General features: G+C 64.3%; 55 protein-coding genes and 2 riboswitches (1 of these 57 running past the window's edge). Of the genes, 30 read left to right on the top strand and 25 right to left on the bottom strand.

All coding sequences use genetic code 11. The annotated features are described in order from the left end of the window. The first annotated feature begins 102 nt into the window (after positions 1-102). A complete protein-coding gene (locus ACMG4O_RS05365; protein WP_142947357.1) occupies positions 103-1,677 on the top strand; it encodes an HD-GYP domain-containing protein in 1,575 nt (524 codons plus the stop codon). A 15-nt stretch (positions 1,678-1,692) separates the two neighbouring features. Here ACMG4O_RS05365 and ACMG4O_RS05370 read toward each other — a convergent pair whose 3' ends face one another. Further along, positions 1,693-2,916, bottom strand: coding sequence for a GGDEF domain-containing protein (locus ACMG4O_RS05370; RefSeq protein WP_142947356.1), 1,224 nt, complete (start codon positions 2,914-2,916; stop codon positions 1,693-1,695). 150 nt (positions 2,917-3,066) lie between these two features. Beyond that, positions 3,067-3,357, bottom strand: coding sequence for an Arc family DNA-binding protein (locus ACMG4O_RS05375; protein ID WP_414434562.1), 291 nt, complete (start codon positions 3,355-3,357; stop codon positions 3,067-3,069). Positions 3,358-3,515: 158 nt separating this feature from the next. Here ACMG4O_RS05375 and ACMG4O_RS05380 point away from each other — a divergent pair, with 158 nt between their 5' ends. Then, positions 3,516-4,466, top strand: coding sequence for a LysR family transcriptional regulator (locus ACMG4O_RS05380; RefSeq protein WP_194855510.1), 951 nt, complete (start codon positions 3,516-3,518; stop codon positions 4,464-4,466). Between the two features lie 188 nt (positions 4,467-4,654). Here the strand turns inward: ACMG4O_RS05380 and ACMG4O_RS05385 are convergent, their stop codons facing one another. Then, positions 4,655-5,566: a 6-carboxytetrahydropterin synthase gene (locus ACMG4O_RS05385; protein WP_414434563.1), complete on the bottom strand. Its 912-nt coding sequence runs from the start codon at positions 5,564-5,566 to the stop codon at positions 4,655-4,657. A gap of 252 nt (positions 5,567-5,818) precedes the next feature. On the opposite strand from ACMG4O_RS05385, the gene ACMG4O_RS05390 reads away from it, so the two are divergent. The 4 genes from ACMG4O_RS05390 (at position 5,819) to ACMG4O_RS05405 (ending at position 8,160) form a co-directional block, all read left to right on the top strand. Further along, on the top strand, positions 5,819-6,157 hold the full coding sequence (locus tag ACMG4O_RS05390; RefSeq protein ID WP_142947352.1) for a histidine triad nucleotide-binding protein: 339 nt from the start codon (positions 5,819-5,821) through the stop codon (positions 6,155-6,157). A gap of 68 nt (positions 6,158-6,225) precedes the next feature. Next, entirely contained in the window at positions 6,226-6,633 is a 408-nt protein-coding gene (locus tag ACMG4O_RS05395; protein WP_370203785.1) for a hypothetical protein, read from the top strand. Positions 6,634-6,683: 50 nt separating this feature from the next. After that, a complete protein-coding gene (locus ACMG4O_RS05400) occupies positions 6,684-7,277 on the top strand; it encodes a GNAT family N-acetyltransferase (protein ID WP_414434564.1) in 594 nt (197 codons plus the stop codon). Between the two features lie 253 nt (positions 7,278-7,530). Next, positions 7,531-8,160, top strand: coding sequence for an ACP phosphodiesterase (locus ACMG4O_RS05405; protein WP_414434565.1), 630 nt, complete (start codon positions 7,531-7,533; stop codon positions 8,158-8,160). Here the strand turns inward: ACMG4O_RS05405 and ACMG4O_RS05410 are convergent. Further along, a complete protein-coding gene (locus tag ACMG4O_RS05410) occupies positions 8,147-8,980 on the bottom strand; it encodes an SDR family oxidoreductase (RefSeq protein WP_414434566.1) in 834 nt (277 codons plus the stop codon). The two genes, ACMG4O_RS05405 and ACMG4O_RS05410, sit on opposite strands and share 14 nt — an antisense overlap. Positions 8,981-9,074: 94 nt before the next feature. Next, the gene (locus ACMG4O_RS05415) at positions 9,075-9,947 is read right to left on the bottom strand and encodes an alpha/beta fold hydrolase (RefSeq protein WP_414434567.1); all 873 of its coding nucleotides are present in this window, start codon (positions 9,945-9,947) and stop codon (positions 9,075-9,077) included. A gap of 32 nt (positions 9,948-9,979) precedes the next feature. Between ACMG4O_RS05415 and ACMG4O_RS05420 the strand changes: the two genes are divergently transcribed. Beyond that, positions 9,980-10,351, top strand: coding sequence for a 3D domain-containing protein (locus ACMG4O_RS05420; RefSeq protein WP_335627973.1), 372 nt, complete (start codon positions 9,980-9,982; stop codon positions 10,349-10,351). Here the strand turns inward: ACMG4O_RS05420 and ACMG4O_RS05425 are convergent. Beyond that, a complete protein-coding gene (locus ACMG4O_RS05425; RefSeq protein WP_194855515.1) occupies positions 10,348-11,115 on the bottom strand; it encodes an SDR family oxidoreductase in 768 nt (255 codons plus the stop codon). The genes ACMG4O_RS05420 and ACMG4O_RS05425 overlap by 4 nt on opposite strands. A gap of 36 nt (positions 11,116-11,151) precedes the next feature. Beyond that, positions 11,152-11,625 (bottom strand): LEA type 2 family protein, encoded by a 474-nt coding sequence (locus tag ACMG4O_RS05430; RefSeq protein ID WP_414434568.1) that lies wholly within the window; start codon positions 11,623-11,625, stop codon positions 11,152-11,154. A 112-nt stretch (positions 11,626-11,737) separates the two neighbouring features. Here ACMG4O_RS05430 and ACMG4O_RS05435 point away from each other — a divergent pair, with 112 nt between their 5' ends. Both ACMG4O_RS05435 and ACMG4O_RS05440 read left to right on the top strand, forming a co-directional pair. Then, positions 11,738-12,253, top strand: a complete 516-nt coding sequence (locus ACMG4O_RS05435) for a macro domain-containing protein (RefSeq protein WP_221929713.1) — start codon at positions 11,738-11,740, stop codon at positions 12,251-12,253. A gap of 77 nt (positions 12,254-12,330) precedes the next feature. Beyond that, positions 12,331-13,683, top strand: a complete 1,353-nt coding sequence (locus tag ACMG4O_RS05440; protein ID WP_414434569.1) for a nicotinate phosphoribosyltransferase — start codon at positions 12,331-12,333, stop codon at positions 13,681-13,683. On the opposite strand, the gene ACMG4O_RS05445 is transcribed toward ACMG4O_RS05440, so the two are convergent. The 3 genes from ACMG4O_RS05445 to ACMG4O_RS05455 form a co-directional block, all read right to left on the bottom strand. Beyond that, complete coding sequence (locus ACMG4O_RS05445) at positions 13,684-14,607, bottom strand: alpha/beta hydrolase (RefSeq protein ID WP_414434570.1); 924 nt, start codon at positions 14,605-14,607, stop codon at positions 13,684-13,686. Continuing rightward, a complete protein-coding gene (locus tag ACMG4O_RS05450; RefSeq protein ID WP_414434571.1) occupies positions 14,591-16,045 on the bottom strand; it encodes a flavin-containing monooxygenase in 1,455 nt (484 codons plus the stop codon). Before ACMG4O_RS05450 ends, ACMG4O_RS05445 begins: the two co-directional genes overlap by 17 nt. A gap of 300 nt (positions 16,046-16,345) precedes the next feature. Then, the gene (locus ACMG4O_RS05455; RefSeq protein WP_414434572.1) at positions 16,346-17,095 is read right to left on the bottom strand and encodes an SDR family NAD(P)-dependent oxidoreductase; all 750 of its coding nucleotides are present in this window, start codon (positions 17,093-17,095) and stop codon (positions 16,346-16,348) included. 50 nt (positions 17,096-17,145) lie between these two features. Here ACMG4O_RS05455 and ACMG4O_RS05460 point away from each other — a divergent pair, with 50 nt between their 5' ends. From ACMG4O_RS05460 to pdeM, 4 genes are read left to right on the top strand one after another with little or no spacing between them, the layout of a single operon-like run. Beyond that, on the top strand, positions 17,146-18,222 hold the full coding sequence (locus tag ACMG4O_RS05460) for a ligase-associated DNA damage response exonuclease (RefSeq protein WP_414434573.1): 1,077 nt from the start codon (positions 17,146-17,148) through the stop codon (positions 18,220-18,222). Further along, entirely contained in the window at positions 18,222-19,817 is a 1,596-nt protein-coding gene (locus ACMG4O_RS05465) for an ATP-dependent DNA ligase (protein ID WP_414434574.1), read from the top strand. Before ACMG4O_RS05460 ends, ACMG4O_RS05465 begins: the two co-directional genes overlap by 1 nt. Then, positions 19,801-22,275: a ligase-associated DNA damage response DEXH box helicase gene (locus tag ACMG4O_RS05470; protein ID WP_414434575.1), complete on the top strand. Its 2,475-nt coding sequence runs from the start codon at positions 19,801-19,803 to the stop codon at positions 22,273-22,275. The genes ACMG4O_RS05465 and ACMG4O_RS05470 overlap by 17 nt, the downstream gene beginning before the upstream one ends. Continuing rightward, positions 22,272-22,916 (top strand): ligase-associated DNA damage response endonuclease PdeM, encoded by a 645-nt coding sequence (gene pdeM / locus ACMG4O_RS05475; RefSeq protein WP_142947339.1) that lies wholly within the window; start codon positions 22,272-22,274, stop codon positions 22,914-22,916. The genes ACMG4O_RS05470 and pdeM overlap by 4 nt, the downstream gene beginning before the upstream one ends. Before the next feature lie 205 nt (positions 22,917-23,121). Here pdeM and ACMG4O_RS05480 read toward each other — a convergent pair whose 3' ends face one another. Then, positions 23,122-24,183, bottom strand: coding sequence for a phospholipase A (locus ACMG4O_RS05480; RefSeq protein WP_370210392.1), 1,062 nt, complete (start codon positions 24,181-24,183; stop codon positions 23,122-23,124). A gap of 29 nt (positions 24,184-24,212) precedes the next feature. Then, the gene (locus ACMG4O_RS05485; protein ID WP_067606987.1) at positions 24,213-24,401 is read right to left on the bottom strand and encodes a Trm112 family protein; all 189 of its coding nucleotides are present in this window, start codon (positions 24,399-24,401) and stop codon (positions 24,213-24,215) included. Positions 24,402-24,637: 236 nt separating this feature from the next. Between ACMG4O_RS05485 and ACMG4O_RS05490 the strand changes: the two genes are divergently transcribed. After that, the gene (locus tag ACMG4O_RS05490; protein WP_194855526.1) at positions 24,638-26,434 is read left to right on the top strand and encodes an acyl-CoA dehydrogenase C-terminal domain-containing protein; all 1,797 of its coding nucleotides are present in this window, start codon (positions 24,638-24,640) and stop codon (positions 26,432-26,434) included. 257 nt (positions 26,435-26,691) lie between these two features. After that, a complete protein-coding gene (locus tag ACMG4O_RS05495) occupies positions 26,692-28,170 on the top strand; it encodes a DUF945 family protein (protein ID WP_414434576.1) in 1,479 nt (492 codons plus the stop codon). Between the two features lie 44 nt (positions 28,171-28,214). On the opposite strand, the gene ycaC is transcribed toward ACMG4O_RS05495, so the two are convergent. Then, positions 28,215-28,838 (bottom strand): isochorismate family cysteine hydrolase YcaC, encoded by a 624-nt coding sequence (gene ycaC, locus ACMG4O_RS05500; RefSeq protein WP_370210396.1) that lies wholly within the window; start codon positions 28,836-28,838, stop codon positions 28,215-28,217. A gap of 132 nt (positions 28,839-28,970) precedes the next feature. On the opposite strand from ycaC, the gene ACMG4O_RS05505 reads away from it, so the two are divergent. Genes ACMG4O_RS05505 through ACMG4O_RS05515 form a run of 3 tightly spaced genes read left to right on the top strand, consistent with a single transcriptional unit; the run spans position 28,971 to position 32,153 of the window. Continuing rightward, positions 28,971-29,876, top strand: coding sequence for a LysR family transcriptional regulator (locus ACMG4O_RS05505; protein ID WP_414434577.1), 906 nt, complete (start codon positions 28,971-28,973; stop codon positions 29,874-29,876). 44 nt (positions 29,877-29,920) lie between these two features. After that, the gene (locus tag ACMG4O_RS05510) at positions 29,921-30,337 is read left to right on the top strand and encodes a YbaN family protein (protein ID WP_142947333.1); all 417 of its coding nucleotides are present in this window, start codon (positions 29,921-29,923) and stop codon (positions 30,335-30,337) included. A 40-nt stretch (positions 30,338-30,377) separates the two neighbouring features. Further along, positions 30,378-32,153: an acyl-CoA dehydrogenase C-terminal domain-containing protein gene (locus ACMG4O_RS05515; protein ID WP_370210345.1), complete on the top strand. Its 1,776-nt coding sequence runs from the start codon at positions 30,378-30,380 to the stop codon at positions 32,151-32,153. Here ACMG4O_RS05515 and ACMG4O_RS05520 read toward each other — a convergent pair. Next, the gene (locus ACMG4O_RS05520) at positions 32,150-32,848 is read right to left on the bottom strand and encodes a 4'-phosphopantetheinyl transferase family protein (protein ID WP_414434578.1); all 699 of its coding nucleotides are present in this window, start codon (positions 32,846-32,848) and stop codon (positions 32,150-32,152) included. The genes ACMG4O_RS05515 and ACMG4O_RS05520 overlap by 4 nt on opposite strands. Positions 32,849-32,999: 151 nt before the next feature. Here ACMG4O_RS05520 and ACMG4O_RS05525 point away from each other — a divergent pair, with 151 nt between their 5' ends. The 4 genes from ACMG4O_RS05525 to ACMG4O_RS05540 are packed head-to-tail and all read left to right on the top strand — an operon-like array spanning position 33,000 to position 35,706. After that, a complete protein-coding gene (locus ACMG4O_RS05525) occupies positions 33,000-33,614 on the top strand; it encodes an acetyltransferase (protein ID WP_142947330.1) in 615 nt (204 codons plus the stop codon). A gap of 26 nt (positions 33,615-33,640) precedes the next feature. Continuing rightward, positions 33,641-34,366: an SDR family oxidoreductase gene (locus ACMG4O_RS05530; protein ID WP_414434579.1), complete on the top strand. Its 726-nt coding sequence runs from the start codon at positions 33,641-33,643 to the stop codon at positions 34,364-34,366. Then, positions 34,363-35,301 (top strand): hypothetical protein, encoded by a 939-nt coding sequence (locus tag ACMG4O_RS05535; protein WP_414434580.1) that lies wholly within the window; start codon positions 34,363-34,365, stop codon positions 35,299-35,301. Before ACMG4O_RS05530 ends, ACMG4O_RS05535 begins: the two co-directional genes overlap by 4 nt. A gap of 45 nt (positions 35,302-35,346) precedes the next feature. After that, the gene (locus ACMG4O_RS05540) at positions 35,347-35,706 is read left to right on the top strand and encodes a DUF488 domain-containing protein (RefSeq protein WP_414434581.1); all 360 of its coding nucleotides are present in this window, start codon (positions 35,347-35,349) and stop codon (positions 35,704-35,706) included. Positions 35,707-35,727: 21 nt separating this feature from the next. Here the strand turns inward: ACMG4O_RS05540 and ACMG4O_RS05545 are convergent, their stop codons facing one another. The 3 genes from ACMG4O_RS05545 to rnk all read right to left on the bottom strand — a co-directional run bounded on the left by ACMG4O_RS05545 (position 35,728) and on the right by rnk (position 37,811). Further along, positions 35,728-36,699 carry a bile acid:sodium symporter family protein gene (locus ACMG4O_RS05545; RefSeq protein ID WP_414434582.1) on the bottom strand — a complete coding sequence of 324 codons (972 nt, stop codon included), beginning with the start codon at positions 36,697-36,699 and terminating at the stop codon, positions 35,728-35,730. Continuing rightward, positions 36,699-37,373 carry a FadR/GntR family transcriptional regulator gene (locus ACMG4O_RS05550; protein WP_414434583.1) on the bottom strand — a complete coding sequence of 225 codons (675 nt, stop codon included), beginning with the start codon at positions 37,371-37,373 and terminating at the stop codon, positions 36,699-36,701. Before ACMG4O_RS05550 ends, ACMG4O_RS05545 begins: the two co-directional genes overlap by 1 nt. Before the next feature lie 63 nt (positions 37,374-37,436). Next, positions 37,437-37,811: a nucleoside diphosphate kinase regulator gene (gene rnk / locus ACMG4O_RS05555; protein WP_194855542.1), complete on the bottom strand. Its 375-nt coding sequence runs from the start codon at positions 37,809-37,811 to the stop codon at positions 37,437-37,439. A 562-nt stretch (positions 37,812-38,373) separates the two neighbouring features. Between rnk and ACMG4O_RS05560 the strand changes: the two genes are divergently transcribed. The 3 genes from ACMG4O_RS05560 (at position 38,374) to ACMG4O_RS05570 (ending at position 40,500) form a co-directional block, all read left to right on the top strand. Next, entirely contained in the window at positions 38,374-38,520 is a 147-nt protein-coding gene (locus tag ACMG4O_RS05560; RefSeq protein ID WP_414434584.1) for a hypothetical protein, read from the top strand. Positions 38,521-38,538: 18 nt separating this feature from the next. Beyond that, positions 38,539-39,891 (top strand): NADP-specific glutamate dehydrogenase, encoded by a 1,353-nt coding sequence (gene gdhA / locus ACMG4O_RS05565; protein ID WP_194855544.1) that lies wholly within the window; start codon positions 38,539-38,541, stop codon positions 39,889-39,891. Positions 39,892-40,098: 207 nt separating this feature from the next. Then, positions 40,099-40,500, top strand: a complete 402-nt coding sequence (locus ACMG4O_RS05570) for a GreA/GreB family elongation factor (protein WP_194855545.1) — start codon at positions 40,099-40,101, stop codon at positions 40,498-40,500. Positions 40,501-40,613: 113 nt separating this feature from the next. Here ACMG4O_RS05570 and ACMG4O_RS05575 read toward each other — a convergent pair whose 3' ends face one another. The 7 genes from ACMG4O_RS05575 to ACMG4O_RS05605 are packed head-to-tail and all read right to left on the bottom strand — an operon-like array spanning position 40,614 to position 46,614. Next, positions 40,614-40,976 (bottom strand): DUF488 domain-containing protein, encoded by a 363-nt coding sequence (locus tag ACMG4O_RS05575; protein WP_194855546.1) that lies wholly within the window; start codon positions 40,974-40,976, stop codon positions 40,614-40,616. 44 nt (positions 40,977-41,020) lie between these two features. Continuing rightward, the gene (locus ACMG4O_RS05580; RefSeq protein ID WP_370202006.1) at positions 41,021-42,016 is read right to left on the bottom strand and encodes an NAD(P)H-dependent flavin oxidoreductase; all 996 of its coding nucleotides are present in this window, start codon (positions 42,014-42,016) and stop codon (positions 41,021-41,023) included. Next, the gene (locus ACMG4O_RS05585) at positions 42,004-42,384 is read right to left on the bottom strand and encodes a DsrE family protein (protein ID WP_194855548.1); all 381 of its coding nucleotides are present in this window, start codon (positions 42,382-42,384) and stop codon (positions 42,004-42,006) included. Before ACMG4O_RS05585 ends, ACMG4O_RS05580 begins: the two co-directional genes overlap by 13 nt. Before the next feature lie 2 nt (positions 42,385-42,386). Beyond that, a complete protein-coding gene (locus tag ACMG4O_RS05590) occupies positions 42,387-42,800 on the bottom strand; it encodes a DsrE/DsrF/TusD sulfur relay family protein (protein ID WP_067610517.1) in 414 nt (137 codons plus the stop codon). 20 nt (positions 42,801-42,820) lie between these two features. Continuing rightward, entirely contained in the window at positions 42,821-43,147 is a 327-nt protein-coding gene (locus ACMG4O_RS05595) for a DsrE family protein (RefSeq protein ID WP_214013240.1), read from the bottom strand. 14 nt (positions 43,148-43,161) lie between these two features. Next, complete coding sequence (locus tag ACMG4O_RS05600; protein ID WP_414434585.1) at positions 43,162-44,859, bottom strand: NADPH-dependent assimilatory sulfite reductase hemoprotein subunit; 1,698 nt, start codon at positions 44,857-44,859, stop codon at positions 43,162-43,164. Positions 44,860-44,868: 9 nt separating this feature from the next. Then, positions 44,869-46,614, bottom strand: coding sequence for a sulfite reductase flavoprotein subunit alpha (locus ACMG4O_RS05605; protein WP_414434586.1), 1,746 nt, complete (start codon positions 46,612-46,614; stop codon positions 44,869-44,871). Between the two features lie 102 nt (positions 46,615-46,716). On the opposite strand from ACMG4O_RS05605, the gene ACMG4O_RS05610 reads away from it, so the two are divergent. Next, positions 46,717-47,562: a LysR family transcriptional regulator gene (locus ACMG4O_RS05610; protein WP_194855552.1), complete on the top strand. Its 846-nt coding sequence runs from the start codon at positions 46,717-46,719 to the stop codon at positions 47,560-47,562. 35 nt (positions 47,563-47,597) lie between these two features. Here ACMG4O_RS05610 and ACMG4O_RS05615 read toward each other — a convergent pair whose 3' ends face one another. Further along, on the bottom strand, positions 47,598-49,319 hold the full coding sequence (locus ACMG4O_RS05615) for an HD domain-containing phosphohydrolase (RefSeq protein WP_414434587.1): 1,722 nt from the start codon (positions 49,317-49,319) through the stop codon (positions 47,598-47,600). 266 nt (positions 49,320-49,585) lie between these two features. Beyond that, positions 49,586-49,671, top strand: a riboswitch (glycine riboswitch). Continuing rightward, positions 49,672-49,767, top strand: a riboswitch (glycine riboswitch). It begins immediately after the preceding riboswitch. A 22-nt stretch (positions 49,768-49,789) separates the two neighbouring features. Here ACMG4O_RS05615 and ACMG4O_RS05620 point away from each other — a divergent pair. The 4 genes from ACMG4O_RS05620 to ACMG4O_RS05635 all read left to right on the top strand — a co-directional run. Beyond that, on the top strand, positions 49,790-50,407 hold the full coding sequence (locus tag ACMG4O_RS05620; RefSeq protein ID WP_339855473.1) for a trimeric intracellular cation channel family protein: 618 nt from the start codon (positions 49,790-49,792) through the stop codon (positions 50,405-50,407). A 387-nt stretch (positions 50,408-50,794) separates the two neighbouring features. Continuing rightward, positions 50,795-52,342 (top strand): hypothetical protein, encoded by a 1,548-nt coding sequence (locus ACMG4O_RS05625; protein WP_414434588.1) that lies wholly within the window; start codon positions 50,795-50,797, stop codon positions 52,340-52,342. Positions 52,343-52,485: 143 nt separating this feature from the next. Further along, the gene (locus tag ACMG4O_RS05630; protein ID WP_414434589.1) at positions 52,486-52,773 is read left to right on the top strand and encodes a helix-turn-helix transcriptional regulator; all 288 of its coding nucleotides are present in this window, start codon (positions 52,486-52,488) and stop codon (positions 52,771-52,773) included. Between the two features lie 2 nt (positions 52,774-52,775). Next, positions 52,776-54,035 carry the 5' portion of a YfjI family protein gene (locus tag ACMG4O_RS05635; RefSeq protein ID WP_414434590.1) on the top strand. It continues 189 nt past the right edge of the window, so the window shows 1,260 of its 1,449 coding nt (coding positions 1-1,260); its start codon is at positions 52,776-52,778; the stop codon falls past the right edge of the window.

Genomic DNA, 54,035 nt, shown 5'->3' on the forward strand with positions numbered 1-54,035 from the left:
GGGGAATGGTAGGCAATCGCCTTCTCACGTTCAAGCAAGGTTCCTTTACGCTGGCGACAGCCTGTGCCTATGCTTATCCCGTCGAACCGACAGGGAAACCGAATGAACAAGTTGCAGCGGGTGCCGGACCCCCATCTTCCGCCTCTGTTACGGGTGGCCCGGCAGATCAATGAGCAGCGCGATCTGGCGCCCCTGATCGAGGCCGTGCTGGAAGAGGCGCAGGTGCTGGCCGGCGCCGAAGCCGGCGTGCTCTGGCTCTACCGTGAAGAGGGCGACGCCGAATGGCTGGACTGCGCCCGGCACTGCAGCAACGGCCCGGACGGCGCGCCGGTGTGCGCCCTGGAAGGCCCCCGCCTGCCCCTGGACGACGAGCACGCCCACCGGCCCGCGGTGCGCGTGGCGCGCTCCGGGCAGCCGTTGCATCTCACCGGCGAGGACCGCTTCCACGCGCAGGACCTGGCGCTGTTGGTGCCGCTGCTGGTCCGGCAGGTCGATTCCCTGCTGCTGGTGCCGATGCGCAACCACGAAGGGGCGGTGGTGGGCGTGTTGCAACTGGTGAACCCCCATCCGGACGGGGTGACACACGGCGACGCGGTCCCCGCCCCGGCGCTGGCGTTGCTTGAGGCGCTGGCCGGTTACGCCGGCATCGCCCTTAACAACCTGCTGCTGGTTCAGGAACTCAAGGATCTGCTCGACGCCTTCGTCAAGGTGATCGCCCGCGCCATCGACGCCAAGAGCTCGCACACCAGCGCGCACTGCGAGCGGGTGCCCCTGCTCACCGAGCTGCTGGCGCGCGCCGCCTGTGACGACCAGACCCGCTTTGCCGACTTCGAACTCGACGAAGACGGCTGGTACGAGCTGAGCGTGGCCGCCTGGCTGCACGATTGCGGCAAGCTGGCGACGCCGGATTCGGTGCTGGATAAATCCACCAAACTGCACAGCCTGCACGACCGCATCGAAATGGTGGCGGCCCGCTTCGCGGTGCTGCGCAGTGAAGCGGAACGCCGCTACGAAAGGGACGCGCTCACCGAGCCGGCCCGCGAGCCGGAATTCCGCGAGCGCATGGAAGAGGCGGTGCAGACCCTCAGCGATGACCTCACCTTTCTGGAGCGTATCAATAAAGGCGGCGAATCCATGGCCCCGGAGGACCAGGCGAGGGTGCGGCGTATCGCCGAAACCGTGTGGATCGACGCCCACGGCCAGCGCCGGCCGCTGTTATCCGAGGACGAGGTCAACAACCTCTGCATTCCGCGCGGCACCCTCACCGAAGAGGAGCGCCGCATTATCAACGGGCACATGGACATTACCCTGGAGATGCTCGAATCCCTGCCGTTCCCGCGCAAGCTGCGCCGGGTGCCGGAATACGCCGGCGGCCACCATGAGCGTATGGACGGGCGCGGCTTCCCGCGCGGGCTGACCCGCGAACAGATGTCGGTGCCGGCGCGGATCATGGCGATCGCCGATGTGTTCGAGGCGCTGACCTCCCGCGAGCGACCCTACAAGGAGCCGCTCAAACTGTCCGAGGCGCTCGGCATCATGCAGCGCATGCGCGACAACCAGCACCTGGACCCGGACCTGTACCGCTTGTTTCTGGACGCCGGCGTGTGGCGCGATTACGCGCGCACCGCCCTGGATCCGGAGCAACTGGACGTGGACGACCCCTCGCCCTACTACTAGGCCGGCGCCTTGCCGTCAGAGGGTGACCACGCGGCCCTGGTCGCTCATGTAGGCCACCCGGTTGCGGCCCGCGCCCTTGGCCTGATAAAGCGCTTCGTCGGCGCACTTGATCAGATTGGTGGCGTCGTTGTCGCAATTGCCGGCGCTGGCCACGCCGACACTGATGGTCACCACCTGGCTGATCCGGGAACCGGTGTGCGGCAGGCCCAACTGTTCGATGCGGGTGCGCATGCGTTCCGCGAACACCAGGGCGTCCTTGAGGCTGGTATCCACCAGCACCACCACGAACTCCTCGCCGCCGTAACGGGCCACGAAATCCTTACTGTTCTGGGCCATGGAGCGGGGAATCGAGGCCACGGTTTTCAGGCAGTCGTCGCCGGCCAGGTGCCCGTAGGTGTCGTTGTACTGCTTGAAGAAATCGATATCGAACAGCACCAGGGTGATGCGTTCGGACACGCCGCCCCGGCCGAAACCGTGCAGCACCTCGTCGAGGCGGTTTTCCATGCCGCGGCGGTTCAGGCAGCCGGTGAGACCGTCCACGGTGGCCTGGTTCTCAAGGATGCGGTTGGCGGAGTGCAGCTCGTCGCGGTGCTGAAAGAGCACGTTCTCGGACAGGAAGTGCTGGCGCAGCAGACGCTCGTAGATGTACTGGCCGAACAGACTCATGCTGGCGCTGGCCACCGACAGCAGCAACAACACCAGCGACAGGTCCCGGTCCACGCGGTCGCTGCCGAACAGCGTCAGAACCAGAATGCCGAGCATCGCCAGGCTGCTGACGGCGGCCAGATGGAAGGGCACGCGCAACACCACACAGGCCATCAGTATCGCCAGCGGGGTTTGCAGGAAAAGCCCGAACGCCATGGCGTGGTCCACGTTAAGGCCCATCCAGTTGCCGGTCAGCGCCACCGCGAACGCCACGGCCAGGCTGGACACATGCAGCCAGCGGCGCCAGTCCGCCCGGCGCGCGATCAGGGCGGTGGCCACGATCAGCATCACGCACAACAACCGCGGGCGCCAGGTCACCGCGGCGGCCTCCGGCGAAATGGTGTATTCCACGATCAGGGCAAGAATCAGCAGCGCCACCAGGCTGGCCGCCGCCCAGGGTGTCACGCTGGCCACGCTGCCGCGGAAATAATCCGCGAAATCACGCTCCAGCGGGGCGGGCAAACGCAGGTGCCAGGGCAGCCTGATGTCGTTGCCGTTGGGTAAGGTACTCGTCCGTTGAGGTTCGTTTTTCAACTGCTTTTATCCCCCTGATACCGCCGGCGTGATCAACTCACCTGCCGGTCGACATCGCAACCATCGGGTCATCGCATAATAAGTTTAGAGTAATGACACTTGACTCTCTAAACCATCGGGCGCCGAACGCGCCGTCGCTATGGTCAGTTTTCAGACAGTCGGCCGGCTGCCGTCCAGCAGCGCGATCAGCGCGCGTTGCTTGGCGGCGGGCAGGCGGCGGAAGTGGTCAAGCAGGAAACGCTCTTCGTCCCCCGCCGGCACCGCGGGCTCGTCGCCGGGCAGCTGATCCGGCCAGTTGTCCATGCTGTGCCTGAGTCGCGCGACGATCTCCGCATTCATGCTGCGGTGACTCACGCCGGCCGCCCGGGCGACCCAGTCCCGCATACCGAGAGGAAAGCGAACCACGAACTTCTCGGACCGGGTACGTTCCGCCTGTTTCATAGTGCGTACTACACCCTGGGAAAAACATCACGATACGCATTTTTTTGCTTTAAATCGATACGTCTGTCCCAGTGGACGCCCAGAAAGCGACACGGTTAACATCTTGCCCCGGTTTGGTATACCCTTCGTTTCTATATTCTGCTCCGGGCATTCACGCCATGAATATTGCCAGCGCCGATCTCAACCTGCTCAAGTACCTGGACGTGCTGCTGCGCGAGAAGAACGTGACCCGCGCCGCCGAGCAGCTGGGCATCACCCAGCCGGCGATGAGCAACTGCCTCAAGCGCCTGCGTCACATGTTCGGCGACCCGCTGCTGATCCGCACCAGCGAAGGCATGACCGCCACCGACCGGGCGCTGGAACTGCAGCCGCTGGTCCGTCAGCTGATCAGTCAGGCGGAGTCCCTGTTCACGCCCGAGGATGTGTTCCGGCCGGCGGAAAGCCGCCGCGTGTTCCGCATTATGACCAGTGATTACGCTGAAGGTACCTTAGTACCTCATATCGTGCGTCGATTGCGTGAAGAGGCCCCCAACGTGGTGCTGGACTTCCTGACCCCCTCCGACGTGAGCTATCCGGACATGGAGCAGGGGCGGGTGGATATGGCGGTGAACCGGTTCAACGAGATCCCCGGTTCGTTCCACCAGGTGACCCTGTGGCGGGATTCGTTTTCCTGCCTGCTCAACCGGGACAACCCCATCGCCCGGCGCTTCGACCTCAACAGCTACCTGTCCGCCCAGCACATCTGGGTGTCGAAAACCGGTTTCGGCGTGGGCTTCGGCATGAACCCGGAAAAACTCGGCGGCCTGGGCTGGATCGACCACGCCCTGCAGCGCATCGGCCGCACCCGCAAGATCAGCATTTTCACCCGCCACTACCAGATGCCGGCCCTGCTGGCGATGAACAACGACCTGGTCGCCACCCTGCCCAGCCGGGTGGCGCGCATGCAGGCCCAGAACGCCCGCCTGGTGATCAAGGCGCCGCCGTTCGAAATCCCCGAATTCGAACTGAAAATGGCCTGGTCGCCCCTGCTGCACCACAACACCGCCCACCGCTGGCTGCGCCGCCTGATCCAGGAAGAAGCGGAGCAGATCCTCGCGGAAGACCCATGAGAGCAGTTAACGGTTAATAGTTAACAGTTAATAGTTGCGCGGGAGGGCGCGCTCCGGGCTGATGGGGGAGGGGCCGCGCTTATGGCACGGGCGCTTGCTGATACGCAGATAGGCCGTTGCGAATCCGCAGGGCCTTGTTTCGCTATTAACTATTCACTGTTAACTCTTAACTGGCTCTTCAGTGCTGGTCACAGCACTGAAGAGCCTTGGAGCCAGCCGCCCTTGGCGCGGCCGGGGTTGTCTTCGCCGGCTTCGGCGATGGCGCCCTTGCCGACGCCTTCGAAGGCGCGCACCCGGAAGCGCTTGCCGGGGGCTTCGCGGGCCAGTTCCTCGGCGATGTGTTCGGCGAGGTTTTCCACCGTGGAGTCGGTGTCCACCAGGTAGCAGTGGTCCTCGGGAATCACCAGCTCGAAGTGGCCCTGCTCCGCGTCGTAGCGGAAGCGGTGGTGGGGCACGTCTTCCACGTAGTAGGTGCCTTCCAGGTCCGAGCGGGTGCCGATGTAGATGTCTTCCCAGCGGTCCGCCCAGAGCTTTTCCCAGTAGCGGCTGCGGCGCCCGTTCTCGAAGATCTCGATGCCGGAGCGGTGGCCGTGGGCGATGCGCTGGCAGTTGCCGTCGTGTTTCTTGAGGCCGTGGGAGTAGTGGTAGAACGGCGCCGTGCCGGTATCCTGCTCGCGCAGCACCACCCGCACCTCGGTGACGTTGTCGGGCACCGAATCGCGGATCAGGTCCATCAGATAGAGCGTCACGCCGGCCTTGGTGATCGCCGTGCCGGACAGCTCGAGAATGCTGTCGGCGGGGGCCACCATGCGGATCTCGCCGGCCAGGTAGCGCCACTCAAGGCTGATGTGGCCGTCCTCTCGGCGGTGCAGGCCGAGCAGATCGCTTTCCCCGGGCAGCAGCAGGCGGTGGTCGACCCGTTCGTCCACCGCCTGCTTCAGGGCTTTCTTGATGTGACCGAAATCAAACACCATGCCCTGGGCGTCCAGGTCGCCGGACAGCTCCAGGTCCACGATCCAGGACTCCCCGACCATGCCGCGCTTGGCGTGCAGGTAGGAAAAGTCCACAACGGTCAGATTTTCAACGAAAAGCGTGGCCATAGAGCCCCGTCGGTTGGAGGGTGAGCGGTTGTCCCCGCCATTATAGTCAGTCGGGGCGCGGGGACTCACCCCAACTTCGATAAATAAGCAGCCGTTCTTCCCGGTGTTGTGAACGGGAACACGCGGCCCGGCCGCCGGTCCACCCTTCTGGCAACCGGCTGCGGCTTGTTCTATGGTTGGGAGCCTCTGAGAACGCCTCTGCCTGAACATTGAACGTCCGCGCGTCAGCCCGCGTGGTAAAAGGGAAAGACCATGAGCGAAACGATTTTCTCCAAGATCATCGACCGGGAAATCCCGGCGGATATTATCTACGAGGACGACCTGTGTCTGGCGTTCAAGGACGTCAACCCGCAGGCGCCGACCCATTTCCTGGTGATTCCCAAGAAGCCGATCCCCAAGCTGTCCGACGCGGAGCAGGGCGACAAGGAACTGCTCGGACACCTGTTGCTGGTCGCCGGTCAGGTGGCCGGGGAACAAGGACTGGAGGATTTCCGTCTTAATGTGAACAACGGCGCCGGCGCCAGCCAGACCGTGTTCCATTTGCACGTGCATGTGCTGGGCGGGCGTCCGTTCAGCTGGCCGCCGGGCTGAGGCCCGGCGCTCCGCCGGAATGAATCGGGCGGGAACAATAAAAACGCAGAATAAAAAAGGAGTGCACCATGAAGACATCCTGGGTTGTTATCACCCTGTTGCTGACCGTCACCGGCCTGGCCAAAGCGGTACCGCCGCAGAACCCGGAGCAGGTCAACGCCATGATTGAGGAGCTGAAAAGCCTGCATCAGCAGGGCGTCGAGCTGCACCGCGACTATGATTCCGAGGACCCGGCGCAGCGTAAGGCGTGCCAGGCCGAGCACGCCGGGCTGGGCGCCCAGGCCACCGAGCTGCGTAACCGCGCCGCCAAGCTGCCGGAACTGGCCTACCGGGTGAACCTGACCATGGCCGCCAATGACGCCGTGGGCTGCGTGTCCTGCACCAGCGACGGCAGCGACTGCGACGCCATTCCCGCCGCCCTCAAACGGGTCGACCGGCAAATGAAGGCCGGCACCGAGGCCGCCGGCGGCGACTGACGCCGATATCCGTTATCCTGACGGTTTCCCGAACCGACAGGATGACAACCATGGCGGTATGGATCGAACCGGTCACGCTGGACGGCGAGCACGTGGTGCTGGAGACACTGACGGCCGACCACGCCGAGGCGCTGGCCGACGCCACCGCCGACGGCGAGCTCTGGAAACTCTGGTACACCTTCGTGCCGTCGCCGGACCGGGTCACCGCCTATATCGAGACCGCCCTGGAGGGCCGCGACCGGCACGGTGACCTGCCGTTCGCGGTGCGCCACCGGGAAAGCGGGCGGGTGATCGGCAGCACCCGCTTTTTCCGCGCCGATCCGGACAACCGCCGGCTGGAGCTGGGGCATACCTGGTACGCGCGCCGCTTCCAGCGCAGCGCCGTGAACAGCGAGTGCAAACTGCTGCTGCTCGGCCACGCCTTCGAACGCCTGGAGGCGATCGCCGTGGAGCTGCGCACCCACTGGCACAACCACGCCTCGCGCAACGCCATCGCCCGGCTGGGCGCCAAGCAGGACGGCGTGCTGCGCCATCACACCCTGAGCGCCGACGGTATCTACCGGGACACGGTGGTGTTTTCCATTCTCAGCCAGGAGTGGCCGGCGGTGCGCCAGAATCTCAACCTGCGGCTGGGCCGCCTCTAGTGGTCCATGCGGTTAATTCTGTCACTCTCAGCCGCCACACAAGCGGCGTGGGCCAGGCGCGCGAACGCAGAACTGGTGGTGCCAATTCAAGTGAGCGCAACACCGACCACGGCGCTTGTGTGGTGGCCCTTCGGGAGAGCCTGTGCCGGCGCGACTCGGCGTTGCGTCTCTTGGCAAGGGAACCACCCTTGCCGGCGATACGCGCCTTGATTCGCGCCGGCACAGGCACTCTGAGAGTGACAGAATTAACCGCATGGACCACTACATGAACTACTTCGCGCACCTCACGCTGGCGCGACCCACGGTGCCCTCCAAGGTGGGCAACCTGCTGGGGGATTTCATGCGCGGCGTGCGCGAGCCGGACCTGCCGGAGGCGGTGCGCCTGGGGCTGCACAACCACCGGCTGGTGGACCGCTTCACCGATCACCATCCCCTGGTGATCGAGAGCCGCGCGCTGTTCTCCCCGCAGCGGCGCCGGTTCGCCGGGGTGGCGCTGGACGTGTTGTTCGATCACTTCCTGATCCGCCACTGGTCCCGTTTCCACGACACGCCGTTGGCGCAGGCCATCGACAAGGACTACCGCCTGCTGCGCGACGGCGCCGCCTTGATGCCGGCGCCCATGCGCGCCACCACCGGGCGCATCGTCGAGCACGACTGGTTCGGGCATTACGCGGAGCTGGAGAACGTGGGCCGGGCCCTGGACCGGATCGCCGCCCGGGTGCGCTTCGCCAACCGGTTTGACGGGGCGATCGAGGATATCGAGCGCCACCACGACCGGCTGGAAGCGTTGTTCCTGGCGCTCTACCCGGCGTTGCGGGAACACGTCGACGAGCAGGCCCTGGAGGCCCCGCCCGCCGACGATGGCGGGGTTACAGCGGGTTGATGTCGAGCGCCGCCATGGTGTCCAGGTAGAGACGTTCCGCCTGCTTCTTGTTGCGCGCCCGCGGCGAACGGGTAGCCGGGCCCTTGGCGTCGAAATAGCCGCCGGTGACGCCGTAGAACTCCTCGTCCAGGGCCATGCGCACCGGCAGGCGTGCAGCCTTTTCCGGCGTGGTCAGGGTGGGGCGGATCAGTTTCATCGCCAGGTCCGGCACATGGCGGAAGATCGGCGTGTCCACGCCGCCCGGGTGCAGGGCGTTGCTGGTGATGCCCTGGGCCGCCAGCCGCTGGGCGAGCACGTCGCTGAACAGGATATTGGCGAGTTTGGACTGGCCGTAGGCGTCCATCACCAGATAGGGCCGGCGGCCGCGCCAGGTGTTGGTTTTAATGCGGCCCAGCCAGTGCGCCACCGACGCCACATGGATCACCCGGGCGTCCTCGCGCTGGTGCAGCAACGGCAACAGCAGGTGGGTGAGCAGCACCGGCGCCAGATAGTTCACGCCGATCTGCATCTCGAAGCCGTCGCGGGTGAACTGCTGCCGGGTGGGCACCACGCCGGCGTTATTGATCAGCACGTCGATGCCGTCCAGCTCGTCGTTAAGGCGGCGGGCACAGCCGCGCACCTGGGCCAGATCGGACAGGTCCAGCGGGAACAGCCGCACCCGCGCTTGGGGGTGGCCGCCCTTGATGCGCGCCAGCGCCGCCTGTCCCTTGGTCTGGTCGCGGCAGGCAAGCACCACTTCCGCGCCGCGCCCGGCCAGTTGTTGCGCGGTGCAAAACCCGATACCGGAGTTGCCACCGGTGATCAGAACCCGTTTATTCATCTGCGTTCCCTCCTGTGCGAAGCCGCCAGCCTAGCATAGAAAAATTACCCAAAGCGGTACCCGGAAAGCGCCGGTGCACGGGCGCTGCGGCCTGTTAGCGCGGTGTTGCCCGGGCGCCGGCCCAGCGCTTGACGGTGGCGGTGACCCTGGGCCAGTGGCGCCCTTGCAGCAGCAGATGCGGCCCCTGCGGAAACGTCTGATAATCGCCGTGCGCGCCGAGCCGGTCACGCAACCGCTGAATGCCCACCGCCGGCACCGAGGTGTCGAGGTCGCCGTACAGCAGCAGGGTGGGGACCGTTATGCGGTCGGCTTCGTCGCTGGCGCTGTCGGCCAGCTGGATCAGGCCCCAGTAGGCGTCCATGCGTACTTCGTGCATCACCAGCGGATCGCTGGCGCGCCGCCGGGCGGCCGCCGGTGCCAGGTGCGGGTCATCCGGGGCGCGCTCCACATCCAGGTGGTAGCCCGGCGCCAGGGTCGCCGCCGAGCCGATCAGAACGTTCCAGCCGTAGCGCAGTCGAATGCCCTCGCGAACCGCCGGCGCCGCCAGAATCAGGCCGCGCAGCGGTATCTCCGGGTGCCGGCTGGCGACCAGCATGGCCACCGCCCCGCCCAGGCTTTCGCCGAGCAGGAACAGCGGCGTGTCCGGGTGCCGCTCGGCGAGGCGGCGCGCGGTGTCGGCGGCGTCGGCCACCAGCCGTGCCTCCCCGGCCCAGCGGCCGTCGGCCAGGGTGCGGGCGCCGAAGCCGGCCTGATCAAAGCCGTACACCTGGTAGCCGGCGGCGGCCAGATCCGGCGCCGCCAGGTCGAAGGCGGCGCTGTAGTCGCCGAAGCTGTGCAGTGCCAGAATCACCGCCTTGGGCCGGCCCGGGGCGTCCCAGGCGCGCAGCTCCAGCGGCGGCGGCACCGGCGCGCGCCCGGCGCAGGCCGACAGGCCGCCGATCAGCGACAGCAGAATAAGGAGTTTCAATGCGGACATCGAAACAGTATGGGCAAGGCCTCGTGAATGCCGGGTGGGTGCTTCTCGGGGTGTTGCTGGCGGGCCCGGCGCTCGCGGAGGAGTTTTCCCAGCGGCGCACGGTCACCGCCACCGCCTTTAACTCCCTGCCCGGGCAGGGGCACGGCGAGGACCACAGTCTGGCGGCCTGGGGCGACACCCTGGTGCCGGGCATGAAAGCCATCGCCGTGTCCCGGGACCTGCTCGCCGCCGGCCTGGATTACGGCACCGCGGTGAAAATCGAAGGCCTGGAGGGCACCTGGTACGTGCGCGACAAGATGCACGCCCGCTGGCGCAACAAGATCGACGTCTATCTGGGCGAGGACCGGGAGGCGGCCCTGCAGTGGGGCCGCCGCAAAGTGGAGATCCGCTACTAGTCGCGGCTCAGCCAGGCCATCAGGGCGCGGGTGGCCCGTTGCGGCATGACCTTCTCCAGCAGCACCGTGAAGCGGAACGGCAGCCCCACCGGCACATGCACCCGCGGGTCGCCCTGCAGGGTGTCGAAGGCGGCCCGGGCCACGTCGTCGGCGCTCAGCTTGACGCCCATGCGGCGCACCACCGGCGCTTCGAACGTCTGCTTGTTGACCATGCCGGTGTTCACGAACGGCGGCATCAGGTCCTGCACGCGAATGCCGTGGCGGCGCCATTCCAGATCCAGCGCCTCGGTGAGGCCGCGCACCGCGAATTTGGAGGCCGAATAGCTGGCCAGGTGCGGCACGCCGTACAGCGCCGAGGCGGAGCTCATGTTGAGCACCCGGGGCGAGCGGGATTGTTTCAGGTAGGGCAGGGCCGCCAGGCACATCTGCAGGGTGCCGGCCACGTTCACGTCCAGGGTGAAGCGGTGCTGTTCGGCGCTCAGGTCCTCGAAATGGCCCATGCGCAGCACCCCGGCGCTGTTGAACAGCACATCCAGGCGGCCGCCGGCGCTTTCCGCGAACGCCGCCACCGCCGCTTCGCACTGGCCCATGTCGGTGACGTCCAGCCGCCGGTACCAGCAGCGTTCGCCGAGTTCCGCGTGCACCGCCTGCAGGGCGCCCTCATTGACGTCCAGCAGGCCCACCCGCCAGCCGTTGGTGTGAAACCGGCGCGCGGTCGCCAGGCCGATGCCGCTGGCGGCACCGGTGATCAGAATGCTGTCCATGTTGCTCCCTCAGGGTAAAACGTCGGTCTTGGACAATCAGTTTGCCGGTTGGGGCGCCATCGGCAGAGTGAACTCCCCTTCCCGGTCGAAGTGAATCGGGAACGCCAGCCCGGCCACCCGCGCGCTGCCCTTGAGCTGATAGGTGAGCGGCTCGCCGGCGTTCTGCTGCAGGCGTTGCAGTTGCTGCAGGGTGCCCAGCAGGCTGGTGGACACGCTGGTGGTGATCAGCACATCGTCCAGTGCCGGCAGCGTGGTCGCTTCGTTATTGTTGCCCCGCGCCAGGCGCTCGCCATTGACCAGGATCTCGTAATCCAGGGCCTTGATGGTCACTGCCCGGTCATTGGGGTTGCGCGCGCGCAGCACCGCTCGCCATCGTTGCTCGAACACGCCGGCGCTTTCCAGGCGCAGTGACGACAGGCTCACTTCCGGCGCTTCCAGGCCGGAAAAACTCTGGCAGGCGGTGGTAAGAAGCAGCAGCACGGGCAGACTTAAACGGGCGAGTAACGGCATAACGACTCCAACAGATCATGGGCGGCCCCCAACCGGAATGATACCGCAGTCGCCGCCGTCGCGCTGTCCCCGCCGGCCCCGCTCCGGCAACACCCTTTCGAGGAGGCACGTCATGGATATCCAATGCGTACAAGGTGACATCACCGCCCAGCCCGACCTGGACGCGATCGTCAACGCCGCCAACGCCCGCCTGGCCACCGGCGGCGGCGTGGCCGGCGCCATTCACCGCGCCGCTGGGCCGCAACTGGCCCGCGAATGCGCGCCCCTGGCGCCGATCGAGCCCGGCCAGGCGGTGCTCACCGGCGGCCACGGGCTGCCCAACCCCCACGTCATTCACTGCCTGGGGCCGGTGTACGGCCGTGACCGGCCCGCCGACCGGTTGCTGGCGGAGTGCTATCGCAACGCGCTGCGGCTCGCCGAGGACGCCGGGCTGACCAGCCTGGGCTTCCCGGCGCTTTCCACCGGTGCTTTCGGCTACCCGATGGACGAGGCGGCCGCCGTGGCCCTGGCCACGGTGGTTGCGGAAGGGGCACGGCTGGAACGGGTGAAGCGGGTGCGCTTCGTGCTGTTCGACGCGGCCTCCCTGGCGGCGCACCGGCGCGCCCTGGAGGCCGCCACCGGTACTTGAAAAGCCGCCCCGGTGAGGTCAGACACAGGGGTGGCGTCGCATTGTGACGGCGCGGCTCACCAACCGCAGGAGTATCAATGGACGCTCTCTGGCCTTCGGAGCGGGAACTGGCCCTGCTCACGGACCTCTACGAACTGACCATGGCGCAGGCCTACTGGCGCGACGACCACCGCGGCGAGGCGGTGTTCAGTCTGTTCTTCCGCAAGCTGCCGGCGGGGCGCCGTTTCGCGGTGGCTTGCGGGCAGGAATACGCCGCCCATCTGATTCGCGGGCTGCGTTTCCATCCCGAGCAGATCGAGCGGCTGCGGCAACTGGAGCTGTTCGAGGACGGCTTCCTGCGCTGGCTGGCCGATTTCCGCTTCGAGGGGGAAATCCGGACGCTGCCGGAGGGCTCGGTGGTGTTCCCCAACGAGCCGCTGCTGGAAGTGCGGGCGCCGGTGATCCAGGGGCAGCTGCTGGAAAGCCTGCTGATGAACTACGTCAACCTGGAAACGCTGCTCGCCTCCAAGGCGGCGCGCATGGTGCTGGCCGCCGACGGCGTGCCGGTGGTGGATTTCGGCATGCGCCGCATGCACGGGCTGGAATCGGCCTGGCGCGGTGTGCGCGCCTACCGGGTGGCGGGCATTGCCGGCACCAGCAACGTGCTGGGCGGCCTGAGCTTCGACCTGCCGGTGCGCGGCACCATGGCGCACTCCTACATCCAGTCCCACGATGACGAAACCGAGGCGCTGCGCCGCTACGCCCGCGACTACCCCGGCACCACCCTGTTGGTGGACACCTATGACACCCTGCGCGGTGTCGACCGGGTGATCGCCCTGGTGCGCGACGAAGGGCTGGACGTGGGCGCCGTGCGGATCGACTCCGGCGACCTGGGCGAGCTGGCCGGCGAAGCGCGGCGCAAGCTGGATGCCGCCGGGCTTCAGCGGGTCCGCATCGTGGTCAGCGGCGGCCTCGACGAGCACCGCATTCAGACGCTGGTGCAGGCCGGCGCACCGATTGATGGTTTCGGGGTGGGTACGGAAATGGGTTCGGTGGCGGACGCCCCGTCGTTGGATTTCGCCTACAAGCTCACCGAATACCAGGGCCGCCCGCGCCTCAAGACCTCGCCGGGCAAACCGCTCTACCCGGGCGCCAAGCAGGTGTGGCGCTTCAGTGACGGCGACGGCGGCTGCCAATACGACGAGATCACCGGCCGCGACGAGGCCCGCGACGGGGTGCCGCTACTGCGGCCGGTGGTGGCAGACGGCGAGGCCGTGGCGCCGCTACCGGACCCGGATCAGGCCCGCCAGCGGCTGCGCGATCAGCTGGCCAGCCTGCCGGCGGCGGTGCGCTCGCTGGCCCCGGTGGCCGAGGCCGGCCACGTCTATCCGGTGCGCATCAGCGAGGCGCTGGCGGCCCTGCGCCGCGACACGGTGTCGGCGCTGGACTGATCAGCGCCAGTGCTGGTGCAGGAAGTCGCGGCACTCGGCCAGCGCCAGGTCGGCGTCGTGCAGCATGCCGGCGTGCAGCTGGAACACGTGCCAGCGGCCCGGGTAACGCTGGTAGCGGGCGTCGCAGTCGGCGCGGTCCAGCGCCTCGGCCAGGCGTTCGCTGTCGTTGGCGAGAATCTCGTCGCTGCCGGTTTGGATCAGCAGCGGCGGCAGCCCGTCCAGGTTGCCCAGCAACGGGGACGCGCCGGCGCTGTCGCGCTGATCACCGGCGTAGGCCTCGGCGGCGAACGCCAGCCACTGCCGGTTGAGCATGGCTTCCCCGGGCACGGTGCGCGGCGTTTCCGCCAGCGTCAGGTCCACCCAGGGCGAGAACATCAGCGCGCAGGCGGGCAGCGGCTGGCCCTCGTCTCGCAGCCGCTGCAGCAGGGCCAGGGTGAGGCCGCCGCCGGCGGAGTCGCCGGCCACCGCCAGCCGCTCCGGCGCGTGGCCCTTCTCCAGCAGCGCCAGATAGGCGCGGTGGGCGTCGTCCAGGGCCGCCGGAAACGGGTGCTCCGGGGCCAGCCGGTAGTCGGCCACCGCCACGCTGGCGTCCGCCAGTTTCGCCAGATGGCTGGTCAGCGCTCGGTGAGTGACCGGTCCCCCGCTCACGTAGCCGCCGCCGTGCAGATACAGCACCGTGCCGCTGTGGCCGTTGCCGGTCAGCTCCACCGGCACCGGGCCCAGCACCGTGCGCCGTCTGGGCACGCCCCGGGCGGGCAGGGTGGTGCGCGACAGCGCCGCCAGCCAGTGCCGTTGCAGGGCCACCGGGCTGCGTGACAGGAACGCGGGTTTCAGCAGAACGCTGAGGCTGCCGCGCAGCGTCGCCGCCAGTATTTTCTGGCCGCGCGTGGGCGCGGCGCCGCCGGTTTCACGGGTGCAACTCATAGTCTTCCGGGTCCAGGTGTCGGGTGCGTTGCCGGTAGCTGAAGGTAAAGCCCGGCCAGTTGTTGGTGTTCTTGCCGCTGGCGGTCTTGTACCAGCTCTCGCAGCCCTGGTCCCAGACGGTATCGCGCATGCGCGCCTGCAGCCGGCGGTTGAAATCGTCCTGCACGCCGGGGCGCACATCCACGAAGCGGTGGCCGTCCCGTTCCAGGGTTTCCAGGGCGCTGACCACATAGGCGATCTGTGACTCGATCATATAGATGATCGAGTTGTGGCCCAGGTTGGTGTTGGGGCCGTACAGCATGAACAGGTTGGGGAAGCCGTGCACGGTGATGCCCAGGTAGGCTTCGGCGCCGTCGCGCCAGGCCTGGTTGAGGTCCTGGCCGCGCCGGCCGGTGATCGTCATCGGCGCCAGAAAGTCGGTGGCCTGGAAGCCGGTGCCGTAAATAATCACGTCCGCCTGGTGATGTTGCCCGTCGGTGTCTTCCACGCCGTCGGCGGTGATCGCGCGCACGCCGCCGGTGATCACCGGAATCCGGTATTTCGTCAACGCCTGGTAGTAGTCGTTGGAGATCAGGATGCGCTTGCAGCCCATCGGGTAATCCGGCGTCAGCTTGGCACGGGTGTCCGGGTCCGGCACGCACGCGTTCAGGTGCTTCTTGAACAGGTATTCGTGAAAACGCATGGCGCCCTGCAGGCTGGTGAAGCCCAGCACCCGCGCCTCGTTCTGCGCGTACACCCGCGCCCGGTCCAGTTTCTGAAGCAGCGGGAAGCGCGCCATCAGGCGTTGCTCGGTGGCCGAGTAGGGCCGGTCCGGTTTGGGAATCACATAGGGCGCCGACCGTTGGAACAGCAGCACCTGTTTCGCCTGCTTGGCGATCTCGGGGACGAACTGAATGGCGCTGGCCCCGGTGCCGATCACCGCCACGGTCTTGCCGGTGAGGTCCACATCGTGGTTCCAGCGGGCGCTGTGGAAGGTCTCGCCGGCGAAGCGGTCGCGCCCCGGCAGGTTCGGCCAGGCGGGCCGGTTGAGCTGGCCGGTGGCGGTGATCAACGCGCGCGCGGTGATCGGGCCGTTGCTGGTGTCCAGGTGCCAGAGGCCGGAGGCCTCGTCGAAGCGGGCGCCGTTGACGCTGGTGCCGAAACGGATATGCGGGTGCAGCCGGTACTTGTCCGCGCAATGGCGCAGGTAGGCGAGAATTTCCGCCTGCGGCGCGAACCGGCGCGACCAGTCGAATTTTTTCTCGAAGGAAAACGAGTACAGGTGCGACGGCACGTCGCAGGCCGCGCCGGGGTAGGTGTTGTCGCGCCAGCAGCCGCCCACGTCGTTTTCTTTTTCGAGCACCACGAAGGCGTGCTGGCCCCGGTCCTTGAGCGCGATGGCCATGCCCAGGCCGCCGAAGCCGGCGCCGATGATGGCGACTTGATAATCCGGTTGCATAACAGACCCTGCCGTTGAATTGGCACCACTGTAGCGCGGCCCGGACAGGCTGTTTATGGCCGCTCTGTAATCGCCCCGGTTTTTTTAGTCAGGCGCCGGCGCCGAACCTTTCTACGAAGCTCGGTTTGTAGGAGCTTGCCCTGCAAGCGAAAGGCCGGGAAAAGCCGGCCGGCAGGATCCCAGAGAGGCTGTTTGTGCGGCCGTTAGAGCGGTCTCTGGGATCCTGCGGGGAGCTGCGCTCCCTTTCGCGGGCAAGGCCCGCTCCCACGACCCAATGGGGCCTAGCGAGGGGCCCAGCGGCTACCAGGGAATCGGCGCGCCGTCCCAGGCGAAGAAGCCGCCGCTGTCCTCCTCACCGGCGTTCTCCATATTCCTCAACAGGCACTGGGCGGCGAAGTCGGCGCTGAACAATTTTTCCGCGGGCACGTTGGCGCGGAACGGGGCGGACAGGCCGGTCTCCACGGTGCCCGGATGCAGCGCCAGCACGATCAGGTTTTTGGCGCGCCGCCGGGCCTCCACGGCGAAGGTGCGCAGGAACTGGTTCTGCGCCGCCTTGCTGGCCCGGTAGGCGTACCAGCCGCCCAGCCGGTTGTCCTCGATGCTGCCGACCCGGGCGGACAGCGATGCGAACACCGCGCGGCGGTCGTGGCGCAGCAGGGGCAGCGCGTATCGGGCCAGCAAAATGGGGGCGAAGCCGTTGATGGCGAACACCCGCTGCAGGGCGGCCAGGTTCACGTCCTCCACCCGCTTCTCCGGTGACAGGCCGGTTTCGGCGTCGTGCAGCAGGCCGGCGCAGTGCACCAGGGCGTCCAGGGTGTCGGTGTGCGCCCGCACCGTTTCAAAAAGGCGCGCCACGGCGCCTTCGTCGCACAGGTCGGCGGCCAGAGGGTGCAGACGGTCCGGCGCTTCGGCGGCGAGCGCTGCGAGCGCGTCGCTGCGGTCCGGGTCGCGGCTGACGGCGAACACCCGCTCCCCGGCGCGCAGGCAGCGCGCGGTCATCGCCAGGCCGATGCCGTGGCTGGCACCGGTAATCAATCGTGTCGAAGTCATCCCGCCAGTGTTGCGCCCGCTTCAGAAAAACAGCGTGAAGCCCGCCGCCCATGGCGTCGATCAACGGCTTTTACCTTGTTTTCACCGCCGCCTCACCGGGCGTTATTACCATCGCGGACATGGATGACCCTTTGATCTATCCAGCCCGGGAGGGCCTCTACTGCGCCGCCGGGGACTTCTACATCGACCCCTGGCGACCGGTCCCACGGGCCGTGATCACCCACGCCCACGCCGATCACGCCCGCTCCGGCAGCGCCCGCTATTGGGCCCACCACCAGAGCGTGCCGATTCTGCGCCACCGCCTGGGCCGCCAACATCACTTCGAAGCCCTGGACTATGGCGAAAGCCGTCGCTTCGGGCCGGTGCGCGTGAGCCTGCACTCCGCCGGCCATGTGCTCGGCTCGGCCCAGGTGCGCTTGGCCCATGACGATGGCCGGGTGTGGGTGGTCACCGGCGACTTCAAGCGTGACCCGGACCCCACCTGCGCACCCTTCGAGGTGGTGCCCTGCGACACCCTGATCACCGAGTCCACCTTCGCCTTGCCCTGCTACCGCTGGCCGCCGGTGGAAGAGGTGGCTGCCGGCATCGGCCGCTGGTGGGACGACCATCCCGACCGGCCCTGCATTTTGTTCACCTACGCCTTCGGCAAGGCGCAACGGGTGCTGGCGGCGCTGGCGGAGCGGCCTGAACACGCCGGCCGCACGGTGTATCTGCACGGGGCCATGGTGGCGTTGACCGAGCTGTACCGTCGCGCGGGTGTGCCGATGCTTGCCACCGCGCCGGTGTCCGCCTTGCCTCGGCAGCATGATTTCAGCGGCGAGCTGATTCTGGCGCCGCCGTCGGCGGCCGGCAGCCCCTGGATGCGCCGTTTCAAGAACGCCAGCACCGGCTTCGCCTCCGGCTGGATGCGCATTCGCGGCAACCGCCGGCGGCGCGGCTACGATTACGGCTTTGAACTCAGCGACCACGCGGACTGGCCGGCGTTGCTGCGCACCGTGCGCGAGAGCGGCGCCCGCACGGTGCTCACCACCCATGGGCGCAGCGACGAACTGGTGCGTTATCTCAACGAAGAGGAAGGCATCGAGGCGCGCGCCTTGAGCACGCTGTACGGCGGGGAGGGCGATTGATGCGCGACTTCATCGCCCTGTTCGCGGAGCTGGACGCCACCAGTCGCACCAGCGTCAAGCTGGACGCCCTGAAGCGCTATTTCGATCGCGCCCCGGCGGACGACGGCGCCTGGGCGGTGTACATGCTCACCGGCCGCCGCATGAAACGGCTGGTGGGCGCGCGCAAACTGCGCGCCTGGGTCACCGAAGCCTGCGGCCTGCCCGAGTGGCTGGTGGAAGAGACCTACCAGCACGTGGGCGACCTGGCGGAAACCATCAGCCTGCTGATGGACCCGGCCCCGGAAGCGGCGCCCGCGGACACCTCGCTGACCGCCTGGGTGGAAGGCGGCGTCCTGGCCCTGCGCGGCCAGGACGAGGCGGAGCAGAAAGCCCGGGTGATGGCGCAGTGGCGGCGGCTGCCCCGCGAGGCCTGTTTTCTCTACAACAAGCTGCTCACCGGCAGTTTGCGGGTGGGCGTCTCCCGGGGGCTGGTGGAGCGGGCCCTGGCGGAACTGAGCGGGCTGCCCCGGGCGTTGATCGCGCGCCGGCTGATGGGCGAGTTCGAGCCCGGCGCCAGCTTCTTTACCCACCTGCTCAGTGAGGAGCGCCGCGAGGAGCGGGACGGCCAGCCGTACCCGTTCTTCCTGGCGTCGCCGTTGAAGGACGAACCGGACAGCCTCGGCCCGCTGAGCGACTGGCAGGCGGAATGGAAATGGGACGGCATCCGCGCCCAGTTAATTGCGCGGCCCAACGGCGTCTGGGTGTGGTCCCGGGGCGAGGAGCCCATGGCGGGCCGCTTCCCGGAAGTGGAGGCCGCCGCAGGGGCGCTGCCCGAGGCGGTGCTCGACGGTGAACTGGTGGCCTGGCACGACAAGGTGCTGCCGTTTTCGCAAATGCAGCGCCGCATTCAGCGCAAAACAGTGGGCGAGAAGCTGCTGCGTGAAGTGCCGGTGGCGTTTCTCGCCTACGACCTGATTGAGTACCAGGGCCGGGACTGGCGGGCGCGCCCCCTGCGCGAGCGCCGCGCGGCCCTGGAAACCCTGATCGCCGACGCCGGCGAGCCGGCCTTGAAACTGAGCCCGCTGGTGGACGCGCCGGACTGGCCGGCGCTGGCCGCGTTGCGCGCCGACAGCCGTGAGCACCAGGTGGAAGGGCTGATGCTGAAGCATCGGGACAGCCCCTACCGGAGCGGGCGGGTGCGTGGCGACTGGTGGAAGTGGAAGATCGACCCGCTGACCCTGGACGCGGTGCTGCTCTACGCCCAGCCCGGCCACGGCCGCCGCGCCAATCTCTACACCGATTACACCCTGGCGGTGCCGGACGGCGACGGCTATGTGCCGATCGCCAAAGCCTACTCCGGGCTGAGCGACCAGGAGATCGGCCGCCTGGACCGCTGGATCCGCCGCAACACGGTGGAGAAATTCGGCCCGGTGCGGTCGGTGCAGCCTCACCATGTGTTCGAGATCGCGTTCGAGGGCATCCAGCCGTCGCCGCGCCATAAATCCGGCATCGCCCTGCGTTTTCCGCGTATCGCCCGCTGGCGCCAGGATCTGACGCCGGACCAGGCGGACAGCCTGACCCAGGTCAAGGAGTTGCTGGATGCCTACGGCAGCTGACGGTCTGGCGGCGGTGGATGCCTGGTTCGCCCGCCAGGGCTGGTCGCCGGCGCCGTTCCAGCGCCGCGCCTGGGCGGCGTTCCGCGACGGCCGCTCCGGCCTGATCCATTCCCCCACCGGTTCGGGCAAGTCCCTGGCCGCCTGGCTGGGGCCGGTGTCCCGGGCGCTGGACCGCGGCGACCGGGGCGGCGGTTTGCGGGTGCTGTGGATCACCCCGCTGCGCGCGCTGGCCGAGGACACCGCCGGCAATCTGCGCGAGGCGCTGGACGGCGTGGGCCTGGACTGGCGCGTGGAAACCCGCACCGGCGACACCGGTTCCGCCGCCCGGGCGCGCCAGCGCAAGCGGTTGCCCGAAGCGCTGATCACCACGCCGGAAAGCTTGTCGCTGTTGCTGTCGTACAAGCACGCCGCGCAGCGCTTCCAGCACCTGGACGCGGTAATCGTCGACGAATGGCACGAGCTGCTGGGTAGCAAGCGCGGCGTCCAGCTGGAGCTGTGCCTGGCGTGGCTGCGCGCGCGCCGGCCCGGCCTGCCGGTGTGGGGGCTGTCCGCCACCCTGGGCAATCTGGACCAGGCCATGGCGGTGCTGCTCGGCGACGCCCAAGGCGGGCAACCCGGCGGTGAGCGCATTGCCGGAGACAGCCCCAAGACACTGACGGTGCGCGGCCTCTGCCCGGACCAGGTAGACCGCTTTCCGTGGGCCGGGCATCTGGGGCTGGCGCAACTGCAACCGGTGATCGACTGCCTGGAACAGGGCCGGACGGCGCTGCTGTTCACCAACACCCGCGCCCAGGCGGAGCTGTGGTTCGAGGCGCTGGCCAAGGCGCGGCTGGACTGGATCACCGAGATCGGGCTGCACCACGGCTCCATCGACCGGCGCCTGCGGCAGAAGCTGGAGCAGGGTTTGCGCGACGGCGCCTTCCGCTGCGTGGTGTGCACTTCGAGCCTGGACCTGGGCGTGGATTTCTCGCCGGTGGACCGGGTGGTGCAGGTGGGCAGCCCCAAGGGCGTGGCGCGGCTGATGCAGCGCGCCGGGCGCTCCGGCCACCGGCCCGGCGCCGACAGCGAAATCCTGTGCGTGCCCAGCCATGCCTTCGAGCTGGTGGAGATCGCCGCCGCCCGGCGCGCCTGGGCCGCCGGGCGGGTGGAGGCGCGCCCGCCCCTGACCCTGTGCCTGGACGTGCTGGTGCAGCACCTGGTGACCCTGGCGGTGGGCGACGGCTTCCAGGCGCCCCGGGTGCTGGCGGAGGCGCGCGCCACCCACGCCTTCGCCGGCCTCACCGACACCCAGTTTCAGTGGTGCCTGGACTTTATTACCCGGGGCGGCGCGGTGCTCGAGCATTACCCCCAGTTCCGGCGGGTGGTGGAAGAGGACGGCGTCTACCGGGTCAGCGACCAGGGGCTGGCGCGCCGCCACCGCATGGCGGTGGGCACCATCACCAGCGATTACCAGATGCGCGTTAAATACCCACGCGGCGGCAGCATCGGCACCATCGAGGAGAGTTTTGTCGCCCGCCTCAAGCCCGGCGATGTGTTCCTGTTTTCAGGCCGGGCCCTGGAGCTGATCCGGGTGCGTGATATGACCGCCTATGTGCGCGCGGCCAAGGGGCGGCGCTCGCTGGTGCCGCGCTGGCAGGGCGGGCGGCTGCCGCTGTCCACGGAGCTGGCGGACACGGTGCTGGATATTCTCGAGGAGGTGGCCGGCGGCGATTACCGGGACCCGGAGGTGCAGGCGATTCGCGACGTGCTGGAAGTGCAGCTCGACCAGTCGGCGCTGCCGTCGCGGCGCCAACTGTTGATCGAGCGCAGCCGCTCCCGCGAAGGCACCCACTGGTTCCTGTTTCCGTTCGCCGGCCGGCTCGCCCACGAAGGGCTGGCGTCGTTGCTGACCTGGCGGCTGGGGCAGCGGTTTCCCGCCACCTTCTCGATCTCGGTGAACGATTACGGGCTGGAGCTGCTCACCGCGGCCAAGGTGCCGCCGCTGGACGAGGACGACTGGCGCGCGCTGTTGACGCCGGAATCCCTGGTGGAGGATGTGCTCGCGGCGCTCAACGCCGGCGAACTGGCGCGCCGCCGCTTCCGTGATATCGCCCGGATCAGCGGGCTGGTGTTCCAGGGCTACCCCGGCAAGGGTAAAACCGGCAAGCAGCTGCAGGCGTCCAGCGGCCTGCTCTACGACACCCTGGACCGCTACGACCCGGCGCACCTGCTTCTGGATCAGGCGCGCCGCGAGGTGCTGGAAAGCCAGTTGGAAATCGGCCGGCTGCGCGCGGTGCTGGAGCGGGCCCAGGACCAGGCCCTGGTGCTCACCACCCCCGAGCGATTTACGCCGCTAGCGTTCCCGCTGTGGGTGGAGCGTCTGCGTAACCGGCTGAGCACGGAGAGCTGGCGCGACCGGGTGGCGCGCATGACCGAGCGCCTGGAGAAGCACGCGGACCGGCGGGCGGGGGACGCATGAGCGACAGCCTGGCACTGACCCTGGCCGGTGAGACCGTCTGGCTGCACGGCGACCGGGCCCTGTTCTATCCCGGCGAAAGCGCGTTGTTGGTTGCCGACACGCATTTTGGCAAAGGCGCCTTCCTGCGTCGCCGTGGGTTGGCGGTACCGGGGGGCGAGAGCCGCGCGGACCTGGACCGGCTCAGTATTTTAATCGAGCATTTTCAGCCGGCACGACTGATCGTTCTAGGGGATTTTTTCCACCATCGGCCAAGTCGGGGTGAGCCGTTTCTGGATGCTTGGCCAGCTTGGCGGGCGCGCCATGCGTTACTGACCCCGGAGGTCGTGATTGGCAATCATGACCGTCACGCCGAGGGCCTCGACCTGGATATGATCTGGCACTCGCATTTGGACTTGGGACCTTTCCGGCTTGCCCATGACCCCTATCCGGTCAGCGGTCGACACGTCCTCGGTGGCCATCTGCACCCGGCTTACCGGTTGCATGGCGGCGCCGACAGCGTGCGCGCCCCCGTATTCTGGCTGCGCGACGGTGTCACCGTGTTACCTGCCTTCGGCGGTCTTACTGGAGGCTGGCCGATTCGCCCGGCACGAGGGGAAAAGGTGGTGATGGCTCTGGATGGTGACCTGTATCCTCTGCCCTAGAGCGGGGAGGCAACCCTGCCAGGATTCGCTACGAAGCGAGGTTTGTGGGAGCTTGCCTTGCAAGCGAAAGGCCGGCAAAGCCGGCCGGTAGGATTCCAGAGAGGCTGTTTGTGCTGCCGTTAGAGTGCTCTGGGATCCTGCCGGGAGCTTCGCTCCCTTTCGCGGGCAAGGCCCGCTCCCACAGCCCGCTCCTGCCCGGGGAGGTTTAAAGGGTGTCGGTGAGCAGGATGCCGAGGCTGAAGCGGGTTTCGTAATCGTCGTAGTTGATCAGCGAGTCGCCGTAGCCGGTGAAGACCTGCACCAGCCCCTTGAAGCGATCGTTGATCGGGAACGAGTAGTTGATCTGCCCGGCGCCTTTATTGTCGGAGCGCAGGTTGTTGCGCACCATCAACTCCAGCACGTGGTTGCCGAACACCCGGGCCACCTCCAGCTGGAAATTGCCCATGTACTTTTCGATGTCCGGGTTGTTGTCGCCGCGCGGATCGAGCGGGAAATCCTTCTCTTCCTCGGGGATGCGGTACCAGGGCATCACCGACACATAGTAGGAGCCGATCTGCGACACATGGCGCAGGTAGAGACGGTTCCAGCTGCGTGAGGTGGGCTCGTCCTGGCCGTTGGAATCATGGCGGAAGCCGAACGCCAGCAGCTCGGACTGCACCGGGCCCAGCTGCCAGTCGATGGGTTTGGCGAGGAACACCTCCGGGGTGAAATTGATCTCCCGGAACGGGCGCGATTCCTCGCTGTTGTAAGCCTGCCAGAAGAACACCCCGGTAAACGCCATGTACAGAGTGCTGCCGTCCCAGAAGTCGTCGTACACCGGCGCTTTCAGGGAGAACTGGAACTTCACCTCGCCGGAATCCAGGTTCTGGTCCTCGCGATCCGGGTCGTTCCACTGGGGGTTGCTCCAGTGGCTGTAGGGCATCAGGTAGTTGCGCCGGTGCGGGGTGATCACGAACGGGTTTTCCTGGCTGGTCTGCTCCAGGGCCAGGCGGGCGCGCAGGGCGTCCTCGTGGGGCAGCCGCTGCTCGGGGGCGCCGTCGTCGCACCAGCCGCGCAGCTGTTCCAGGGTGACGTCGTCGCCGGCGGTCTGGGCCGCGCGCAGCAGGCAGGCTTCGCGCTTGCGGGCCTGCTCCTGGGCGGCCGCCGCGGCGTTGTCCTCGGCGGTGGCGTCGCCGTTACCGCCCTCCGTCTGTTGAGCGAAGGCGGTCTGGCCGGCGGCGAAAACAAAGGAAAAGAGTAACAGCGATGAGGAGAGCAGCCGTTTCATCGGGGCATCCTTGGCGGTGGTTCTCGGGCCTACAGGGAGCGAAGTTCGTCGTCTTCCATGGTGCGAGCTTCTTCTTCCAACATGACAGGAATACCGTCGCGCACCGGGTAGGCGAGGCCGCTCGCCTTGCACATCAATTCGTTCTTCCGCTCGTCGAAAATCAGCGGTGCCTTGCTCACCGGACAGACCAGAATATCCAGCAGGTTGGGGTCGATCATGGCGGGTCGCTCCTGTTCGTGTGCCCTGATACTGAGCGGAACTATACCAGCCTTCCCGGACGAAAAGTGGTTTCAAACGCTTGTTTGACTTACGGGTCACAAATAGTTGTGGGCACCGGCTTTCGGGCGGCGCTACCATTGCCGTCCTGACGATGGACCCGCCCCGTTTCGCTGCTCTTTCCACAGACCTCCGGGGCCGGTTTCCCTGCATTGCAAACCATTCCGGGAGATCCGACATGCCTGATTACAAGGCTCCCCTGCGCGACATGCGCTTTGTGCTGAACGAAGTTCTCGACCTGGACGGCCACTACGCCAAACTGGGTCTGGAAGAAGTGAACAGCGAACTGCTCAACGCCTTCCTGGAAGAGGGCGCCAAGTTCGCCGAAAACGAGCTGTCGCCCCTGAACCGTTCCGGTGACGAGGAAGGCTGCGGTTTCGAGAACGGCGTGGTGACCACCCCGAAAGGCTTCAAGGAAGCCTACGCCAAGTACGTGGAAGGCGGTTGGCCGGCCATGGGCGGCGACCCGGAATTCGGCGGCCAGGGCCTGCCGGGCTCCTCCAGCATCGCCATCTCTGAAATGACCGGCACCGCCAACTGGTCCTGGAGCATGTACCCGGGCCTGTCCCACGGCGCGGTGGCGACCATCGAGGCCCACGGCACCGACGAGCAGAAGCAGACCTACCTGCCCAAGCTCACCAGCGGTGAATGGACCGGCACCATGTGCCTGACCGAAGCCCACTGCGGTTCCGACCTGGGTCTGCTCAAGACCAAGGCCGAGCCCCAGGCGGACGGCTCTTACAAGATCACCGGCACCAAGATCTTCATCTCCGCCGGCGAACACGACATGGCCGACAACATCGTCCACATCGTGCTGGCCCGCCTGCCAGACGCGCCCAAGGGCACCAAGGGTATCTCCCTGTTCATCGTGCCCAAGTTTCTCACCGACGGTAACGGCGGCGTGGGCGAGCGCAACGGCGTGGCCTGCGGCTCCATCGAACACAAGATGGGCATCAAGGCGTCCGCCACCTGCGTGATGAACTTCGACGGCGCCACCGGCTACCTGATCGGCCCGGAGAACAAAGGCCTGAACTGCATGTTCACCTTTATGAACTTCGCCCGTCTGGGTACCGCCATCCAGGGCGTGGCCCACGCCGAGCTGGGTTTCCAGGGCGGCCTGACCTACGCCAAGGACCGCCTCGCCATGCGCAGCCTGTCCGGCGCCAAGAACGCCGACGGCCCGGCCGACCCGATCATCGTGCACCCGGACGTGCGCCGCATGCTGCTGACCAGCAAGGCGTTCGCCGAGGGCGGCCGCGCGCTGGTGTACTTCTGCGCCCAGCTGGGCGACACCGTGAAGCTGGCCAAGGACGAGGAAGAGCGCAAAGAGGCCGACGCCCTGATGGCGCTGCTGACCCCGATCGCCAAGGCGTTCGTCACCGAAGTGGGCCTGGAAGCGGCCAACCACGGTGTGCAGATCTACGGCGGCCATGGTTTCATCCGCGAGTGGGGCATGGAGCAGAACCTGCGTGACGCGCGCATCTCCACCCTGTACGAAGGCACCACCGGCATCCAGGCGCTGGACCTGCTGGGCCGCAAGGTGTTGATGACCCAGGGCCAGGCGCTGCGCAACTTCACCAAGATCATCCACAAGTTCTGCGAAGCCAACGCCGACAACGACAAGCTCAAGGAGCTGATCGAGCCGCTGGCGGCCAGCAACAAAGAGTGGGGTGATCTGACCCAGGCCATCGGTATGCAGGCGATGCAGAACCCGGAGTACGCCGGCGGCGCCTCCGTGGATTACCTGATGTACTCCGGTTACGTGACCCTGGCCTATCTGTGGGCGCTGATGGCCAGCAAGGCCCAGGCGCAGCTCGACGCCGGTGCCGGTGACGAGGACTTCTACAAGGCCAAGATCAGCACCGCGCGGTTCTACTTCAAGCGCATCCTGCCCCGTATCGCCGGCCACAAAGGCGCCATCGAGGGTGGCATCGACAGCCTGATGGAGCTGGACGCGGAGCATTTCGCGTTCTGATTGCGGCCGTCACTGGTCCGATCGAAAAGCCCGGCCTTCGCGCCGGGCTTTTTTTTGTGGTGTGTGGCACCTGTGGCACCTGTGGGAGCTTGCCTTGCAAGCGAAAGGGTGGCTTTTGCCACCCGGCAGGATCCCAGAGACGCTTCTGTGCGGCTGGAAGCTGCGAACCGCGTGGTGAAAATGTTCCGGCGATACCGTTATAGTTAGCGGCTGGGGGTACCGGCTGCCGGCCGGAACAATAATATTCTGGGGGAAAAATGAAAAAACTGCTTCTCGCGGTCCTGGTGCTGGGCGGGCTCTGGCTGGCCGCCGGCTATGTGATCGGCAATAAGGTGGAAGACACGGTGCGCGCCCAGGTGGCGGGCCAGGAAATCATACCGGGCTCCGACCTGGTGCGGCTGGATATCGCCGAGTACGACAAGGGGCTGTTCGGCGCCGACACGCGTATTTGTCTGGTGTTCGATCGGCTGCCGCCGGATATGGCCATGCTGCAGGCCTACTCCGGCAAGCTTTGTGATCGCGGCGAGGTTCACTACGGGCCGCTGCTGTTCGGCCCCGACGGTCCGTCCTTGGGGCTCGCCTACGCGCGCAGCGAGCTGGACCTGAGCCCGCTGCCGCCGGAAATCAAGCAGATGGTCGACGGCCTGTTCGCCGGCCAGCCGCCGGTGATCGGGCACAGCTGGTATACCTTCGATGGCGGCGTGGACCTGCGTGTGCTGGTGTCGCCGTTCCGGTTCGAGAGCCCGGAGCTGAGTGCCTCGCTGGCGGAGCTGCGCATGGACGGTCGGGTCGACGACCCGGTCGCCAAGGTCGGCGACTTCTTTGTGCGCGGCCGCGACCTGCGCGTGGCCGGCCCGCAGGGCGCCCTGGTGCTGCCGGAGCTGGACGCGGAAGTCCGCCTTAAGGCCATGCTCGGCGAGGTGCTGCCGCTGATCGACATGACCATGGCGGCCAACGGTCTCAGCGTCAGCGCCGGTGGCCGCGAGCAGGTGGCGGGCAACGTGACCCTGCGCACCCGCACCCGGGAAGACGGCGATACCCTGAGCGGCGACAGCGGCCTGTGGCTGGACGCGCTGAGCGGTGACCAGGTGCCGGAGCGCGTCGACAGCGCCTGGTTGGGCTTTGACTGGCACGGCTTCGACCGCGCCGCCGCCATCCGCGTGCAGCGCATCTCCCAGGAGCTGGACAGTCTGCAACTGGAAATGATGATGCAGGCGATGAGCGGCGAGGGTGACGCCGCCGCGATGCAGGAGAAGGGCGAGCGGATGGCCGCCTTGGGGGAAGAGATGATCACGGTGATGAGCACCCAGCTGCTGCATCCCGAACGCACCGGCATGACCGTCAAGATGGTGGTGGACGGCGCCGGCGAACGCCAGCTCACCCTGGACAGCGCCCTCGATTACAACGGCCTGGACGGCCTCAACCCGAGCTTCGCCGAGCTGCAGATGCTGCCGCCCGCGGCGCTGGCCCGGCTGGTGGACCTGAGTGTGGATTTCGACGCCGCCTCCGCGCTGCTGCCGCCCGGCCTGCGCGCCGGCCTGGTGGATTACCAAAGCAGCGGCTGGCTGCGCCAGCAGGACGGCCGGTTGCGTACCCGCCTGACACTGGAGCAGGGCGAGGTCACTCTCAATGGGGCGTCGATGACGGTCGAGGAACTGATGAGCAAGGGCCAGGCGGCCGCCCGCGGTGGGGTGAGTACTGACTTGCCGGAGACCTTGGACAGCGGCGGCTATTAACCCCGCTGCCGGGGCGCCCGCCGTTTCGGCGAGCGCCCACCCGGTCAGGCTTTCGAGGTCAGGGTGTTGTAGCTGGTGATCAGATTGCGGTAATCCGGAATGTGATTGGAAAACAGCGTACCCAGGCCCTCGATGTCGTTGCGCCAGTCGCGGTGCAACTCACAGGCGGCGCCGAACCAGGTCATCAACTGCGCGCCCGCGGCGGTCATCCGCTGCCAGGCGGCGTCGCGGGTCATGGCGTTGAAGGTGCCGGACGCGTCCGTGATCACGAACACTTCGAAGCCTTCCTCCAGAGCCGACAGGGCCGGGAACGCCACGCACACCTCGGTGACCACGCCGGCGATGATCAGCTGCTTCTTGCCGGTGGCCTTCACCGCGTTGAGGAAATCCTCGTTGTCCCAGGCGTTGATCTGGCCGGGCCGCGCGATGTAGGGCGCGTCTGGGAACTGCGCCTTGAGTTCCGGCACCAGCGGGCCGTTGGGGCCGTCCTCGAAACTGGTGGTGAGGATGGTGGGCAGCTGGAAGTACTCGGCCATATCCGCCAGGGCCAGCACGTTGTTTTTGAAGCGGTCCGGGTCGATGTCGCGGACCAGCGACAACAGGCCGGCCTGATGGTCCACCAGCAGTACCGCCGCATCGTCCTTATTCAAGCGATTGTAAGTACTCATAATATAGCTCCTTGATGGCTGGAGAAGCCGGCTGCCTCTCCATGGTTTGAATGCTATAAATGAGACGGTGTGCCGGGTAGTAGGCTAAAGTGCTACGCTTTGTTCTATTTATGGGACGATAATGGCGGCGCAATGGAAAACCTGAACGACCTCTATTACTTCGCGCAAACCGTGGAGCACGGCGGCTTCGCGCCGGCCGGCCGCGCCATCGGCGTGCCCAAATCCAAACTGAGCCGCCGGGTGGCGGCCCTGGAAGAGCGGCTCGGCGTGCGCCTGATTCACCGTTCCACCCGCCACTTCTCCACCACCGAGACCGGGCACACCTACTACGAGCACTGCAAGGCCATGCTGGTGGAGGCGGACGCCGCCCAGGAGGCCATCGACAGCGTGCGGGCGGAGCCCCGCGGGGTGATCCGCCTGGCATGCCCGGTGACTCTGCTGCATGTGCATGTGGGCCCGTTCCTGGCCGGCTTCATGCGCGATTACCCGGGTGTCACCGTGCATCTGGAGGCCACCAACCGCCGGGTCGATCTGGTGCACGAAGCGGTGGACGTGGCGATCCGCGTCCGTCAACCGCCGCTGGAGGACAGCGACCTGGTGATGAAGGTGCTGTCCGAGCGGCACCTGGGGCTGCTCGCCAGCCCGGATCTGATCGAACGCCACGGCACGCCCGCCGGACCGGAAGACCTGGCCGGCTGGCCCACGCTGTGGCTGGGCAGCCCGGCGCCGCGCTATGAATGGGACCTGTACGGCCCCGGAGACCGGCCGCTATCGGTGCGCCATGTACCGCGCTTCGTGACCACCGATATGGTGGCCCTGCGCCGGGCGGCGCTGGGCGGGGTCGGGGTAGTGCAACTGCCGCTGCTGACCGTCCGTGACGCCCTGGCGCGGGGCGACCTGGTCCATCTGCTGCCGGACTGGGCTCCGCGCCGGGATATTATTCATGCGGTGTTTCCGTCCCGCCGCGGCATGCTGCCGGCGGTGCGCGCCCTGATCGACAGCCTGGCGGCCTACTACGCCTCCTTCGAGGAGCAATAGGCCGCCGCTGGCCCGGCGGGGGGCCGCCGTGCTGTAATCAGCCCATGATCAAGGTATTCCTGTGGCGTGCCCTGGCGCTGCTGTGCGTGGCCCTGGGCTTGATCGGCGTGGTTCTGCCGGGCATGCCCACCGTGGTGTTCATGCTGGTGGCCGCCTGGGCCGGCGCCCGGGGCTGGCCGCGCCTGGAGACCTGGTTGCTGGATCATCCCCGTTATGGGCCGCCCATCCTCCATTGGCGTGAGCGCGGCGCCATATCCCGGCGCGGCAAATGCGCCGCCTCCACCATGATGCTCGTCAGTATCGGCATCATCGCCTTGTCCCCCGTGCCCAACCCGGTCAAGATCGGCGTCCCGCTGTTTCTGTGCGCCCTGATGTTGTGGCTGTGGCGCCGCCCGGAGCCCCGGGAAGAGGATGAACGGCGGGTCACAAATAAACATTTACGCCCTGTTCGCCGGGACTAAACTATCGTCCCGCGACCAAGCTGTTTCGGGAGATATGCCAATGGCCACCTATAAAGCGCCCCTGGAAGACATGCGCTTCGTCCTTAACGATGTGTTCGAGGCCGATAAGCTCTGGGCTTCCATGTCCGCCACCGCCGAGGTGACCCGCGATCTGTCCGACGCGATCCTCGATGAAGCGGGCAAGATGGTGGAAAACCTGCTGTTCCCCCTCAACCGGGAAGGCGACGAGCAGGGCTGCCACTTCGACAACGGCGAAGTGACCACCCCGGAAGGCTTCAAGGAAGCCTTCAAAACCTACGCCGAGAACGGCTGGAGCGCGTTTTCCGGCAACCCGGAATTCGGTGGCCAGGGCATGCCCAAATCCCTGGCGGTGTTGTTCGAGGAGATGATGCACAGCGCCAACTCCTCGTTCGCGCTGTACCCGGCGCTCACCAACGGCGCCACCCTGTGCCTGGACGCGCACGCCTCCGAAGAGCTCAAGCAGGCCTATCTGCCCAAGCTCTACAGCGGCGAGTGGAGCGGCACCATGTGCCTCACCGAGCCGCACTGCGGCACCGACCTGGGCATCATGCGCTCCAAGGCGGTGCCCAACGACGACGGCTCCTACAACATCTCCGGCACCAAGATCTTCATCACCGGCGGTGAGCACGACATGGTGGACAACATCATCCACCTGGTGCTGGCCAAGCTACCGGACGCCCCCGCCGGCTCCAAGGGCATTTCCCTGTTCCTGGTGCCCAAGTTCCTGCCCGACGCCAACGGCGACGCCGGGGAGCGCAACGGCGTCGCCGCCGGTTCCATCGAGCACAAGATGGGCATCAAGGGCTCCGCCACCTGCGTGATGAACTTCGACGACGCCAAGGGCTGGATCATCGGCGAGCCCAACCAGGGCCTGGCGGCCATGTTCACGATGATGAACTACGAGCGCCTGTCCATCGGTATCCAGGGCCTGGGTCTGGGTGAGGTGAGCTACCAGAGCGCCGCCGACTACGCCCGCGAGCGCCTGCAGGGCCGCGCCGCCACCGGCGTCCAGAACGAGGGCGGCAACGCCGACCCGATCATCGTCCACGGCGACGTGCGCCGCATGCTGCTGACCATGCGCGCCCTCAACGAAGGCGGCCGGGCGCTGTCCGCCTATGTGGGCATGGAGCTGGACAAGGCCAAGTTCTCCGAGGACGAGGCCGAGCAAAAGGCCGCCCAGGACCGGGTCGCCCTGATGACCCCGGTGGCCAAGGCGTTCTTCACCGACCGCGGCTTCGACACCACCGTGATCGGCCAGCAGGTGTTCGGCGGCCACGGCTACGTGCGTGAGTGGGGCATGGAGCAGTTCGTGCGCGACTGCCGCATCTCGCAGATCTACGAAGGCACCAACGGCATCCAGGCGCTGGATCTGGCCGGCCGCAAAGTGACCCGCAACGGCGGTAAATACGTGGAAGCGTACCTCGCCGACATCCGCCGCTGGATCGACGACAACGCCAACCAGCCGGGCCTGGACGGCATCAAGGAACGTCTGGTCAGCGCCGTGGACCTGCTGGAAAGCACCACCACCGAGATGCTGCGCCAGGCCGGCGACAACCCGGACGCGGTCAACGCCAACGCGGTGGAGTACCTGGACCTGTTCGGTTACGTCACCTACGCCTGGCTGTGGGCGCGCATGATGGTCACCGCCGCGCAACGCGACGACGACTTCGGCCGCGCCAAGGTCACCGTGGGCCGCTTCTACTACGAGCGCCTGCTGCCCCGCGCCGGCGCCCTGGCCGAGCAGATCAAGGCCGGTGCCGGCACCATGATGAGCCTGGATCAGGACCTGTTCTAAGCGGGAACCCGGATCCAGCTCAGCACCCCGGCCTCTTCGTCCCGCCGCTGGTAAGGCAGAATTTCCCCCTGCCGCCAGTCGGCGGACAGCGTGGTCAGCAGGCGGATCCGGTCTTCTCCGTCCAGGGCCGCGTCCTGGAAGTAAAAGCGCCGTCCGGTGAGCGGGTAGAGCGCTTTGAACAGACTCTCTTTCACCGAAAACGTCAGCGTGATCCGGCGTGCCTGCTCGGCCTCATCCAGGCCCTGGAGGGCCTGGCGTTCCTGTTCGGTCAGTATCTCCCCGGCCAGGCGTAGCGCCCGACGCGGCGCCAGCCAGGCCTCATAATCCAGACCCAGCCCTTGCCATTGATCCCGGTGCCCCACCAGCGCCGCGGCACGCCCGTGGCTGTGGGTGATGGCGCCCACCAGGGGCGCCGGCCACAGCGGCGCGCGGTCTTTGCCCAGCGCCGGAAGCAGGCGCTCACCGGTGAGCGCTTGGCCGGCGGTGGCGGCGCACACCCGGCCGGCCAGGTACTCGCAGCGGCGCTTGGCGATGGCGCCGCTCAGGGTGTCCGGCTCGGGGACGCGGGCCAGTTGGAAGGCGTTGTCGCGCAGTTGTTCCGGGCGGAACCGGCAGCGCGCCAGATACAGGCCGGCGTCCCAGGCGCTAACGTCCAGGTCGTGCAGGCAGGGCGGTATCAAGCGCTGGTCGGTCATGGGATCGGTCGTGGCGTGCGGAAGCCGTTATTGTACGCACCGGGGCGGACCGCTGTCTTTTTCGTCGCGGTGGACGTCGCATGTCGCCACGCTCCCCGCCGCCGCTTTTGTGGTACAACGAAGGGACCAGCACCGGCGTGAGGAGGTGGGTATGACAAGGTCGTTAGCGATTCTGGGTGCCAGCGGGCACGGCAAGGTGCTCGCCGATACGGCGATGGCGTCCGGGTGGCGGAAAATCGAGTTCTACGATGACGCCTGGCCGGACAAACAGGCCAACGAGCGCTGGCAGATCGTCGGTTGCAGCGGCGCGCTGCTCGACGCCCTGGTGCACATCGATTCGGTGGCGGTGGGCATCGGCCGTAATGACGCCCGCCTGAGCCGCCTGCGCGAACTGGTGTCGAAGAACGTGAGCCTGGCCACCATCATCCACCCCCAGGCGTCGGTGAGCCGTTTCGCCGAGATCACCCCCGGCGCGGTGGTGCTGGCCGGCGGCGTGGTCAGCGTGGACAGCCGCGTCGGCCTGGGGGTGATCGTCAACACCGGCGCCACCGTGGACCGGGACTGCGTGATCGGCGACGGTGCCCACCTTTGCCCCGGCACCCATCTGGCCAGCAACGTCACCGTGGGCGAGGGCAGCTTTATCGGTATCGGCGCGGTGGTGCGCGAAGGCGTCACTATTGGCAACAATGTGGTGGTGGGCGCCGGCGCCGTGGTGCTGCACGATGTGCCTGACGGTGCCACCGTGAAGGGCGTGCCGGCCCGTTGAACGGGCCTTTTCAATTGGAGCGTTGAATGACCACGACAAGAACCTATTTGATCACCGGTGCCAGCAAGGGCATCGGTCGGGCCCTGTCCCAGCGGCTGGCGGCCGCCGGCCACGGCGTGGTGGGCATCGCCCGCCGGGCGGACGACCGGGACTTTCCCGGCACCCTGGTGTCGGCGGATCTGTCCGACCGCCAGCAGGCGGACGAGGTGTTCGCCGACCTGGCGCGCCGCTTCCGGTTTGACGGTGTGGTCAACAATGTGGGCCTGGTGCGCCCGCAGCCGCTCGGCGAGATCGACCTGGACAGCTTCGACGCGGTCATGGGCGTCAACCTGCACTCCGCCATCCAGGCCACCCAGGCGGTGCTGCCGAACATGCGCGAACAGGGCTGGGGCCGGGTGCTCAATGTGTCCAGCCTGACCGTGCTGGGCATGCCCGGGCGCACCGCCTACGCCTCGGCCAAGGCGGCGCTGGTGAATTTCACCCGCACCTGGGCGCTGGAACTGGCGCGCACCGGCATCACCGTTAACGCGGTGGCCCCCGGGCCCACCGAGACCGAACTGTTCCGCGAAAACAATCCGCCCGGCAGCGAGGGCGAGGCCCGCTATCTGGCGTCCGTGCCCATGGACCGCTTCGGCAAGCCGGACGAAATCGCCGCCGCCATGGAATTTCTGCTCGGCGAGCACAGCGGCTACATCACCGGCCAGACCCTGTTTATCGACGGCGGTGCGTCGGTGGGGAGAGCGGCGTTTTGACCATGAATGACGACCTGACGTTCTGTCTGACCCGGCCCACCGAGGTCCCCGCGCCGGACGGCCTGCAAGCCTGGTGCGAACAATGGCGCCGACTGGCCGCCGAGCGCCATGACGCGGTAGGGCTGGCCCTGCGCGGCGGCTTCGCCGCCGACCGGGTGGGCTGGGCGTTCGCCGCCGGCTATCAGTCGGCGCTGCGACAACTGATTCAAGTGAACGGCGGCACCGTGGACGACCACGAGCTGCTCGCCATGTGCGCCACCGAAGCCGGCGGTAACCGCCCCCGCGACATCGAGACGCGCTTCCTCGACGGCGGCCCGGGCGGCGTTACCGTCAGCGGTCGGAAAACCTGGACCACGCTGGGTTCCGCCTGTACCGGCCTGCTGGTGGTGGGGCGCGTGGACGGCGGCGGCGAGAACGACCGCCCGGCGCTCAAGATCGCCAAGGTGGACACCCACGGCCAGGGCGTCAGCCTGGTGGAAAAGCCGCCGCTGGATTTTGTTCCCGAGGTGCCCCACGTGGCCGCCGTGTTCGACGGCGCCAAGGCCGAGGCGTTGCTGCCCGGTGACGGTTACAGCGACTTCGTGAAGCCGTTCCGCACCGTGGAGGACACCTTTATCGCCCTGGCGGTGCAGGCCTGGCTGGTGCGCGAAGGGCGCGCCCGGGGCTGGCCCCGGTCTTTTCTGGAAGGTCTCACCGCCAGCCTGACCGGGCTCGCCGCCGTGGCGGCGCAACCCGCCGACGCGCCGGCCACCCATATCGCGCTGGCCGGCGCACTGGCGAGCACCAACGATTTTTACCAGCAAGCGGACGCGCTCTGGGCCGGCGAGCAGGACGCCGCCGCCGAACGCTGGCGGCGCGACCGCCCGCTGTTTCAGGTCGCCGGCAAGCCGCGCGCCATGCGCGCGCAGCGCGCCTGGGAAAGCCTGGGCGGTTAACCCGGCTTTTCATCCGTACCGGCGCGCCCGAAACAAGGAGTGTCCATGAAGCAACCGCACCGGATTCAGTGCAAGCGCGTCTATGACGGCGTGGAAAAATCAGACGGCCACCGCGTGCTGGTGGACCGGGTCTGGCCGCGCGGTATCAAGAAAGAAGACCTGCGGGCGGATGAATGGCGCAAGGAACTCTCGCCCTCCAGCGAGCTGCGCAAGTGGTTCAACCACGACCCGCAGCGCTGGGCGGCGTTCTACCAGAAGTTCCACGCCGAGCTGGACCAGCAAGGCGAGGCCGTCGAGTCTGTTTTGAAAGGCGCTCATGGCGGCACGCTGACGTTGCTCTATGCCGCCAAGGATACCGAGCACAACAACGCGGTGGCGTTGAAGATGTACCTTGAGAAGCAGTGATGCACCTGTTCCACCAGTGGTTCACTGGCTGTCCTCGGCTTGCTTTAAATAGCGTTGCGCCAGGGCGGCGCCCACCAGAATCTGGATCTGGTTGTAGCAGATGATCGGCAGAATGATCATGCCGAACCCGGGATGGCCGGCGAATAGGACCTTGGCCATCGGCAGTCCCGACGCCAGGCTCTTTTTCGAGCCACAAAAGACCGCGGCGATTTCATCGGCCCGGTTAAAGCCGGCGCGCCGCGACAGCCAGGTGGTGAGCGCCAGCAGTATCACCAGCAACAGCAGACACAGCGCCACGGCCAGCACGATGGCCGTCACCGGCAGTTGCTGCCACAGACCGCTTGCCACCGATTGGGAGAACGCCGCATAGACGATCAGCAGAATAACGCCCTGGTCGTAGCGGGCGGAAAAGCCGGGGTGCCGGTCCAGCCAGGGGCCGAGCCAGTGTCGCAGCCCATGGCCGAGGGCAAAAGGCAGCAGCAATTGAAGCACGATATCCCTGAGCGCTTGTAGGGTATCGAAGCCGCCGTCACCGGTGGTGCTCACCAGTAACATCAGCAAGAAGGGCGTGAGCATCATCCCGAACACGTTGGAGGCCGCGGCGCTGCAGATGCCGGCGGGCACGTTGCCGCGGGCCATGGCGGTAAAGGCGATCGACGACGACACCGCCGACGGCAGTACGCCCAGGTAAAGAAACCCCAGGGCCAGGTCCTCGGGGATCCAGCGCGGCGCCAGCCCGTCGATCGGCAGGACCAGGAGCGGAAACAGCAGAAACGTCAGCGCGGCGATAAACAGATGCAGGCGCCAATGCGTGGCGCCGGCGCGGATCTGGTCCCGCGACAGGGCTGCGCCGTGGATAAAGAACAGCACCGCCACCGCGAGGGTGCCGAGCAGCCCCAGCCACTCCGCCGCCGTGCCTTGCGCGGGGCGTAGCGACGCGGCCGCGATGGCCGCCAGAAGCACCAGGGTGAACGGGTCGGGACGCAGGCGCATCAGGGCGCGTCCAGTGCGCGCAACGCCGGTGTCAGCATGGTGCGGGTCGCTTTGGCGGCGGCCTCGGCGTCGCCCAGTTCAAGCGTGCCCAGCAGTACGGCGTGGTCGGCATGGTCGGGTTCGGGTAGTGCCGCATCGCGCTCGGTGCGTTCGATGGTTTCGGTTACCGCCTCGCTGAAATACTCATACAAGGCGCTCAGGGCGGGGTTGTGGGCGGCGCTGACGATGGCGTTGTGGAACCGCCGGTCATGATGAATGCGGGCTTCAAGGTCGTCACCCGCCTGTTGGCGCGCCTCAAGGGCCTCGCGCATGGCCTGGAGGTCGGCTTCGTCCCGGCGCTCGGCGGCCAGGCGTGCCGCCTCGCTTTCCAGGGCGATCCGCATTTCCAGTTGATCGCGCAGGGTGGTGCGGCGCAGCCGCCGTAGCGATTCCGCCGGATCCAGGCGGCGCAGCACATAGGTGCCGTCGCCCTGGCGGGTTTCCAGCAGGCCCACGTGCACCAGCACCCGCACTGCTTCGCGCACGGTGTTCCGGCCCACGCCCAGCTCCTCGGCCAACGCCGATTCCACCGGTAATCGGCGGCCCACCGGCCATTCGCCGGATTCCACCGCCTGGCGCAGACGATCAATGGCGCCGTCCACCAGGGAGCGACGGGGCAGGGTGTTTGTGTTCATAGAATTGGTCCCATGAATAATAATGGGATCATCCTATGAATTTATTGGAAATGCAAGAGGGTGTCAGTCCACGCTGATCAGGGTCAGACGCAGTGTTTTGCCGTTGCTTGGCCAATCGATGCTGGCGCCGACGGACAGTCCCAGCAACGCCGCCCCGACTGGACTCAGGATGGAGAGGCGATCAGCGCCCTCATTCACCTCCTGGGGAAACACGAGCATCAGGCGATGTTCGCGTCCGTTGTCTTGGTTTTTGAAGTAGGCCCAGCGGTGCAGGGCTACTACATTGTCGGGCATCGCCTCTTGAGGGCGGCACTCGGCTCGATCCAATTCTTCGTAAAGCCGAGCGACCACTTCAAGGTCTTCGTGATGGCGTTCAAGAAGTGCGTAAAGCCTATCCCGGTCGAGGGTGGAAATAACAATAGGGGGCAAGTCGGTCATGCCAGTTTCTCCAATGGAAGTGCAGAAGATTGTGTGTCCCCGGCGGCGCCGAACCCCCGGGGACGTTCCATTGGGGTGCGGCGTCAGAAATGGAAGGCGAGCGCAGCTGCCGACCGTCGGACAGCGCCGACAGCCGGTTTCAGTGAGAGACTTTCTGGTGGCGCCGTCCGGCGCGCAGGTTCAAGAGAGCTGTTCATTCCGATACCCTAGCACTCCTGCCAATTTTTGCCAGGGGTTATTTTCGACCCGGGGAGGCTGGCTCCCGGTCTCCAAAGGGGAACCACGCGGTATAGTGCTTTTGTCGATGGGCCAGGGGGGCGACTTTGGAGGACGCGGGCGTCTTGCCGAGTAGCTATCCGGTGGTCTCTGCGTTGTCCCAGACCGGGTACAATGGTGCTCTGCAGTTTGCCTGTTTGCCACCTGGAGTCACATCGAAGCGGTTGCACGAAGTATTAACCGCGCGGTATCAAGATGAGCCGGTCGTCCGTGTGATGTCGCAGGACAGTGTCATCAACCTTGAAGCCGGTTTTTTGATCCACGAGGTAGCAATCGGAACAAACGAATGGATCTATTCGTCTTTGTCAATGAGGAGCTGTGCTGTTTGATCGCGCGTCTCGATAATCTCGGAAAAGGCGCGGCCGGCGCGGCGGTCGAAAATATGAATATTCATCTCGGTATTGAGGAGGGAGCGGGCCTTCCCGCGGGGTGAGACTTCTAGGAATTCAATATGGGTAATTTTTCAGATATTTTGGTGGGTTTGCAGCAGAGCAGTCCTGGTCAAACGGAGTTCTATCAGGCGGTGGAAGAAGTGCTGGAAGCACTGACACCGGTGCTGGAGGCCGAGCCTCGTTATTGTGACGAAGGTGTGCTGGAACGGCTATTGGAGCCCGAGCGACAGATTTTCTTCCGTGTCGCCTGGGTAGATGACAACGGCCGTGTACGCGTCAACAAAGGCTATCGCGTACAATTCAACTCCGCGCTGGGTCCGTATAAGGGTGGCTTAAGATTCCATCCGAGCGTAAACGGAGGCATTATCAAGTTCCTGGGTTTTGAGCAGATTTTCAAAAATGCTCTGACCGGTTTGCCGTTAGGCGGCGGCAAGGGAGGCTCTGATTTCGATCCCAAAGGCCGTTCGCAGGGCGAAGTAATGCGTTTTTGCCAGGCGTTCATGACAGCGCTTTACCGTCACATAGGTGCCACTGTTGATGTGCCTGCCGGAGACATTGGTGTCGGTCATCGAGAGATTGGCTACCTTTACGGCCAGTATCGGCGCTTAAGTGGCCGCTTCGAGGGGGTATTGACGGGTAAATCAGCGGACTGGGGCGGATCGTTGGGCCGCAAGGAGGCCACCGGGTACGGTTGTGTTTACTTTGCCGAGAATATGCTCGCTGAACGCGGTGAGTCGATAGCCGGTAAAACCTGCTTGGTCTCCGGCGCCGGCAATGTCGCGATATATACCATGGAGAAGCTTACGGAACTGGGTGCCCGGCCCGTTACGTGCTCGGACTCCACGGGCACGCTGGTGCACCATGCGGGGTTGGACGTCCCTCTTTTGAAATCCATCAAAGAGCGTGATCGTGGCGCTTTGTCTGCTTATCTGGAAACGCACCGGGATGCGCATTTCATCCCTGCAAGCGACTACCCACAGGGACGATCCGCAGTGTGGTGCGAGAATGCCGATCTTGCTTTCCCTTGCGCCACCCAGAACGAGCTGTCCGGATCCGACGCTGAAGCATTAGTCGCCAATGGCGTAATCTGTGTCTCCGAAGGCGCTAACATGCCTTGTACGCGCGACGCCGTATCCGTATTTCTGAAATCAGGCATCAGCTATGGCCCCGGAAAAGCCGCCAATGCCGGGGGCGTCGCCGTCAGCCAGCTAGAGATGCAACAGAACGCGGCCATGGCGAGTTGGTCGGCGGAGCGGGTGGATACGGCGCTCAGAACCATAATGTACGATATTCATCAGCGTGCGAGCCACACGGCCAGGGAGTTCGGAGTGCAAGGTAACTTGGTACTCGGTGCGAATATCGCTGGATTCCGACGAGTGGCGGACGCAATGATCGAACAAGGGGTGTTCTGACGTCTATTTCTAGGCCATGGCTTGCTTTATTTTATAGGTGAGCTATGGTCTGGTCTCTATTGGCTCATTTTCCTTAAGGTGCGTCGTGTTCCCCCGCCGGTTTTTAGTGCTCCTCTTTCCCACCTTTCTGGTTTAAGCCGGGCGGACGTCTGTCCGTCCGGCTACTTCATGTAACCCTTTTCTTATTTCTGTTTAGGAGATGCAGCCATGGCGCTCGGGCATTCGCACCGGCGTTGGCGTGGTCTTTCAGAGGCCGCGCGAAAATATCTGTCGATCCGTTCCTGGTGTCATCCTTTACGCCCGCACACTCTAGCCGCCCTTTTTGAGCGTATGGAGCGGCGCAAGTTGGGTGATAACAAGCCAGCGTCCGCGGGTATTGATAGTCGGGTATGGCTATTGGATCTTGATTATAGGGGTGAGGTGGATTTCGTGCTTGTGGAGCCGGGGAGAGCCTGCCCCGAGAACCGTGTCATTTCCATTCTCTCGCCGTTCGGTGAGGCGCTGTTCGGCGCCAGAGTCGGTGATGTCGTACACCCCCGGTTTCTGGGTCATGAATACAGCGTATTGATTACCAAAATTGAGTCATGTGCCGAGGATGATGAATCATGAGCAAAGAGAAAGAAAAGAAAAAGGCCAAACGGAGCTTGAAAGAGAAGCGCCGAGATAAAAAACAGGGAAAGCCATAATCGGAAAGAGGGGCGCTGGGCGCCCCTCGTCTGCCACTACGATTTATTCTGAATATACATTTTCAGCGCCACCGCGTTGTTGTGCGCTTCGTCCTTGGCGGCGTAGAGCAGCGTCAGCGTGCCGCCATCAGCGCCTTTCAAAACAGATTCAACGGCGTCGCCTTGTTGGTCCAGTTCGGCGTGGAATTTCTGGTAGAACGCCGCCCAGCGTTTGGGGTCGTGGTTGAACCATTTTCTCAGTTCACTGGACGGGGCCAGCTCCTTGCGCCATTCGTCGGCCCGCAGGTCTTCCTTTTTGATGCCGCGCGGCCAGACGCGGTCTACCAGTACGCGATAGCCATCATTTTTGTCTGCGTCGTCGTAGACCCGCTTGCACTGAATCCGGTGCGGTTGCTTCATACATGCACTCCTTGCGGTTATCGTTTCGCCGGTCACCCTGCGCCTTAGCGCCGGCGCAGGGCCTTTTCAGCGCCGGTGACCAGCTGTTGAATCCTGTGAGCCGCCGGCTCGATGGCGTTGATGGCGCCGCAGGACTGGCCAGCGTAAAGCGCCATGTCGTCCAGGTCGCCGCTGGCGCCCTGTAATGGGGAATCGGTGGAGAACAGGTAGACCGGCTGACCGTCCTGTTCTCCGATGATTTGGTCGCGGCCCTGGGATTTCAAGTCGTCGTAATCCCCTCGGGTAACCCGGTTAGCCAGCACCCGCACCGGTGCCGGTTCGTGCCAGTTGCGGTCGAAGGTCGTGGTGTAAACCGTGTGTTCGCCCCGGGCCTGTATCAGTCGCCGCTTGTGATGATCGTGGGCGTTGGCCTCATCGGTGGCCAGGAAAGTGCTGCCCAGACTGACACCTTGAGCCCCCAGCGTCAGGGCCGCGGCGAGACCTCTGCCCTCCGCGATACCGCCGGAGGCGACGACGGGCACCGGGCTCCAGGGAATCAGCTCGGTCAGCAGGCTGAAGGTGGTCATGCGGCCCCGCACATGGCCTCCGGCCTCGACGCCCTGGGCGATCAGGACATCCGCGCCGGCGTCCACGGCGGCCTGCGCGTCCCCGCTTGCGCCGATTTGGTGGATAACGCCGACGCCGGCGTCCTTGAGGCGCCGGATCAGCCGCTGATCCACATCCCAGAACAGCACCATCCAGGGCACCGAAAGGTCCAGGCAGGTACTGATCTGCTGCTCAAGCAGCGCCGGCGCCGTGGCGGCGGGAATCAGATTGACGGCGAAGTGTTCAATACCGGCGGCCCGCAGCGCTTCCACTTCGGCGCGTAGGCGATGGGGCGGCTCGCGCACCATGCCCAGCACGCCGAAGCCGCCGGCGTGGGCCACGGCGCCGGCCAGGCGATGACGGGCCACGCCGCCCATGCCGGCCAGCAAAATCGGCCACCGGCAACCCAGCAGGTCGCAAAGCGGCGTGTGCAGGGGCGGTGTTACCAGTGCCATACCTGGTCCGCTTGCTCATAGAGTTCCGCCACCGCGCGGCGCGCGACCGGGCGAACGCCGTTTTGCAGCGCGAGCCCACCCAGGCCGCGCTCTTCCAGATCGTCCTGGATGGCGTACACCGGCACGCCGCTTTCCACCAGGTTGGCGATATCACGGGGCAGTTCCGCCGGCTGGGTTTGCCGCCATGTGCCCAGCGTCAACGCCGGCTGCCGTTCGCGCGATATCGCGTAGTGCACACCGTGGCCGCTGAGCAGCACCATCAGGTCGCCACCGGCGCCACGCATTGACTGTGTCAGCCAGAGAATGGTGTCGTCCTGTTCCTCGGTGGTGGTCCGGTAGGCCTGGTCGATCACTTGCAGTACTTTCATGATTACCTCGTACCGATGGTCAGAGTGTTATGGGCCTCGCTGGCGTAACGCCACAGGTCCGGCGGGCCGCCCCGGCCACAGCCTTCGATGACGTCGTTGACGCCGCGTTCGTCCACGCACAGGCCGCAGTTGATCCACTCGAACCCGATCCCTTTGCTGCGCGCCTTCTCTTGTAGCGCGGCGATCCAGTCCTTGGTCAGCGGGTGATCCTCTTCCTCGCTGTCGCGGTGATGGACGGCGTTGCCGTGCGGCTGCTGTCTGGCGAAGGCCAGCGCCACGGCGCCTTCGTAGGCGAAGACACGCACGCCCGCGCCCCGGTCGAGGGCGGCGTCGAGTAGCCGAAAAAAGGTCACGGTCCGCTCGCTTTCAAAGGGCGGCTCCATGAAGGCGAAGGTCAATGTCTTGGTATCACTCATCACAGGCTCCGGTTGGGCGGTTAGTGCCAGATCACTTTATGGCCGGCGAGCATGGCATCGATCACCAGGTCCATGTCGGCGACGCCGATCTGGTCCTTGAGATCGGCGTGGTCGATTTCCCGTTGCGCCAGGGCGAATTGATCAGCCCGGACCGTGACGCCCCACCGCAAAAGATCGTCGAACAGATCGCTTTTGGCGCCGCGCCGGGCCGGCGTTACGCCGTTCTGTACCAGCAGAACCGCCACCTGATGGCCGGCGTCGTGCAGTTGGCCGATCAGGTCAAACTGATGGTGGGTGCGGGTCTCCGTGAACGGGTCCTGGCTTTGAATAAAAAGATAGTGAGACATGGCAAGCTCCGTTTTCAGAAAGAGGTGAGGGCGACGGGCGTGTCGTCGAGCAGGCCACGACGCACCAGAAAATCGCCGAAGTGTTCGCCGTGGTCTCGCTCTTCGGCGAAGCGCTCCAGCAAAGGGGCGAGCAATTCAAGAAAGCGCTCTTCATTGACGTTGCCCGCGTACAGACGGGCCAGCCGGTCGCCGTGGAAACTGCCGCCCAGGTAGAGGTTGTAGAGACCCGGCGCCCGCCCGGTCAGGGCGATCTCGCCGAGATAGGGACGCGCGCAGCCATTGGGGCAGCCGGTTAAACGCAGGGTGATGGGGACGTCGGCGAGTCCGTACTGGCCTTTGAGGCGCTGAAACACATCCAGCAAACGGGGTGTGTAGCGTTCCGCTTCGGCCATGGCCAGGCCGCAGGTGGGCAGCGCCACGCAACTCAGGGTGTGCGCCGCCTGAGTGTCGGGTGTCAGACGCCATGCCAGGCCCAGGTCCTCCAGGCGCCACTGCAGTTGTTCGAGCTCGTGCGTTTCAATATGGGTCAGTTGCAGGTTTTGATTGGTGGTCATGCGCAAACGGCCGCCGTACTGTTCCAGCAAGCCGCTGATCTGCCCCCGCAGAGCATCGTCCAGGCGCCCGCTTTCAATATAGAGAGTGGCGTGCCAGAGGCCATCGTCGGCCTGCTGCCAGCCCAGCCGGTCTCCGTTGTGCTCAAAGCGCCGTGGCCGTGCCGGCTCAAGGTCGCGTCCCCGGCGGTGCGCCAGTTCGTCGAGGAACCAGTCCAGGCCGAGACGATCCAGGGTGTATTTGAAACGGGCCCGGTGGCGGTCCTTGCGGTCACCGAAGTCGCGCTGGATGGTCATCACCGTTTCGCTGAAAGCGGGCGCTTCTTCGGCATCGATGAAACCGATTTCCTCCGCAAGCCGGGGGTAGCTGTCCTCGCGGCTGTCCAGCTGACCCATGCCGCCGCCCACGCAAACGTTGAAGCCCCGCAGCTCACCATTGTCGATCACCGCGATCAGGCCCAGGTCCTGGCCGTAGACGTCGATATCGTTGACCGGCGGTATGGCATAGCCGACCTTGAACTTGCGCGGCAGGTAGAGTTCGCCGTAGACCGGCTCTTCGCTGTGCGTGGCGGGAGCGGACTCGCGATACCAGATTTCGGGGTAAGCGCCGGTTTTGGGAATCAGCCTGTCGCTGGTGATGCGGGCCAGTTCCGCGACGCGCTGGTGTGCCCGGGACAAAAACGGATTGGTGCCGCACACCACGCCCCGGCTGTCGTCACCGCAGGCGGCGATGGTGTCCAGGCCGATGTCCCGCAGACCCTGCATCAGCGCACGCAGGTGGGGTTTGCGTACACCGTGCAACTGTACGGTTTGCCGGGTGGTGATGCGGATGCCCCGTTCCGCGTAACGCCGGGAAAGCTCCGCGATTCCCCACCATTGGTGTTTGTCGAGCACACCGCCGGGGATGCGCATTCGCACCATGAACTGATAGATCGGCTCGAGGTGCCGCCGTCGGCGGTCCGCGCGCCGGTCGCGGTCATCCTGCTGATAGATGCCGTGGAATTTCATCAGCAGCGGGTCATCACCGGGAACCGCGCCGGTGAGCGGGTCTTGCAGACCTTCGGCGATGCCGCCACGCAGATAGCGGCTGCGGGCCTTGAGTTGCTCGCTCTCGTTCAGGGCGTCCACGGGCTGGCTGAGATCGGAACTGCGGTCGATCATATGGCCCTCCTAATACAGGTTCCGGTGAAGACGTTTCGCCTTCGAAAGTTGTTTCCAGTGGCCGGCGCCCAGGCGCCGGTCGACGGCGTCGCGTACCCGGGCTTCGGCTTCGGCAAGGCGGTCCTTGTCGCCACAGAAGTAAAGATGGGCGCCGCGCTCGAGCCATTCGCTGAGCCGGTCGACCTGTTCCAGCAGCGGGTCGGCCAGCTCCCGGCCGGGCTGTTCGACTTGAAAAACAGTGTCCACCCGCTTGAGCAGGCCGTTATCGCGCGCCTCCTGAAAGTCCAGTTGGTAAAGAAAGTCTTCTTCAAAGCGTTGTTCCGCGAACACCAGCCAGCACGGTGTATGCCGGCCCGCCGCCGCCAGGTGTTGCAGGAAAGCGCGGTAGGGCGCGATACCCGTCCCCTCGGCGATCAGCACCAGCGGTGTGTCGGGATCGTCCGGCAGATGGAAGCGCGCATTTCGATGCGGGTAGAGACGCACCGAATCGCCGGCTTGCAGATCCAGCAGGTAAGCGGAAGCGACCCCGGTTTCCCAGCGTCCGGCGAACGGATAGCGGAAGCGCTTAACGGTGAGATGCAGTTCATCGTCGAAGGCGCTCAGGGCATTGGCCAGATCATAGAGGCGGGGCTGCAATGGACGCAGCGACGCCACCAGGGCCTCGGCGTCGGGCCGCGCCGGGTAATCGCGCAGCAGGTCCAGGACTTGATGCTGTTTGAGCACGGCCCGCTGTGTCCGGGTGCCGCCGGCCGCGGCCTCGCGGAGGGCGGCGCTTTCCGTCAGCTCCGCCCAGTACTCCAGGAAACGTCCGCCGGGTATGGTCAGGTCACGGTGTTGTCGCAGTGCCTGTACCAGCGGTTGGGCCCCGCCGTCCACGGTTACCGGTTGTTCGCCGCTCAAGCCGGTGGCGTCCAGCACGGCGGCGATCAGCTCCGGAGGGTTGTCGGCGAGCACGCCTACGGCGTCGCCCGGCGCCACCGCGAAATTCGGAGCCTCCAGAGCCAATTCAAGATGGTGGATGGGGCTGGTCCTGTCCGGCGCGGTGAGACATTGGTTGACCAGGATTTCCGCTTCCAGCGGGCGCCGCTTGTCATAGACCGGCCCTCGCTTCGTGGCGCTGGCTGAAGCGGCCAGGGCGGTGGTGGATTCGCGCTTGGGCAGCTTCTCTACTAGTCGCGCCAGCCATGCCTTCGCCGGGGCTTCGAAATCCACATCGCACTCCTGGCGTTCCAGTAAGCGCTGGCCGCCCAGCTCCTCCAAACGCGCGTCGAGCTGCCGGCCGGCGGTGCAGAAGTGCTCGTAGGTGCTGTCGCCCAGGGCGAGCACCGCGAAGTTAAGCCCTTTCAGCCGGGGCGCGGTGGCGTCGTCCGCCAGTCCCTCGAAGAACGGCAATGCCGGTTCCGGCGGGTCGCCGTCGCCATGGGTGGCGGTGATCACCACCAGGTGCTTGCGCTTAACCAGCTGCCGGGGGCGCACCCGGGCCAGATCCTGGACTTCCGCCGCCACACCGGCTTCACGGCATTGTTCGCTGAATCGTTCGGCCAGCTCCCGGCTGTTGTCGGTTTCCGTGCCGTAGGCGATCAGCAGCGCCGGAGCGTCTTCCGGCTTCTGGCCCAAGCGGGCGGTGTCGGTGTTCTGGCCGGCCAGGTAACCGCTCAGCCAGAGCGCCTGCTGGTCATCCAGCTCCTCCAGCAGCGTGTGGATTCGTCGCCATTGCGTTTCCGAAAAAGGCGGCGCCAGCGCGTGCGCGGTCATCGCGGACTCCATCAATACCTGAAGCCGGCAGTATGAACGGCTGCATGATCGTCGAATAATGAAATACAATGGGGCTTAACATTCAAAATATTGATATTAAGCATGGATATCGAGCTGGCTCGCACCTTCCTGGAGATCGTCCGCTCCGGCAGCTTCATGGCCGCCGCCGAACGTCTGCACGTTACCCAGACCACCGTGACCGCGCGCGTCCACAACCTGGAGGGCCAGCTCGGCTGCCGCCTGTTCGTGCGAAACCGCAGTGGTGCCCGCCTGACCACCAATGGGGAGCAGTTCGCCACCCATGCCAGCCAGCTGGTTCGTACCTGGGACGCGGCCCGGCGTGCATTGCCGTTGCCGGAGGGCGCCGGCCAGGTGCTCACCCTGGGGGGCGAAGTCAGCCTCTGGAATCCGTGGCTGTTGAACTGGTTGTCCGCTCTGCGCGAAGCCTGTCCGAACGTTGCGGTGCGCGCCGAAGTCGGCGAGCGCACCACCTTGCATGAAAAACTGGAGCAGAGCGTGCTGGACGCCGCCCTGGTTCATCAACCTGATTACTGGCCCGGCATGCAAGTGGAACAGTTGATGGAGGAGAAGCTGATTCTGGTGCGTCGCGGTGCCGAGGAAGCGCCTTATGTCTATGTGGACTGGGGCGCCGATTTTCGCCGGCAGCATGACAGCGCCTGGCCGGAAAGAGCCCGAGCCGCGATCAATGTGGATCTGGGGCCGCTGGCGCTGCGCTATTTGTTGCGGCACGGCGGCAGCGGCTACTTTCGCACCAGGGTGGTTCAACCGTATCTGGAGAGCGGTGAACTGGAGCGGGTCCCCGCCGCGCCGGAATTCAGCTATCCGGTCTATCTGGTTTATGCACGGGAGCAGAACTCCGAGCTTACCGCTTCAGCCTTCGCAGCATTGCGCGCGTCGCTGATGGAACAGGATGAACCGCCGAAGTAGTGACGCTTCCGGATCCGCACCTGCCGTAAGCCGGCTTAAAAAAGCGGCTTTACGTCGAAATCGTCCGGGTTGACGATGCCCTCCAGGGCGCCAATCTGGTGGAAGTCCGCGGAGGTCAAAACGGTATCAATGGATGTGTCCTGAAACGCCAGATTTTTTGTGAGCTGCACTTTGTTCGGCATGCCTTTGCCGTCTATATCCATGATCCAGGCCAGAAAGCCGCCGGAGAATTTACCTAGGCTCCCGATAGGGTAGAGCCCGTAATGTTGGATATATTCGACCACAATTCGGGGGTCATAGACATCGGGCTGAGCGTGGATCCACCTGTACGCGTCCAAAGGCGGCCTTGGTGCCGCGCCGTTTCGCTCATGGGTCAGCTTGTTGACAGCCTTAATAACGGATATCAACTTGGTCTGCTCCGATAACTCCGACGCTACCTTGGCGGCGGGGTAACCACTCCCATCCAAACGCTCATTCGCGTTTTCAATGATGTCCCGGCAAGCCTTTCCAGGCTCCCAATTCAAGTCGGAGAGCTTCTTTAACAGGGTTTGAGAGTGCGTTCTGAGGATCGCTCTTTGCCTCGGGTTCATATTTACTTTCAAAGAAGGCATCTGTCTGCCGATTAAAAGCGGCTTCCCCATGTTGTGGATCAAGGCGCCGATGACTGCTTCCCGGATCAGTGCCGAGTGTGGATCCCGCGCTATCAATATGTCCGCGAAAATGCCCGATGACTGTATCGCATGACGTACCCATTCGGGTTGCCCCCTCAAGAATGAGAGTGCATAGAGCAGCTGTTTCCGGTTGCTCTTTACGCAGTCGATTAATATATCACCACATTCGAACAGCGCGTCTTCGCTGAAGATGCCGCGGTTCTTTATGAACATCATGATGACTTTGAGCTGCTGAGCGACCTTTAACACTTCTGGAACCATGGCGGGCTGCCGGGACATTTTGGACTTCTCGCTTTTACTAATACTGGTGGCCGCGGCGCCGGTTCTTTTTGCAATGAAAAGTTCCGAAGGTGTGACGTTCTCCTTCAGACCGGACCGGCTGGCGGCTTCCCGTTCGCACTCTGAGATATGTTGGAATATCTCTTTGCTCATGGTGCTGGACACGTCGATGAATTGAAGGCCGACCGCCGCGCGTCCAAGACTGCCGAACGGACGTATGTGGCGGACCCGCCCTTTCGAAAAAAGACATTCACCATTGGGGAAGGTGATGGCCAGGTCCGGCACTGTCTGCCCCACGTATAATGAAAGACTGTCTTCGATCGACATATCGGCCAGACAGCCGCCCGCGGAGAAGTTCCGAACCCTCGCCTCTATAGTCAGCTCGGCGTCGTAGGCGGAAATCGACACTCTGGCGTTCATGCCGAGTATGAACGGTATTCGCAATGCGCCGCGGCTTTCGGTCACGAACACGGACTCTGGAAGTTGGCACCGAATCAGGTATGTGTCGGCGTCCTTCTTGTGCACCTCCGCCGGAATCCGGTCAAAACTGTGCACCTCTTTTTCGTGACCCTCGGGAGTGATTCTTGCCTCGATGTCGAACGAAAAATGGCCATTCCGAAGGTAGTGCTTTAGGTCCTGTCCGGCGGAACCGACCTCCAGGAGAAGCAAGCCGGTCTTTGTGTCGAGCCCTGTTACCTCCGCCTTCAAGGAGTGGGCAAAGCGCTTGGAAAAAAGAGTTATGTCGTGCTCGTGACTTACCAGGCGCTGGATCACGGTCGCGGTATGGTTGCCATTGGAATGTGACATAACTGCGTACTCGTTTTTTATACGCCGGTGTTGGTTTTCGGGTGCTTGCAGCCACCGGTTATGCTGCCTTGGCGATTTTTGTGAACATAACGTGAAGGTAGCCTGAAAAGCGCAGCCTGAACAGTGGTTCGTACGAAAAAAGTACGACCGTTCAGGGTGTCGTGGAGAGTCCGCCACCGTTATCCTGATTCTTGAAACAGGCCCAGCGGTGCAGTGTCACCACGTCGTCGGGCTTCTCGACGGCCGACCTGCCCGCCTCTATACTCCGCTCATCCGCAGGAGAGAGGGCCGCGGGCCCCGCCGAAGGCGCAACCTCCCATAAACGCTCAGGCACAGGTACTGCGGACACCATCCAACGCCGTCTGGAGAGAGGCTGCTCACGCAGCCCACCGAAGGGGCAAGCAGACCCGCTCTGTAAACTCTCAGGTATCAGGACAGGGGGAGAGGCCATGTAAACGCAGGAGTACTGTGTGCTGACCTCTGTCTATTTGATTGCCATCATCGCCGAAGCCATGTCCGGAGCCCTGGCCGCCGGACGCCGGAACATGGATCTGTTCGGGGTCGCCGTGATCGCCTTTCTCACCGCTCTGGGTGGCGGTACCGTTCGCGACATTCTGTTGGGCAACTTCCCGGTCACCTGGACCCAGCATCCCAGCTATATCTACATGACCCTCATCGGTGGCCTGGTTACCATTGCGATCGCCCGGTTCATGCGCCACTTGCGCCAGCTGTTTCTGGTTCTCGATGCCATCGGCCTGGTCGCTTTCACCATTATCGGCTGCAATGTCGCGCTGGAGCTGGGTTATGAGCCCATCGTGGTGGTCATGTCGGGGATCACCACCGGCATCTTCGGCGGGATTATCAGGGACATTATGTGCGGCCGGGTGCCCCAGGTGCTGCGCCGGGAAATCTACGCCTGCGTCTCTCTGGTCGTGGCCTTGCTGTACCTGTTCCTGCTGCGCCAGGGCGTGGGCGAGGGCGTGACGCAACTGGCCGCGTTCAGCGTCGGCCTGCTGCTGCGCATGGTGGCGATCCGCTGGCGTGTCTCGCTGCCGGTGTTCCGTTATTCTCAGGCGCGCTGGGGTTAGGCTCTGGATGGGTGGTTCGGGAAATGGGGAGATGGTGGGCCCACCAGGACTTGAACTGCACCGGTACCTATTTGATTTTACAGGAAAAATAGATGGATCTATCCATCCTGTACCCACAAACTTACCCATGGCAGCTTAGAGGCTAACTGGTAGACTTGTCCCTTCGCATCTGCGTTTGCTAGCTCGCACTGGGGTTAGGCATCACTCTGCCACCTAAGCTAGGCTGGTTCTCTATCTGCGGAAGCCCGCTTCTCGGCCATGCCTGGAGCGAGGCAGAGCGGTTGATTCGAAGCTAGGAGCCATTCGTAGAGATGCCCCATTTTGAATGGGGAGCTCGGCTAACGCTACAAACAAAAATAAATATCCATCAAAAAGGGGGGGTAGGCGTTGTTACTACCTATAAGTCAGGCGGCTAAAAGAATTGGAAAGACAAAAGATGAGATCATTAAATTTGCCCTTCAGGGCAAATTGGATCTCTATAAAGATGTAGTGAGGGGCAGCGTTTATTCTTTCGTTGAGGGCTGGGTGGGAAAAGAATGGACAGTATCCATCACCGATCTAATATACAGGCCGGTTCCACAAGAGAACATTGTGGCCCTGGTTGTTCCTCCAGACTCTCTAGACGATCTTCAGGAACTAGAGCTTGCGCATTGCAGTTTCTTTCGGCATGGATTGTTTAAAGTAAAAAATGGTAATGCGAAAAAAATAACGACGTTAAAAAGAAATTATGTGCCCGGAAAATTAGAGGAGCTGAGTGGTGAACGTTTAACAATCGACAGTTTAGACAAAATTTCAGAAGGAGGGGTTTGTCATAGGCCAGATTCTGGTGATGCTGAAAATGATTCGCTGATATTTATTAGATCAACGCTGAGTGATCGCGCATATAAAAAACATGCTTTGCCTAGTTCTGTGGGCCTCCGGTCATTTTTGTATGCATGGAATGTGTTGTCTAGCGCGGATCGTTCGTCTATCCAGATTGTTTCTTCAAGGGAATATCTGGAATTTGAAGACCCTCATAACAAGATGAGCTTGAGCTCATATATGAGATTTTCCATAAATCGAAAATATTATCTATTATCAGTTTCCTTTCCGCGTTGGCCTACTAGAAGTCAGGATATCATCTCAGCGATACATTCGAGCATAAGAAAGGACGACTGGTGGAGCGAGCCGTTGCGTATTAGTGAAGATGCTATCGCCTATCGGCCCGGCAACGGAGTTGTATATAAGCTTGGCATTTATAATGACGCGCCAGCCACCAGCGAGATTCAAAGAAAGAAAAAATTCTATATAGAAAAACCTGACAGCATCAAGATAACGAAATCCAGTTTGTTTGTCTATGAGCCTGACTTGAGTGCACTGAGGGTACATATCGAGAATAAAAGGCATGAAGACAATAAGAACCTTGCTGCCGTTGCTCCAGCTAGCCACCCCGACTATGAGCAGGCTAAAAGTGCTGCGCTGAAATGGATTTTGGATGTAACAGGCTGTGATCTGTCATGCATGGGCACCGAGTCTAAGGTTGTTGAGTATGCCTCCGTGGCTGTGCTGGCTTGGCTCGACACTGGCGTGGGGGAGACAATTGATCTGATTGAGACTAGAAAACTGTTAATGGGAATTGGGTTGGAGAACTGGCCAGCGCAAATGCTGGCTACCTATATATCGAATCATTACCGAGGTGTAGATAGCAACGGTGGTGGTAAAAATAAGGCTTGTAGAGAGAGCCGTCTAGAGAAGTCCTGGGAAAAAACCTCAGCAAAATATGTTCTTGAGGCATGGGGCCTGTTCTCATCGCCTTCCAAGAAGAATTCTGGTGATTGGGAGAAAAAGGTTTGGGCTCAGGAAGTTGAAATAAAGATGGATGAATGGAATTTGCCTGCCCAATCAAAGCCTGCAATGAAAAAAGTAATAGGGGCGGAGTCGTTCTTTAAATTATAGTTTTTATTTGGGAAAACAAAGGGTTAGGTTGGTTGGTGCCCACCAATTTGGGCCAAAATTTGGTCTTAGGCGTCGATTCGTTATGAGTTGCTTAGGCTGCAAATGCTCACGAAGAGCTGAAGCAACTAATGACGAGGTTGGAAATGCCAGATACTAATCCGTATCAAAAGCAGCGCTACGAAAGCACTGGATTCGTAGGCGAACAGATCCACCAAACCAGAGATTATCAGATTATCCGAAGGCCCGAGGTCGAGCGGCTGACAGGGCTATCCCGGTCCACCATCTATGCGAAGATGGACCCAGATTCTCTCTACTTTGACCCCGAATGGCCCAAAAAAGTAAGCCTTGGGCGAAGATCTGTGGGCTGGTATAGGCATGAGATCATCGAATGGGTTGAGTCCCGAACGACTTCTGCAGCACGGGAGGCTTGATCATGGCATATCCGATGACAGGCAAGATCAACGCTGCTGCATTTTGCCAATTTATCCCTCTCTTGGGTGAGGCCGTGCGGCAGGCTCACCAGAATTATCAGTCTCCTTCCCGGCTTTGCTTGTTGGGGGGGCTGGCAGCTATATCGTCAGCCATTCAGCCTCTAGCTGATGTCGTCATGCCTTATGGCGCTACTGTGCCGCTTAGCCTTTTCCTTTTGGGGATTGCCAAATCCGGGGAGCGTAAATCAGCAGTTGAGCATAGGTTCATGCAGCAGATCAGGGCCATCGAAGAAACCCTCGAAGCTGACCACAAAAATAGAATGGCTGATTATAATGTTCGACTTCATCAGTGGAAAGGGCATAGAAAGCGCCTCGAAAAGATACTGGCCAAGGAGGAGCTTGAGTATTCGGAGCGCAAACGTGTCAGCGAAGAATTAGTCGAGCATTGGAAAGAGGAGCCCGAAAAGCCTCAACGGGGTCGGATTATCTATGAAGACATCTCTCCCATAGCAATGTTGGCAGCACTGAATGAGGCGAAAGTAGGGGCTCTGGTTTCTAGCGAGGGGGGTATTGTCGTAGATGGAAAATCTTTTGATGGCGTGCCGTACTTCAATTCACTCTGGAGTGGTGAGTCCGTCAGGGTTTCTCGGATGGGAAAGCCTACCCTTCAAATCAATGACGCGCGGCTGATGATATCGGTCATGCTTCAACCAGACATCTTTGGCCCTCATACGGGTAAGAAGGGCGACAAAGTTCGAGGATCAGGCCATTGGGCTAGATATCTGGTGTTCAACCCAGAGTCGACTCAGGGAACGCGATTTTCCAAAAAGCAAGCCAATTCCTGGGAGCACATGGAGCGCTTTGATCATCGAATTTCCCAGATACTGGATAGGGCCAGAATGGCCAGGGTCGTTGGCAATCCAGAGCGAGAAAAAATCCTATTCTCGCCGGAAGCCGCCTCGCTCTGGTTTGATCTCGCTGACGAAATCGAAGATGGAATTCGGTCAGGTGGGAAGTATGAAAATGCCTCTGATCACGCCTCCAAGCTGGCAGAGAATATGGCACGGGTTGCTGCATTGCTCCACTATTTCGAAGGTTTCGAGGGGCAGATCTCTGCCAACACCCTTCGGGTGGCAGCGGATATCTGCAATGAGTGTTCTCAGGACTTTATCGGCCTGTTCGTTCCGGTGCCTGAAGAGATTTCGGATGCAGAAGAGCTAAGAAGTATGATGCGAAGGATGTGTAACGACGGTTATCGCATC

Source organism: Alloalcanivorax venustensis, from assembly GCF_047495515.1.
Classification (GTDB): domain Bacteria; phylum Pseudomonadota; class Gammaproteobacteria; order Pseudomonadales; family Alcanivoracaceae; genus Alloalcanivorax; species Alloalcanivorax venustensis.

Bases quoted from the DNA above. Each gene is read 5' to 3' on its own strand.
- ACMG4O_RS05365 (WP_142947357.1), top strand. From the start codon at position 103: ATGAACAAGTTGCAGCGGGTGCCGGACCCCCATCTTCCGCCTCTGTTA.
- ACMG4O_RS05375 (WP_414434562.1), bottom strand. From the start codon at position 3,357: ATGAAACAGGCGGAACGTACCCGGTCCGAGAAGTTCGTGGTTCGCTTT.
- ACMG4O_RS05380 (WP_194855510.1), top strand. From the start codon at position 3,516: ATGAATATTGCCAGCGCCGATCTCAACCTGCTCAAGTACCTGGACGTG.
- ACMG4O_RS05385 (WP_414434563.1), bottom strand. From the start codon at position 5,566: ATGGCCACGCTTTTCGTTGAAAATCTGACCGTTGTGGACTTTTCCTAC.
- ACMG4O_RS05390 (WP_142947352.1), top strand. From the start codon at position 5,819: ATGAGCGAAACGATTTTCTCCAAGATCATCGACCGGGAAATCCCGGCG.
- ACMG4O_RS05395 (WP_370203785.1), top strand. From the start codon at position 6,226: ATGAAGACATCCTGGGTTGTTATCACCCTGTTGCTGACCGTCACCGGC.
- ACMG4O_RS05400 (WP_414434564.1), top strand. From the start codon at position 6,684: ATGGCGGTATGGATCGAACCGGTCACGCTGGACGGCGAGCACGTGGTG.
- ACMG4O_RS05405 (WP_414434565.1), top strand. From the start codon at position 7,531: ATGGACCACTACATGAACTACTTCGCGCACCTCACGCTGGCGCGACCC.
- ACMG4O_RS05410 (WP_414434566.1), bottom strand. From the start codon at position 8,980: ATGAATAAACGGGTTCTGATCACCGGTGGCAACTCCGGTATCGGGTTT.
- ACMG4O_RS05425 (WP_194855515.1), bottom strand. From the start codon at position 11,115: ATGGACAGCATTCTGATCACCGGTGCCGCCAGCGGCATCGGCCTGGCG.
- ACMG4O_RS05430 (WP_414434568.1), bottom strand. From the start codon at position 11,625: ATGCCGTTACTCGCCCGTTTAAGTCTGCCCGTGCTGCTGCTTCTTACC.
- ACMG4O_RS05435 (WP_221929713.1), top strand. From the start codon at position 11,738: ATGGATATCCAATGCGTACAAGGTGACATCACCGCCCAGCCCGACCTG.
- ACMG4O_RS05440 (WP_414434569.1), top strand. From the start codon at position 12,331: ATGGACGCTCTCTGGCCTTCGGAGCGGGAACTGGCCCTGCTCACGGAC.
- ACMG4O_RS05445 (WP_414434570.1), bottom strand. From the start codon at position 14,607: ATGAGTTGCACCCGTGAAACCGGCGGCGCCGCGCCCACGCGCGGCCAG.
- ACMG4O_RS05450 (WP_414434571.1), bottom strand. From the start codon at position 16,045: ATGCAACCGGATTATCAAGTCGCCATCATCGGCGCCGGCTTCGGCGGC.
- ACMG4O_RS05455 (WP_414434572.1), bottom strand. From the start codon at position 17,095: ATGACTTCGACACGATTGATTACCGGTGCCAGCCACGGCATCGGCCTG.
- ACMG4O_RS05460 (WP_414434573.1), top strand. From the start codon at position 17,146: ATGGCGTCGATCAACGGCTTTTACCTTGTTTTCACCGCCGCCTCACCG.
- ACMG4O_RS05465 (WP_414434574.1), top strand. From the start codon at position 18,222: ATGCGCGACTTCATCGCCCTGTTCGCGGAGCTGGACGCCACCAGTCGC.
- ACMG4O_RS05470 (WP_414434575.1), top strand. From the start codon at position 19,801: ATGCCTACGGCAGCTGACGGTCTGGCGGCGGTGGATGCCTGGTTCGCC.
- pdeM (WP_142947339.1), top strand. From the start codon at position 22,272: ATGAGCGACAGCCTGGCACTGACCCTGGCCGGTGAGACCGTCTGGCTG.
- ACMG4O_RS05480 (WP_370210392.1), bottom strand. From the start codon at position 24,183: ATGAAACGGCTGCTCTCCTCATCGCTGTTACTCTTTTCCTTTGTTTTC.
- ACMG4O_RS05485 (WP_067606987.1), bottom strand. From the start codon at position 24,401: ATGATCGACCCCAACCTGCTGGATATTCTGGTCTGTCCGGTGAGCAAG.
- ACMG4O_RS05490 (WP_194855526.1), top strand. From the start codon at position 24,638: ATGCCTGATTACAAGGCTCCCCTGCGCGACATGCGCTTTGTGCTGAAC.
- ACMG4O_RS05495 (WP_414434576.1), top strand. From the start codon at position 26,692: ATGAAAAAACTGCTTCTCGCGGTCCTGGTGCTGGGCGGGCTCTGGCTG.
- ycaC (WP_370210396.1), bottom strand. From the start codon at position 28,838: ATGAGTACTTACAATCGCTTGAATAAGGACGATGCGGCGGTACTGCTG.
- ACMG4O_RS05505 (WP_414434577.1), top strand. From the start codon at position 28,971: ATGGAAAACCTGAACGACCTCTATTACTTCGCGCAAACCGTGGAGCAC.
- ACMG4O_RS05510 (WP_142947333.1), top strand. From the start codon at position 29,921: ATGATCAAGGTATTCCTGTGGCGTGCCCTGGCGCTGCTGTGCGTGGCC.
- ACMG4O_RS05515 (WP_370210345.1), top strand. From the start codon at position 30,378: ATGGCCACCTATAAAGCGCCCCTGGAAGACATGCGCTTCGTCCTTAAC.
- ACMG4O_RS05520 (WP_414434578.1), bottom strand. From the start codon at position 32,848: ATGACCGACCAGCGCTTGATACCGCCCTGCCTGCACGACCTGGACGTT.
- ACMG4O_RS05525 (WP_142947330.1), top strand. From the start codon at position 33,000: ATGACAAGGTCGTTAGCGATTCTGGGTGCCAGCGGGCACGGCAAGGTG.
- ACMG4O_RS05530 (WP_414434579.1), top strand. From the start codon at position 33,641: ATGACCACGACAAGAACCTATTTGATCACCGGTGCCAGCAAGGGCATC.
- ACMG4O_RS05540 (WP_414434581.1), top strand. From the start codon at position 35,347: ATGAAGCAACCGCACCGGATTCAGTGCAAGCGCGTCTATGACGGCGTG.
- ACMG4O_RS05545 (WP_414434582.1), bottom strand. From the start codon at position 36,699: ATGCGCCTGCGTCCCGACCCGTTCACCCTGGTGCTTCTGGCGGCCATC.
- ACMG4O_RS05550 (WP_414434583.1), bottom strand. From the start codon at position 37,373: ATGAACACAAACACCCTGCCCCGTCGCTCCCTGGTGGACGGCGCCATT.
- rnk (WP_194855542.1), bottom strand. From the start codon at position 37,811: ATGACCGACTTGCCCCCTATTGTTATTTCCACCCTCGACCGGGATAGG.
- ACMG4O_RS05560 (WP_414434584.1), top strand. From the start codon at position 38,374: ATGGATCTATTCGTCTTTGTCAATGAGGAGCTGTGCTGTTTGATCGCG.
- gdhA (WP_194855544.1), top strand. From the start codon at position 38,539: ATGGGTAATTTTTCAGATATTTTGGTGGGTTTGCAGCAGAGCAGTCCT.
- ACMG4O_RS05570 (WP_194855545.1), top strand. From the start codon at position 40,099: ATGGCGCTCGGGCATTCGCACCGGCGTTGGCGTGGTCTTTCAGAGGCC.
- ACMG4O_RS05575 (WP_194855546.1), bottom strand. From the start codon at position 40,976: ATGAAGCAACCGCACCGGATTCAGTGCAAGCGGGTCTACGACGACGCA.
- ACMG4O_RS05580 (WP_370202006.1), bottom strand. From the start codon at position 42,016: ATGGCACTGGTAACACCGCCCCTGCACACGCCGCTTTGCGACCTGCTG.
- ACMG4O_RS05585 (WP_194855548.1), bottom strand. From the start codon at position 42,384: ATGAAAGTACTGCAAGTGATCGACCAGGCCTACCGGACCACCACCGAG.
- ACMG4O_RS05590 (WP_067610517.1), bottom strand. From the start codon at position 42,800: ATGAGTGATACCAAGACATTGACCTTCGCCTTCATGGAGCCGCCCTTT.
- ACMG4O_RS05595 (WP_214013240.1), bottom strand. From the start codon at position 43,147: ATGTCTCACTATCTTTTTATTCAAAGCCAGGACCCGTTCACGGAGACC.
- ACMG4O_RS05600 (WP_414434585.1), bottom strand. From the start codon at position 44,859: ATGATCGACCGCAGTTCCGATCTCAGCCAGCCCGTGGACGCCCTGAAC.
- ACMG4O_RS05605 (WP_414434586.1), bottom strand. From the start codon at position 46,614: ATGACCGCGCACGCGCTGGCGCCGCCTTTTTCGGAAACGCAATGGCGA.
- ACMG4O_RS05610 (WP_194855552.1), top strand. From the start codon at position 46,717: ATGGATATCGAGCTGGCTCGCACCTTCCTGGAGATCGTCCGCTCCGGC.
- ACMG4O_RS05615 (WP_414434587.1), bottom strand. From the start codon at position 49,319: ATGTCACATTCCAATGGCAACCATACCGCGACCGTGATCCAGCGCCTG.
- ACMG4O_RS05630 (WP_414434589.1), top strand. From the start codon at position 52,486: ATGCCAGATACTAATCCGTATCAAAAGCAGCGCTACGAAAGCACTGGA.